Source organism: Lentzea sp. NPDC003310, assembly GCF_040610935.1.
GTDB lineage: Bacteria > Actinomycetota > Actinomycetes > Mycobacteriales > Pseudonocardiaceae > Lentzea.
This window is the reverse complement of sequence record NZ_JBEXNC010000013.1, coordinates 224,354-279,595: the sequence shown is the minus strand read 5'-3', so window position 1 is coordinate 279,595 and position 55,242 is coordinate 224,354. Positions and strand designations below refer to the sequence as shown.

General features: G+C 70.7%; 56 protein-coding genes, 1 pseudogene and 1 riboswitch (2 of these 58 only partly in view). Of the genes and pseudogenes, 34 read left to right on the top strand and 23 right to left on the bottom strand.

Going from position 1 to position 55,242, the window contains the following annotated elements; all coding sequences use genetic code 11:
• Together ABZX02_RS27615 and ABZX02_RS27610 are read left to right on the top strand one after the other, a co-directional pair.
• Positions 1–482, top strand: partial view of a D-cysteine desulfhydrase family protein gene (locus ABZX02_RS27615; protein ID WP_355302130.1) — the 3' end only. The gene continues 499 nt to the left of window position 1, outside the view; 482 of the gene's 981 nt are visible here — the last part of the coding sequence; its start codon lies beyond the left edge, outside the window; it ends in the stop codon at positions 480–482.
• Between the two features lie 13 nt (positions 483–495).
• Positions 496–1,125 (top strand): GTP pyrophosphokinase family protein, encoded by a 630-nt coding sequence (locus ABZX02_RS27610; protein ID WP_355302128.1) that lies wholly within the window; start codon positions 496–498, stop codon positions 1,123–1,125.
• 19 nt (positions 1,126–1,144) lie between these two features.
• Here ABZX02_RS27610 and ABZX02_RS27605 read toward each other — a convergent pair whose 3' ends face one another.
• A complete protein-coding gene (locus ABZX02_RS27605; RefSeq protein ID WP_355302126.1) occupies positions 1,145–1,966 on the bottom strand; it encodes a MerR family transcriptional regulator in 822 nt (273 codons plus the stop codon).
• A gap of 101 nt (positions 1,967–2,067) precedes the next feature.
• Between ABZX02_RS27605 and ABZX02_RS27600 the strand changes: the two genes are divergently transcribed.
• The 3 genes from ABZX02_RS27600 to ABZX02_RS27590 all read left to right on the top strand — a co-directional run bounded on the left by ABZX02_RS27600 (position 2,068) and on the right by ABZX02_RS27590 (position 3,999).
• Complete coding sequence (locus ABZX02_RS27600; protein ID WP_355302125.1) at positions 2,068–2,991, top strand: anti-sigma factor RsbA family regulatory protein; 924 nt, start codon at positions 2,068–2,070, stop codon at positions 2,989–2,991.
• A gap of 216 nt (positions 2,992–3,207) precedes the next feature.
• Entirely contained in the window at positions 3,208–3,561 is a 354-nt protein-coding gene (locus ABZX02_RS27595; RefSeq protein ID WP_355302123.1) for a DUF742 domain-containing protein, read from the top strand.
• A gap of 114 nt (positions 3,562–3,675) precedes the next feature.
• On the top strand, positions 3,676–3,999 hold the full coding sequence (locus ABZX02_RS27590; RefSeq protein WP_355302158.1) for a lipopolysaccharide assembly protein LapA domain-containing protein: 324 nt from the start codon (positions 3,676–3,678) through the stop codon (positions 3,997–3,999).
• Here the strand turns inward: ABZX02_RS27590 and ABZX02_RS27585 are convergent.
• Positions 3,953–6,571, bottom strand: coding sequence for a LuxR C-terminal-related transcriptional regulator (locus ABZX02_RS27585; RefSeq protein WP_355302121.1), 2,619 nt, complete (start codon positions 6,569–6,571; stop codon positions 3,953–3,955). The genes ABZX02_RS27590 and ABZX02_RS27585 overlap by 47 nt on opposite strands.
• A gap of 269 nt (positions 6,572–6,840) precedes the next feature.
• Here ABZX02_RS27585 and ABZX02_RS27580 point away from each other — a divergent pair, with 269 nt between their 5' ends.
• Both ABZX02_RS27580 and ABZX02_RS27575 read left to right on the top strand, forming a co-directional pair.
• Positions 6,841–9,396 carry an AAA family ATPase gene (locus ABZX02_RS27580; protein WP_355302119.1) on the top strand — a complete coding sequence of 852 codons (2,556 nt, stop codon included), beginning with the start codon at positions 6,841–6,843 and terminating at the stop codon, positions 9,394–9,396.
• Positions 9,397–9,546: 150 nt separating this feature from the next.
• Positions 9,547–10,062 carry a calcium sensor EFh gene (locus ABZX02_RS27575; protein WP_355302117.1) on the top strand — a complete coding sequence of 172 codons (516 nt, stop codon included), beginning with the start codon at positions 9,547–9,549 and terminating at the stop codon, positions 10,060–10,062.
• On the opposite strand, the gene folE is transcribed toward ABZX02_RS27575, so the two are convergent.
• Positions 10,050–10,598 carry a GTP cyclohydrolase I FolE gene (folE, locus tag ABZX02_RS27570; RefSeq protein ID WP_355302115.1) on the bottom strand — a complete coding sequence of 183 codons (549 nt, stop codon included), beginning with the start codon at positions 10,596–10,598 and terminating at the stop codon, positions 10,050–10,052. The genes ABZX02_RS27575 and folE overlap by 13 nt on opposite strands.
• Positions 10,599–10,652: 54 nt before the next feature.
• On the opposite strand from folE, the gene ABZX02_RS27565 reads away from it, so the two are divergent.
• The gene (locus ABZX02_RS27565; RefSeq protein ID WP_355302113.1) at positions 10,653–11,324 is read left to right on the top strand and encodes a helix-turn-helix domain-containing protein; all 672 of its coding nucleotides are present in this window, start codon (positions 10,653–10,655) and stop codon (positions 11,322–11,324) included.
• Here ABZX02_RS27565 and cobN read toward each other — a convergent pair.
• Entirely contained in the window at positions 11,285–14,851 is a 3,567-nt protein-coding gene (gene cobN, locus ABZX02_RS27560) for a cobaltochelatase subunit CobN (protein WP_355302111.1), read from the bottom strand. The two genes, ABZX02_RS27565 and cobN, sit on opposite strands and share 40 nt — an antisense overlap.
• A gap of 35 nt (positions 14,852–14,886) precedes the next feature.
• Positions 14,887–15,018, bottom strand: a riboswitch (cobalamin riboswitch).
• A gap of 8 nt (positions 15,019–15,026) precedes the next feature.
• Between cobN and ABZX02_RS27555 the strand changes: the two genes are divergently transcribed.
• From ABZX02_RS27555 to ABZX02_RS27545, 3 genes are read left to right on the top strand one after another with little or no spacing between them, the layout of a single operon-like run.
• Entirely contained in the window at positions 15,027–16,022 is a 996-nt protein-coding gene (locus tag ABZX02_RS27555; protein WP_355302109.1) for a hypothetical protein, read from the top strand.
• On the top strand, positions 16,019–16,639 hold the full coding sequence (locus ABZX02_RS27550; protein WP_355302107.1) for a precorrin-8X methylmutase: 621 nt from the start codon (positions 16,019–16,021) through the stop codon (positions 16,637–16,639). Before ABZX02_RS27555 ends, ABZX02_RS27550 begins: the two co-directional genes overlap by 4 nt.
• Positions 16,639–18,105, top strand: a complete 1,467-nt coding sequence (locus tag ABZX02_RS27545; RefSeq protein ID WP_355302106.1) for a precorrin-2 C(20)-methyltransferase — start codon at positions 16,639–16,641, stop codon at positions 18,103–18,105. Before ABZX02_RS27550 ends, ABZX02_RS27545 begins: the two co-directional genes overlap by 1 nt.
• Here ABZX02_RS27545 and ABZX02_RS27540 read toward each other — a convergent pair.
• From ABZX02_RS27540 to ABZX02_RS27520, 5 genes are all read right to left on the bottom strand, one after another.
• Positions 18,077–18,778, bottom strand: a complete 702-nt coding sequence (locus ABZX02_RS27540) for a cobalt-precorrin-6A reductase (RefSeq protein WP_355302105.1) — start codon at positions 18,776–18,778, stop codon at positions 18,077–18,079. The two genes, ABZX02_RS27545 and ABZX02_RS27540, sit on opposite strands and share 29 nt — an antisense overlap.
• Positions 18,775–19,515: a precorrin-4 C(11)-methyltransferase gene (gene cobM, locus ABZX02_RS27535; protein WP_355302104.1), complete on the bottom strand. Its 741-nt coding sequence runs from the start codon at positions 19,513–19,515 to the stop codon at positions 18,775–18,777. The genes ABZX02_RS27540 and cobM overlap by 4 nt, the downstream gene beginning before the upstream one ends.
• Positions 19,512–20,657 carry a precorrin-6y C5,15-methyltransferase (decarboxylating) subunit CbiE gene (cbiE, locus tag ABZX02_RS27530; RefSeq protein ID WP_355302102.1) on the bottom strand — a complete coding sequence of 382 codons (1,146 nt, stop codon included), beginning with the start codon at positions 20,655–20,657 and terminating at the stop codon, positions 19,512–19,514. The genes cobM and cbiE overlap by 4 nt, the downstream gene beginning before the upstream one ends.
• Positions 20,638–21,018, bottom strand: coding sequence for a TIGR03618 family F420-dependent PPOX class oxidoreductase (locus tag ABZX02_RS27525; protein WP_355302100.1), 381 nt, complete (start codon positions 21,016–21,018; stop codon positions 20,638–20,640). The genes cbiE and ABZX02_RS27525 overlap by 20 nt, the downstream gene beginning before the upstream one ends.
• A 74-nt stretch (positions 21,019–21,092) precedes the next feature.
• Entirely contained in the window at positions 21,093–23,576 is a 2,484-nt protein-coding gene (locus tag ABZX02_RS27520) for a chitobiase/beta-hexosaminidase C-terminal domain-containing protein (RefSeq protein WP_355302099.1), read from the bottom strand.
• 193 nt (positions 23,577–23,769) lie between these two features.
• Between ABZX02_RS27520 and ABZX02_RS27515 the strand changes: the two genes are divergently transcribed.
• Both ABZX02_RS27515 and ABZX02_RS27510 read left to right on the top strand, forming a co-directional pair.
• Positions 23,770–24,585 (top strand): helix-turn-helix transcriptional regulator, encoded by an 816-nt coding sequence (locus ABZX02_RS27515; protein ID WP_355302097.1) that lies wholly within the window; start codon positions 23,770–23,772, stop codon positions 24,583–24,585.
• Positions 24,582–24,740: a DUF397 domain-containing protein gene (locus ABZX02_RS27510; protein ID WP_355302095.1), complete on the top strand. Its 159-nt coding sequence runs from the start codon at positions 24,582–24,584 to the stop codon at positions 24,738–24,740. The genes ABZX02_RS27515 and ABZX02_RS27510 overlap by 4 nt, the downstream gene beginning before the upstream one ends.
• Here the strand turns inward: ABZX02_RS27510 and ABZX02_RS27505 are convergent.
• The 4 genes from ABZX02_RS27505 to ABZX02_RS27490 are packed head-to-tail and all read right to left on the bottom strand — an operon-like array spanning position 24,718 to position 28,854.
• Positions 24,718–26,382, bottom strand: coding sequence for an aminotransferase class V-fold PLP-dependent enzyme (locus ABZX02_RS27505; protein ID WP_355302093.1), 1,665 nt, complete (start codon positions 26,380–26,382; stop codon positions 24,718–24,720). The two genes, ABZX02_RS27510 and ABZX02_RS27505, sit on opposite strands and share 23 nt — an antisense overlap.
• 1 nt (position 26,383) lies before the next feature.
• The gene (locus tag ABZX02_RS27500; protein ID WP_355302091.1) at positions 26,384–27,148 is read right to left on the bottom strand and encodes an amino acid ABC transporter ATP-binding protein; all 765 of its coding nucleotides are present in this window, start codon (positions 27,146–27,148) and stop codon (positions 26,384–26,386) included.
• Complete coding sequence (locus ABZX02_RS27495) at positions 27,129–27,941, bottom strand: amino acid ABC transporter permease (protein ID WP_355302089.1); 813 nt, start codon at positions 27,939–27,941, stop codon at positions 27,129–27,131. The genes ABZX02_RS27500 and ABZX02_RS27495 overlap by 20 nt, the downstream gene beginning before the upstream one ends.
• A gap of 7 nt (positions 27,942–27,948) precedes the next feature.
• A complete protein-coding gene (locus tag ABZX02_RS27490; protein WP_355302087.1) occupies positions 27,949–28,854 on the bottom strand; it encodes an ABC transporter substrate-binding protein in 906 nt (301 codons plus the stop codon).
• A gap of 677 nt (positions 28,855–29,531) precedes the next feature.
• On the opposite strand from ABZX02_RS27490, the gene trxA reads away from it, so the two are divergent.
• The 7 genes from trxA to ABZX02_RS27455 all read left to right on the top strand — a co-directional run bounded on the left by trxA (position 29,532) and on the right by ABZX02_RS27455 (position 33,408).
• The gene (trxA, locus tag ABZX02_RS27485; RefSeq protein ID WP_355302085.1) at positions 29,532–29,912 is read left to right on the top strand and encodes a thioredoxin; all 381 of its coding nucleotides are present in this window, start codon (positions 29,532–29,534) and stop codon (positions 29,910–29,912) included.
• A gap of 177 nt (positions 29,913–30,089) precedes the next feature.
• The gene (locus ABZX02_RS27480) at positions 30,090–30,479 is read left to right on the top strand and encodes a phage holin family protein (protein WP_355302083.1); all 390 of its coding nucleotides are present in this window, start codon (positions 30,090–30,092) and stop codon (positions 30,477–30,479) included.
• On the top strand, positions 30,476–30,829 hold the full coding sequence (locus tag ABZX02_RS27475; RefSeq protein ID WP_355302081.1) for a DUF3618 domain-containing protein: 354 nt from the start codon (positions 30,476–30,478) through the stop codon (positions 30,827–30,829). Before ABZX02_RS27480 ends, ABZX02_RS27475 begins: the two co-directional genes overlap by 4 nt.
• Entirely contained in the window at positions 30,826–31,095 is a 270-nt protein-coding gene (locus ABZX02_RS27470; RefSeq protein WP_355302079.1) for a DUF4235 domain-containing protein, read from the top strand. Before ABZX02_RS27475 ends, ABZX02_RS27470 begins: the two co-directional genes overlap by 4 nt.
• A 93-nt stretch (positions 31,096–31,188) precedes the next feature.
• Positions 31,189–31,707 (top strand): VOC family protein, encoded by a 519-nt coding sequence (locus ABZX02_RS27465; RefSeq protein WP_285640799.1) that lies wholly within the window; start codon positions 31,189–31,191, stop codon positions 31,705–31,707.
• Between the two features lie 13 nt (positions 31,708–31,720).
• Positions 31,721–32,809 (top strand): S-(hydroxymethyl)mycothiol dehydrogenase, encoded by a 1,089-nt coding sequence (locus ABZX02_RS27460; protein ID WP_355302077.1) that lies wholly within the window; start codon positions 31,721–31,723, stop codon positions 32,807–32,809.
• Positions 32,809–33,408 carry an MBL fold metallo-hydrolase gene (locus tag ABZX02_RS27455; protein ID WP_355302075.1) on the top strand — a complete coding sequence of 200 codons (600 nt, stop codon included), beginning with the start codon at positions 32,809–32,811 and terminating at the stop codon, positions 33,406–33,408. The genes ABZX02_RS27460 and ABZX02_RS27455 overlap by 1 nt, the downstream gene beginning before the upstream one ends.
• Before the next feature lie 9 nt (positions 33,409–33,417).
• Here the strand turns inward: ABZX02_RS27455 and ABZX02_RS27450 are convergent, their stop codons facing one another.
• A complete protein-coding gene (locus ABZX02_RS27450) occupies positions 33,418–33,804 on the bottom strand; it encodes a hypothetical protein (RefSeq protein WP_355302073.1) in 387 nt (128 codons plus the stop codon).
• Between the two features lie 2 nt (positions 33,805–33,806).
• A complete protein-coding gene (locus tag ABZX02_RS27445) occupies positions 33,807–34,565 on the bottom strand; it encodes an enoyl-CoA hydratase-related protein (RefSeq protein ID WP_355302071.1) in 759 nt (252 codons plus the stop codon).
• 56 nt (positions 34,566–34,621) lie between these two features.
• On the opposite strand from ABZX02_RS27445, the gene ABZX02_RS27440 reads away from it, so the two are divergent.
• Entirely contained in the window at positions 34,622–35,590 is a 969-nt protein-coding gene (locus ABZX02_RS27440; protein ID WP_355302070.1) for a DUF2332 family protein, read from the top strand.
• A gap of 11 nt (positions 35,591–35,601) precedes the next feature.
• A complete protein-coding gene (locus tag ABZX02_RS27435) occupies positions 35,602–36,513 on the top strand; it encodes a hypothetical protein (protein WP_355302068.1) in 912 nt (303 codons plus the stop codon).
• Between the two features lie 15 nt (positions 36,514–36,528).
• Here the strand turns inward: ABZX02_RS27435 and ABZX02_RS27430 are convergent.
• Positions 36,529–36,615: pseudogene (locus ABZX02_RS27430) on the bottom strand (oxidoreductase); the annotation flags it as partial.
• A gap of 382 nt (positions 36,616–36,997) precedes the next feature.
• Between ABZX02_RS27430 and ABZX02_RS27425 the strand changes: the two are divergent.
• The gene (locus ABZX02_RS27425) at positions 36,998–38,125 is read left to right on the top strand and encodes a hypothetical protein (RefSeq protein ID WP_355302066.1); all 1,128 of its coding nucleotides are present in this window, start codon (positions 36,998–37,000) and stop codon (positions 38,123–38,125) included.
• Positions 38,126–38,197: 72 nt separating this feature from the next.
• Here the strand turns inward: ABZX02_RS27425 and ABZX02_RS27420 are convergent, their stop codons facing one another.
• Positions 38,198–39,016, bottom strand: a complete 819-nt coding sequence (locus tag ABZX02_RS27420) for an alpha/beta fold hydrolase (RefSeq protein ID WP_355302064.1) — start codon at positions 39,014–39,016, stop codon at positions 38,198–38,200.
• A gap of 221 nt (positions 39,017–39,237) precedes the next feature.
• Between ABZX02_RS27420 and ABZX02_RS27415 the strand changes: the two genes are divergently transcribed.
• Together ABZX02_RS27415 and ABZX02_RS27410 are read left to right on the top strand one after the other, a co-directional pair.
• On the top strand, positions 39,238–40,800 hold the full coding sequence (locus ABZX02_RS27415; protein ID WP_355302062.1) for a wax ester/triacylglycerol synthase family O-acyltransferase: 1,563 nt from the start codon (positions 39,238–39,240) through the stop codon (positions 40,798–40,800).
• A gap of 47 nt (positions 40,801–40,847) precedes the next feature.
• On the top strand, positions 40,848–41,354 hold the full coding sequence (locus ABZX02_RS27410) for a hypothetical protein (RefSeq protein ID WP_355302060.1): 507 nt from the start codon (positions 40,848–40,850) through the stop codon (positions 41,352–41,354).
• On the opposite strand, the gene ABZX02_RS27405 is transcribed toward ABZX02_RS27410, so the two are convergent.
• From ABZX02_RS27405 to ABZX02_RS27395, 3 genes are read right to left on the bottom strand one after another with little or no spacing between them, the layout of a single operon-like run.
• Positions 41,264–42,178, bottom strand: coding sequence for an alpha/beta fold hydrolase (locus ABZX02_RS27405; RefSeq protein ID WP_355302058.1), 915 nt, complete (start codon positions 42,176–42,178; stop codon positions 41,264–41,266). The genes ABZX02_RS27410 and ABZX02_RS27405 overlap by 91 nt on opposite strands.
• A gap of 43 nt (positions 42,179–42,221) precedes the next feature.
• A complete protein-coding gene (locus tag ABZX02_RS27400; RefSeq protein ID WP_355302056.1) occupies positions 42,222–43,064 on the bottom strand; it encodes a hypothetical protein in 843 nt (280 codons plus the stop codon).
• Positions 43,061–43,633 carry an RNA polymerase sigma factor gene (locus tag ABZX02_RS27395; RefSeq protein ID WP_355302054.1) on the bottom strand — a complete coding sequence of 191 codons (573 nt, stop codon included), beginning with the start codon at positions 43,631–43,633 and terminating at the stop codon, positions 43,061–43,063. Before ABZX02_RS27395 ends, ABZX02_RS27400 begins: the two co-directional genes overlap by 4 nt.
• Before the next feature lie 70 nt (positions 43,634–43,703).
• Here ABZX02_RS27395 and ABZX02_RS27390 point away from each other — a divergent pair, with 70 nt between their 5' ends.
• Positions 43,704–44,612, top strand: coding sequence for a phosphotransferase (locus ABZX02_RS27390; protein ID WP_355302052.1), 909 nt, complete (start codon positions 43,704–43,706; stop codon positions 44,610–44,612).
• Here ABZX02_RS27390 and ABZX02_RS27385 read toward each other — a convergent pair.
• Positions 44,609–45,022 (bottom strand): hypothetical protein, encoded by a 414-nt coding sequence (locus ABZX02_RS27385; protein WP_355302050.1) that lies wholly within the window; start codon positions 45,020–45,022, stop codon positions 44,609–44,611. The genes ABZX02_RS27390 and ABZX02_RS27385 overlap by 4 nt on opposite strands.
• A gap of 89 nt (positions 45,023–45,111) precedes the next feature.
• On the opposite strand from ABZX02_RS27385, the gene ABZX02_RS27380 reads away from it, so the two are divergent.
• The 7 genes from ABZX02_RS27380 to ABZX02_RS27350 are packed head-to-tail and all read left to right on the top strand — an operon-like array spanning position 45,112 to position 51,161.
• Positions 45,112–45,201 (top strand): putative leader peptide, encoded by a 90-nt coding sequence (locus tag ABZX02_RS27380; protein WP_322789012.1) that lies wholly within the window; start codon positions 45,112–45,114, stop codon positions 45,199–45,201.
• Between the two features lie 40 nt (positions 45,202–45,241).
• Positions 45,242–46,357, top strand: coding sequence for an ROK family transcriptional regulator (locus ABZX02_RS27375; RefSeq protein WP_355302048.1), 1,116 nt, complete (start codon positions 45,242–45,244; stop codon positions 46,355–46,357).
• 44 nt (positions 46,358–46,401) lie between these two features.
• Positions 46,402–47,358, top strand: coding sequence for a TauD/TfdA family dioxygenase (locus tag ABZX02_RS27370; protein WP_355302046.1), 957 nt, complete (start codon positions 46,402–46,404; stop codon positions 47,356–47,358).
• The gene (locus ABZX02_RS27365) at positions 47,358–48,380 is read left to right on the top strand and encodes an ABC transporter substrate-binding protein (RefSeq protein ID WP_355302044.1); all 1,023 of its coding nucleotides are present in this window, start codon (positions 47,358–47,360) and stop codon (positions 48,378–48,380) included. Before ABZX02_RS27370 ends, ABZX02_RS27365 begins: the two co-directional genes overlap by 1 nt.
• Positions 48,377–49,210: an ABC transporter permease gene (locus ABZX02_RS27360; protein ID WP_355302042.1), complete on the top strand. Its 834-nt coding sequence runs from the start codon at positions 48,377–48,379 to the stop codon at positions 49,208–49,210. The genes ABZX02_RS27365 and ABZX02_RS27360 overlap by 4 nt, the downstream gene beginning before the upstream one ends.
• A complete protein-coding gene (locus ABZX02_RS27355) occupies positions 49,186–49,848 on the top strand; it encodes an ABC transporter ATP-binding protein (protein ID WP_355302040.1) in 663 nt (220 codons plus the stop codon). The genes ABZX02_RS27360 and ABZX02_RS27355 overlap by 25 nt, the downstream gene beginning before the upstream one ends.
• The gene (locus tag ABZX02_RS27350) at positions 49,845–51,161 is read left to right on the top strand and encodes an LLM class flavin-dependent oxidoreductase (RefSeq protein WP_355302038.1); all 1,317 of its coding nucleotides are present in this window, start codon (positions 49,845–49,847) and stop codon (positions 51,159–51,161) included. The genes ABZX02_RS27355 and ABZX02_RS27350 overlap by 4 nt, the downstream gene beginning before the upstream one ends.
• Here ABZX02_RS27350 and ABZX02_RS27345 read toward each other — a convergent pair.
• Both ABZX02_RS27345 and ABZX02_RS27340 read right to left on the bottom strand, forming a co-directional pair.
• Entirely contained in the window at positions 51,150–52,010 is an 861-nt protein-coding gene (locus ABZX02_RS27345) for a patatin-like phospholipase family protein (protein ID WP_355302036.1), read from the bottom strand. The two genes, ABZX02_RS27350 and ABZX02_RS27345, sit on opposite strands and share 12 nt — an antisense overlap.
• A 45-nt stretch (positions 52,011–52,055) precedes the next feature.
• Positions 52,056–53,153, bottom strand: a complete 1,098-nt coding sequence (locus ABZX02_RS27340; protein WP_355302034.1) for a nucleotide pyrophosphatase/phosphodiesterase family protein — start codon at positions 53,151–53,153, stop codon at positions 52,056–52,058.
• 49 nt (positions 53,154–53,202) lie between these two features.
• Here ABZX02_RS27340 and ABZX02_RS27335 point away from each other — a divergent pair, with 49 nt between their 5' ends.
• Positions 53,203–55,242, top strand: the 5' portion of a protein-coding gene (locus tag ABZX02_RS27335) for a Tex family protein (RefSeq protein ID WP_355302033.1). Its footprint extends 285 nt past the window's final position; 2,040 of the gene's 2,325 nt are visible here — the first part of the coding sequence; it begins with the start codon at positions 53,203–53,205; its stop codon lies beyond the right edge, outside the window.

Below are 55,242 nucleotides of genomic sequence, written 5' to 3'. Positions count from 1 at the left end.
AGCTCGTCGGCCAACTGGGCGACCGCGGCATCGACGACGCCACGATCGTCGTGCCGGACGGCAGCGGCGCCACGGCGGCGGGCATCGCGCTCGGCACGGAACTGCTGGGCTGGCCCGGCACCGTGCACGCGGTGAGCGTCTCGCACACGGCCGCGGACGCCGAGCGGGAACTCCACGCGCTCGCCACCGACGCCGCCACCCTTCTCGGTGAACCTGCCCCGAAGCTCGGCCACGTCGCCGTCACCGACGACACGATCGGCGAGGGCTACGGCGTCCCGACGCCGGAGATGTGGGACGTGCTGGAGCTCTTCGCCCGCACCGAGGGCGTGCTGCTCGACCCGGTCTACACCGGCAAGGCCGCCGTGAAGTTCCGCGAGATCGCGCCGCACGGCGACGTTCCCGTCGTGTTCCTCCACACAGGTGGTCTTCCCGGCTTCTACGGCTACGCGCCCGAGGCGGTGGCGCGGTTCACCCGGTCGTGATCAGTACTCTGGTGTGGTGACCGACCTGGCCGACGACCTGAGCCTGCTGCGCGACCTCGAACGGCGTCTGCTGGTCTACAAGTTCGCGATCGAGGAGCTCATGACGAAGCTCCGCATCCTCAGCGAGGAGTTCGACTCGGTCCACCAGCACGACCCCATCGAGCACATCACCAACCGGGTGAAGAAGCCCGAGGGCATCCTGGAGAAGCTGCGGCGCAAGGGTTTTCCGCTCGACCTCGACTCGATCGGCGACTGGCTCGACGACATCGCGGGCGTGCGCGTGGTGTGCCCGTTCGTCTCGGACGTCTACCGCGTCAAGGCGATGCTCGCGCGCCAGCACGACGTGGAGATCCTGCACACCAAGGACTACATCGCCCGGCCGAAGCCGAACGGGTACCGCAGCCTGCACCTGATCGTGCGCATCCCGGTGTTCCTGTCGGACCGCGTCGAGCACGTGAAGGTCGAGGTGCAGCTGCGGACCATCGCGATGGACTTCTGGGCGACGCTGGAGCACAAGCTCTTCTACAAGTACGACGACAGCCCGCCCGCGGACTTCGTGGGCGAGCTGATGTCGACGGCGATGATCGCGGCGCAGCTGGACGAACGCATGGAGTCGTTGCACCGCCGCATCCACCCGGACTGACGCCGCGATCCGCGCCCCGCTAGGCCTTGGTGATCTCCAGCTGCAGCTCGGTCACCCAGTCGGCCGGGTCGCCCTCGCCGTAGTTCAGGTACACCTCGCGGGCGAACCCGTTCTGCCGGTACCCGTGCGCCTCGATCCACGCCGCCACGGCCTGGTACGACGCGTCGACGTCGTCCATCGTGCCGCGGTGCACGATCGTCGCCGCCTGGCTCAGCGCCGGCAGGTCCACGACCTCGAAGTCGTGGGCGGGCGACGGGTCGACCGACACGGTCACCCCGGCCCGCACCACCACCTCGTCGCCGGCGGCCTGCTCGTAGGTGGCGATGCCGTAGCCGGACGGCGTGACGCCCGCGCGCCCGAGCCGTTCGAAGAGCTGCGGGTACAGCGGCTGGATGACCGGGCCGATGTCCTCGGGGCCGTAGGACGCGGCGGTCGCGGTCAGGCGGGCGACCCGGACGGCGGGAACGGGCTTCACGACGATCTCGTCGGTGGGCATGGCGCCCTCTCTCTCGATGGCGCGGAGACGTGCCTCGACCCGGCGCAGACGCGACTCGTCCGCGAGGATCTGCTGCCGCAACTCGGCTCGCCGCAACGAAAGCATGCCGTGCAACTGCTCCGCGGAAAGCTTTTCGTCGAGCACGACCCGCACCTGGTCGAGCGTCAGACCGAGGTCCTTCAGCGCGACGAGGCGGTTGAGGCGTTGCAGCTGGGCGGCGGTGTAGAAGCGGTAGCCGCTGGAGGGGTCGACGTGTGCCGGCGGGAGCAACCCGACCGCGTCGTAATGGCGCAGCATCCGCACCGACACGCGCCCCAGATGGGCGAAGTCTCCGATGGTGAACATGACCGTTCCTGTGTAGGGGCTGACACGGTGTCAGGGTCAAGAAATGATGGTTTGAGCAACGGACCGGGTGGGGATCCTGGGACGTTGACGAGAGGTGGCACATGACGTTCGCACATCCGGCGCTGTTCTACTCCGACGAGGACTCCTACATCGACGGGACCGTCCCGTTCGTGGTGGAGGGACTCGCGAGCGGCGAACCCGTCGCCGTGGCGGTGCCGAGCAGGAACCTCCAGCTGCTCCGGGAGGCCCTCAGCGGGTTCTCCCACCTCGTGACCTTCGTCGACATGGAGGAGACCGGCCGCAACCCCGGCCGGATCATCCCGGATCTCCGCGCGTTCGCCGACCGGCACCGCGGGGCCGTCCGCATCATCAGCGAGCCGGTGTGGGACATGCGCACCGAAGTCGAGTACCCGGCGTGCGCGCTGCACGAGGCACTGGTCAACTACGCGTTCAGCGGACGCGACCTGAGCATCCTCTGCCCCTACGACACCACCGCCCTCAGCCACGACGTCCTGGCCGACGCCGAGAAGACCCACCCGGTCGTGATCGACGCCGGCGGCCACCGCCCGAGCGACCACTTCCACCCCGCACGGGTGGTCGTCGCCGCGCACTCCCTGCCGCTCACGATCCCGTCCGACGCGGCGAGCACATGCGTCGGAGCAGGGGCGATGGCGGCGGTGCGGGCGTTCGCGCGCGAGCAGGCCACGAAGCTCGGCCTGGCCCGCGACCGCGTGGACGACTTCGCGCTCGCGGTCACCGAGCTCGCGACCAACAGCGTGCGGCACGGCGGGGGCGAGAGCACGGTCCGCGTCTGGGCGGAAAACAAAAGTATTGTTTGCCAAGTCAACGACAACGGCCACATCACCGATGTTCTGGCCGGACGCACCCCTGTTCACGCAAACGAACCAGGCGGTCGCGGTCTGTTGCTTGTCAACCGTTTGGCGGACCTCGTGCGCACCCAAACGACGTCGTCCGGCACTGCAATCCAGGTCAGATTCGATCTGACCGACAAAAAGGCAACGTGATCCACATACATTTGGGCGACTTCGTTATAGCTTGAGCACGTGCACGACGAGGAAGCGACGGAAATCGGTTACACGGGGGCCCGATTCGGGTCTCCGGCGACCCGTAGACGGCTGCGCGCCGACGGAAGTGAAGCTTTCACCGGCGCGGAGACGCAACAACTGCCCCGTCAGGAACCGTTGCGCCAACGCCCACCGGAACCGCCCCCGGAGTGGCCTGTGCAAGAAGACGAACCGACCGGCACTCCCGCTCGGGACAGCTCGCTCATCCGTCCGTACGCCCGCACCGGCGGACGCACGACGGCCCGCCACGACCTGCGGCTGGAGACGCTGCTCTCCACCGACGAGGACCGCCTCTACCGCGCGACCAACGACCAGGCCGCGATGATGCGGCTGTGCCTGCAGCCGCGCTCGGTCGCGGAGATCTCGGCGCTCATGAAGATCCCGCTCGGCGTCACGCGGGTGCTGCTGAGCGACCTGATCACGCTGAACCTGGTCGCCGTGCACGAGCCGGGCGACAAGCCGAACATGGCCCTGCTGGAGCGCGTGCTGTCGGGGCTGCGCAGGTTGTAACCCGTTCGCCAGCGCGCGGGACCGCTCGGGCTCGCCGATAATCTGAGCGTGGCGAACCCGAGCGACGAGTCCCTGAAGACGCCGGTCACGGAACCGGTTCCGGCGTCCCCGCCCATGACTACCCCGGCGGCCGCACCGAAGAAGATGCGGCCCACCCGCATCTCCGGCACCTGGATCGCGGTGCTGGTGGCGATCGTCGTGCTGATCTTCCTGCTGATCTTCATCCTGCAGAACGGCGACAACACCACGATCCACTTCCTGTGGGGCGAGTTCAGCCTTCCCCTGGGCGTGGCGCTGCTGTTCGGCGCGATCGGCGGCGCGTTGCTGGTCGCGGTCGTGGGTGCGGCCCGGATCCTGCAGCTGCGGCGTCAGGCCAAGCGGGCCGCGACCCCTATTGGTCGTCCCTCGACCTCATCACCAGCTCGACGCGAGAGCTGATCCCGAGCTTGCGGAAGATCTTGCGCAGGTGGAAGTTCACCGTGTGCGGTGACATGAAGAGCTGCGTGGAGATCTGCCGGTTGGTCTGACCCTTGGCGACCAGGTTGGCGATCGCCAGCTCGGTGTCGTCGAGGCTCGACCAGCCGGACTCGGGGCGGGCCGGGGTCGCGCGGCGGCGCCGGCCGAGCTTGCGCAACCGGCCCAGCACCCGCGCGCCGTCGCGGGAGGCGCCGATCTCCCGGTACAGGCCGAGCGCGTTCTCCAGCGCCTTCACCGACTCCGCGCGGTCGGCCGAGTCCGCGAGCAGCACGCCGAGGTCCTCGGCCGCGTTCGCCCGCGCCCACAGGTCGCGGTGGTCCCGCACGGCCTGCTCCAGCGCCGCCGCGTCGCCGTCGAGCAGGCCGCGGGTGTGCACGGCGGCCGCGGCGACCGCCGGGAACCCGTCGCGCGCCAGCAGTTCCGCGCGGTCCACGACGGCCTGGGCGAGCTCCCGGTCCCCCGCCTCCAGCGCGCGCCGCACGAACCACCCGGCGGCACGGGGTTCCTCCGCGAAGAGCCCTGAGCCGACCAGGTCCGGGTGCTCGGCGCGCAGCAGCGCCACCGCCTTGTCCAGCCCGGCGTCGACGTGGGTGACGAGCACCTCGGTCCACTGGTAGTAGGCCCGCGAGAAGATGATCTCGTCGGCGGGCACCCGGTCGCGGAAGCGCTCGACGTGCTCGAGCGCGGCCGGCAGGTCGCCGGTGTGCAGCGCGACCATCGCGAGCACGGCCAGCGCCGGCGCGACCACGGTCTCGTGCCCGGTCTCCTCGGCCACCGCGAGCGCCGCGCGGGCCTCCCCCGCGGCCTCCTCGATCCGCCCGGCCTGCAACAGGATCCGGGCCTGCACGACCGCGGTCATGACCTCCCTGGTGACCACGGCGGACGGTCCGCCCCGCACCCGCCGCACCACACCCGCGGCCTCGGTGAACTCCCGCAGCCCCGCGAGCAGCGTCGCGAACAGCAGCTGCGGGTACGCGCTGAGGTCGTGCGCGGTGGTCGAGCGGGCGGCCTCGCGGGCGAGGTCCAGCGCGGCCCTGGGACGACCGCTGTCGCGCGCGATCGCCGCCAGCACGGCCAGGGCCGTGGCCAACACGTCGTCCGGACCGCCCTGCCGAGACCGCACGACGGCCTCGGCCACCTCCTCCGCGCGGCGCCGGTCGTGGCCGAGCAACGCCATCAGGCGGGTGATCTCCACCCACGGCGCCAGTTCCGGGGCCAGGTCGGGTTCGGCGAGCAGGGCCTCGGAGATCGCGAGCGACTCGGCGTGCCGGGAGGCGAGCAACGTCGTCGTGGCCACGCAGTGCCGGAGCTTGGCGGCCGGCTCGGGGGCCACCTGGCGTGCCAACGCCTCCTGTGCCAACGTCTGCGCGGCGGAGAGCCGGCCCGCCGCGGTGAGCGCTCGCACCGCCATGACCGTGCGGTGGACCAGCGAAGCAGACGCTTGGTCGGTCAGCTCCAGGGCGCGCACGGCGAGCTCGGCAGCGGCCTCGGGAGCGTTCCACAGCACGGCTTTCGCCGCCGCGACGAGTCCGTCGATGGACCGGGCGTCGCCACGCTGGGCTCCGTGCAGCAGGTGCCTGGCCGCGCCGACCGCGGAGTCGCCGCGCCGGAGCAGCATCTCGCCGGCCTCGCGGTGCAACGCGCGCCGCACGGGCGGGGGCACGGAGTCGGCGACCAGGCGCCAGAGCAGGTCGTGGCGGAACGCGAGCCGGTCGTCGAGCGCCGTGACGACACCCGCGCCGATGACCTCGTCCAGTGCGGGCAACAGGATCGCGGTGCTCGACGCCAGCATCTCCGCGACGTCACCGGGTTCGAAGCGCGGGCCGAGCACGGACGCGACCTGCAGCAGGTGCCTCGCCTTGCCGCTCAACGCGCTCACGCGCTCGCGCAGCACCGCCTCGGTGTGCCGGGGCACCCGGTCCGCCCTGAGCGCGGCGTGCTCGGCGGTGAGCAGCACCTGGTCGTCCGCGTGCAGGGCGTCGAAGAGCGCGAGCAGCGCGCCCGGATTGCCCTGGGCGGTGGAGGCAAGCGCTTTCAGGTCCTGGTCGGGGACGGCGCCGGCGAGGTCGGTGACGAGGTCCGCGACCACGTCGTCGGCGAGCGGCCGCAGCTCGATCCTGGTGGCTCCGCGGGCCGCGGCGGTCGCGAACAGGCGGTCGGCGCCCTCGTCGCGGCGGCGGGCGAGCAGCCAGACGACCTTCTCGTGGGTGGCGGCGGGTAACAGCGCGCGGAGTGCGGCCAGGGTGCCGGGCTCGGCCAGGTGGAGGTCGTCGAGGACGACGAGCGTGGGACCGTCCGGGCGGCGTTCGGCGAGGCGGGCCAGCAGGAACGGCTGGTCGAGCTCGTCCTCGGCGGTGGCGACGTCGAAGCCGAGTCCGGCGGCGAGGGCCGCGGTCTCGGCGAGCAGCCGCGTCTTGCCGGTGCCGGCCGCACCGTCGACGAGCACGACCCCGGTGCCCGCGCCCAGCACGCCGTTCAGGAGCTCCCGTTCTCCCTCACGGCCGCGGAACACCCCGTCCCGATTCCCCGACACGCATTCTTCCTTTCGCTCCGCGGTGGCGGAGAACAAGCACTGCATTACCACAACGACCAGCACCACGACCAGACCCGAGAGGCCTGCTCTGGGCCACCCGGACGACGTGGAAGCGCTGCCGCTACTCATTCGAGTAGTAGCCCGCGGGATCATACGGGCCGTACTCCTGTTGAGACGCCCATAGCCCAGGAACCTTTACCTGGGCAAGTGGAGCGCTTTCTCCTAGCATCAATTCCGCTGAGCTTTCAGCGGCGGATTGTGGAGAGATCTTGGAAAACCGGCTGAAAGTGTGGTCCGCCGGAATCGGCGGTCAGGCGGCGCCGGGCACGACCACCGTCGTGGAAGGCGCGCCCGGCACGGGCAAGACCGCGGCCCTGGACGCCCTCGCCGCGCGCTGGGAGGCAGAGGGCGGGAAGGTGGTGCGGGCCAGGGGAAGCGCGCTGGAGAGCGACCTCCCCTTCGGCGTCGTGGCGCAGCTGTTCGACCTGGTCGACCCCGATCTCGTGCCCGCGGAGGCGGCGGGCGCCCTGCGGCTGACCGCCGCCACCGCCGACTTCCCCGTGCTGCACGGCGTCTACCGCCTGGTCGCGGCGCTGGCGTCCCGCGCGGACCTGCTGGTCGTCGTGGACGACGCGCACTGGGCCGACGCCGCGTCCCTGCGCTGGCTCGCCTACCTGGCGTTGCGGGTGCGGTCCCTGCCGGTCGCGCTCGTGCTCGCGGTGGGCGCGGGCGAGCGGTGCGACGACCCGTCGTTCGGCGAGATCACCGCCTCCTGCCGGCGGATCGTGCTCGACAACCTGACCGCCGCCGAGACGGCCCGGGTCGTGACCTCCGTGCTGGGCGAGGCCGCGCCGGAGTTCGCGGCGGCGTGCTTCGACGCGACCGGCGGCAACCCGCTGGCGGTGACGCGGCTGGTCGGGGCGCTGGCCGAGGACGAGGTCGAGCCGGTCGCCGAGTCCGCGTGGCGGGTGGCCCAGCGGGGCGCGGAGGTGTCCGGCGAGATCATGGCGGCCCGGCTGCGCCGCCGCCCGGCCGCTGTCGTGACCGCGGCGCACTGCCTCGCGGCGCTCGGCCCGTCGCCGCACCCGTCCGTCCTGGCCGAGCTCACGCGGCTGAGCCCGGCCGAACTGGCCGACGCCGTGCGGACGGTGGAGCTGCTCGGTGTCGCGGGTCCCGCGGTGCTCGACGACATGCCCGCGCCCGCCCGTGCGGCGCTGCACCTGCGCGCCGCCAGGGCGTTGCGGTCGCACGGCGCGTCGGACCGGGCGATCGCCGACCACCTGCTGGAGACCTCGCCGGGCCTCGAACCGTGGGCGGGCGAGGTGCTCGACCGGGCCGCGCAGGAGGCGGTGAACCACGGCGACACGGCCGGTGCCGCGCGGTTGCTGTGGCGGGCGCTGCGCGAACCGGTGGCGAACCCGTCACGGGCGTTGCGGCTGCTGGGCATCGCCGAGCTGGTCGGCAACCTGCCCGGCGCGACGGCCCGGCTGCGCGAGGCGTGGCAGTCCGATGTGGACGACGACGAGTCCGCGATCGCGCTGTCCTACGCCCTGCACGCCGAAGGGAGCCCCGGCGAAATTCCGGCGGTGCTGTCCGGTGGTTCCGCTGTGGCACAGGCGCATCTGGCGGTGCACGGCCTGGTGTGGCAGGAGGCCGTGCCGTCGTCGGTGTCGCTCGACACACCCGCCGGGGTGCTGCACCGCGTGATGGTCGGCGACATCGCGGCGGCGGAGGCGGTCCCGCTGGTGTCGGCTGACGGCGTGCTCGCGTCGCTGGCGTCCGCGATGACGCTGAACCTGGCCGACTCGCTCGACGAGGCGCTGGCCGTGCTGGACGAGGTCGACCGGGCGCAGGCACCGGCGTTGCGCGCGCTGACGAACGTGATGAGGGCGAACGTCCAGCGCCGCAAGGGAGATCTCGCCTCCGCGCGCGCCGACCTCGAGGTGGCCGCGGACCACCTGCGGCAGGACGGGCGCTGGCACGCGGTCTCGACGTGGCACGCCGCGCTGCTCGCCGACATCCTGCTGGAGGAGGGCCGCCTCGACGAGGCCGCGGCGGTGATCGCGAAGGCCTCGACCGACGAGGCTCGCCGCACGTGGTCGTTCGGCGGCGTGCTGACCGTGCGCGGCCGCGTGCTGACCGCGCGGGGTGACGACCACGAGGCCTTGGAGGCGTTCCTGGCCGCGGGCCGCCACTGCGCCGCCTGGCCGTACCGCAACCCGGCGGCGCTGTCGTGGCGTTCCGGCGCCGCGCTGGCGTGCGCGGCCATGGGTGACGGTGAACGCGCGCGGGACCTGGCCCAAGAGGAGGTGGCGCTCGCCCGCGTGTGGGGAGCGCCCAGGGCGTTGGGCATGGCGTTGCGCGCGGAGGGCAGGGTCACGGCGGGCGCGGCCGGGCGGACGTTGCTGGAAGAGGCGGTGCGGGTGCTGCGCGCCTCCCCCGGCCGTCTGGAACTCGCGCGCGCGTTGGTGGACCTCGGGGTCGTGGTGCGCCGTCAGGGTGACACGGCCTTCGCGCGGACGTGCCTGCGCGACGCCGTGGACTTGGCGCAGAAGTGCGGTTCGACGGCGATGGCCGCGCGGGCCTACTCCGAACTGGTGGCGACGAGCGCCGGGCCTCGGCGGATGCGGCAGACCGGGCCGACCGCGCTCAGCCCGGTGGAGCACCAGGTGGCGGAGCTCGCCGCACGCGGTCGTTCGGACGAGGAGATCGCGGCCACGCTGCTCATGCCCGCGGACGGCGTGGTGGGCGTGCTGTCGGGGATCTACCGCAAGCTGGGTGTGTCCGGGCGTTTGCAGCTGGCCGATGCTCTGTTCGTGGACTAGTTCAGCCGGGTGACATCGTTGCGGTCCCGCAGCACCGCAGAATGCCCGCCTGGCCGCGAATGAACTAGCAGCACTTCACCCCCATGGCGCTTGTTCGGACCCGTTCGGCCGATAGTTGCCCTGCGACTTCCGGCCCTATCGTCCTGCTCCATGGCGAGCGAATTTCAGCGCAGCAAGGTGGACCGGGTGTTCCGCGCGATGGACGCCGACGGCAACGGCTTCCTCGAGCGCGGGGACTTCGAGCTGCTCGCCCGGCGCTGGGCGGCGGTGCGCGGCGGCGACCACGCGCTGCTGTCCGCGGTGATGCTCGGCTGGTGGGACACGCTGAGCCACGCCGCGGGCGGGTCCGCGCGGGTGTCGCTGGACGACGTGCTGAGCGTCGTGGACGTGCTGCCGGACAACATCGAACCGGTGCTGGGCACCGCGGACGCGATGTTCGGCGCGGTGGACGCCGACGGCGACGACTTCGTCTCCGAGGACGAGTACCAGGTGATGATCGACGTGTGGGCCGGCGGCTCGACCGAGACCGTGTTCGCGAAGCTCGACCTCGACGGCGACGGACGGTTGTCGCGCAACGAGTTCACGACGCTGTGGGCGGAGTTCTGGGCCGGCGACGACCCGGAGGCACCCGGCTCCTACGTGTTCGGGCCCGTTCAGGCCGCGTGAACGAGGGTGAAGAACTCCTGACGTGACGCGGGGTTCTCGCGCAGCACGCCCTTCAGCGCCGACGTGACCGTGCTGGATCCTGTGACCCGCACGCCCCTCAGGGCCATGCACATGTGCTCGGCCTCGATGACGACGCCAACTCCCTTGGGGCGCAACCGCTCCTGCAGCCAGTCGGCGACCTGCTGGGTGAGCCGCTCCTGCACCTGCAGGTCGCGCGCGAACATCTCGACGACGCGCGCGAGCTTCGACAGGCCCAGGATCCGTTCCCCCGGCAGGTAACCGACGTGCGCGACGCCGTGGAACGGCAGCATGTGGTGCTCGCACAACGACTGCACGGGAATGCTGCGCGCCAGCACCAGTTCGTCGTAGCCCTCGTCGTTGGGGAACGTCGTCATGGAGAACTCGCGCGGCGTCAGCATCTCCGCGTAGGCCTCGGCGACGCGGCGCGGGGTGTCGGCCAGATGCACCGAGTACGGGTCCTTGCCCAGCGCCTTGAGCAGGTCCGTGACCGCCTGCTGCGCCGCCTCGACGTCCATGCCGCCACGGTAGATCCGCTGGCCGAATTTAGTCAACAAGAGTAGTTTTTAGAGATGGCCGATCCCGTCGCCGCCGTCGCGGCCCTGGACGAACCGAACCGCCGCCGCCTGTACGACCTCGTGGCGCGGCAGACCGCTCCCATCAGCAAGGACGAGGCCGCGCGGGCCGTCGCGCTGCCCCGCACGACGGCCGGGTTCCACCTCGACAAGCTGGTGGAGATGGGACTTCTCACAACGGTGCGCGAGCGCCGCACGGGTGGTCCGGGCGCGGGCCGACCGGCCAAGCTCTACCAGCGCTCGGCGGAGCAGATCGAGGTGTCGCTGCCGGACCGCCGGTACGAGGCCGCGAGCCACCTGCTCACCGACGCGTTGATGGAGGCGGAGAGCACCGGCGAGCCACCGCGCGAGATCCTCAACCGGCGTGCGTACGAGTGGGGTGCCGAACTGGCCGGCGCCGCGCCGTCGTCCGTGCTGGAAGCGTTGGCGGGCTTCGGGTTCGAGCCGCGCTTCCAGGACGGCTCGATCCTGCTGCGCAACTGCCCGTTCCACAGCCTGGCTCACCGGCACACGCAGCTGGTGTGCGGGATGAACCTGTGCCTGGTCAGCGGACTGCTCGACGGGATCGAGGCGCACGGGCACACCGCGCGCCTCGCCCCCTCACCGGATCACTGCTGCGTCCGGGTCGATCAGGCGCCGTCCTCCAGCTCGCCCTCGGTCTCCAGGTAGGCCGCCCGCAGCGCGTCCAAAGTGGACTCCTCCGGGTGCTCCCACATCTGGCGCTCGGCGGCCTCCAGCAGCCGTTCCGCGATGCCGTGCAACGCCCACGGGTTCGACGTCTGCAGGAACTTGCGGGTCTCCGGGTCGAGCACGTAGGTCTCGGTGAGCTTCTCGTACATCCAGTCCGCGACGACGCCGGTCGTGGCGTCGTAGCCGAACAGGTACTCGACCGTCGCCTGCAGCTCGAACGCGCCCTTGTAGCCGTGGTTGCGCATCGCCCCGACCCAGCGCGGGTTCACCACGCGGGCGCGGAAGATCCGCGAGGTCTCCTCGGTCAGCGTGCGGGTCCGGACCGCCTCCGGGCGCGTGCTGTCGCCGACGTACGCGGCGGGTGCCTTGCCCGTCAACGCCTTCACCATGGTGACCATGCCGCCGTGGTACTGGAAGTAGTCGTCCGAGTCGGCGATGTCGTGCTCGCGGGTGTCGATGTTCTTGGCAGCCACCGCGATCCGCCGGTACGCCGACTCCATGTCCTCGCGCGCCGCGACGCCGTCGACGCCACGCCCGTACGCGTACCCGCCCCACACCGCGTAGACCTCGGCGATGTCGGACGAGTCGCGCCAGTTGCGGCTGTCGATCAGCGGCAGCACGCCCGCTCCGTACGCGCCCGGCTTGGAGCCGAAGACGCGCAGCGTGGCGCGGCGCTGGTCGCCGTGCTCCTCCAGGTCGCGCAGCATGTGCGCGCGCACGAAGTTCTGCTCGGCGGGCTCGTCCAGGTGCGCGACCAGCTGCACGGCGTCGTCCAAAAGGGACACGACGTGCGGGAAGGCGTCGCGGAAGAACCCGGAGATCCGGACCGTGACGTCGATGCGCGGCCTGCCCAGTTCTTCCGGGGACACGACTTCGAGGCCCGTGACGCGGCGCGACTGGTCGTCCCACACCGGCCGGACACCGAGCAGCGCGAACACCTCGGCGATGTCGTCGCCGGCCGTGCGCATCGCGGACGTGCCCCAGACCGACAGGCCGACCGACGGCGGCCACTCGCCGTCGTTCTCGGAGCGGTAGCGCTCCAGCAGCGAGTCGGCCATCGCCTGACCGGTCTCCCACGCGAGCCGCGACGGGATGGCCTTCGGGTCGACCGAGTAGAAGTTGCGGCCGGTCGGCAGCACGTTCACCAGGCCGCGCAACGGGGAACCGGACGGGCCGGCCGGGATGTAGCCGCCGTCCAGCGCGTGCAGGACGTTCGTCATCTCGTCGGTGGTGCGCGCGAGCCTCGGCACGACCTCGACGGCCGCGAACTCCAGGATCTTCCGCACGTCCTCCGACTCGTGCAGACCCGCCGCGGCGGACCGGTCCCAGCCCGCGTCCTCCATCGCCTGGACGAGCGCGCGGGCCTCTTCCTCCACGGCGTCCACGTCTTCACGGCCCGTGGTCGTGAGCCCGAGCGCCTCGCGCAGACCGGGCAGCGCGGCGACCTGGCCGCCCCACATCTGCCGCGCCTGCAGCATGGCGAGCACGAGGTTGACGCGGACGGACCCGGTCGGCGCCTCGCCGAGGATGTGCAGGCCGTCGCGGATCTGGACGTCCTTGACCTCGCACAGCCAGCCGTCGACGTGCAGGATGAACTCGTCGAACTCCGCGTCGTGCGGCCGGTCCTCCATGCCGAGGTCGTGGTCGAGCTTCGCGGCCTTGATCAGCGTCCAGATCTGCGCGCGGATCGCCGGCACCTTGGCCGGGTCCATCGCGGAAATGTTCCCGTACTCGTCGAGCAGCTGCTCCAGGCGCGCGATGTCGCCGTAGCTGTCGGCGCGGGCCATCGGCGGCACGAGGTGGTCGACCAGCGTGGCGTGCGCGCGGCGCTTGGCCTGCGTGCCCTCGCCGGGGTCGTTGACGAGGAACGGGTAGATCAGCGGCAGGTCGCCGAGCGCCGCGTCCGTGCCGCAGGACGCCGACATGCCGACGGTCTTGCCGGGCAGCCACTCCAGGTTGCCGTGCTTGCCGACGTGCACGACGGCGTCGGCGCCGAAGTTCGACTCGATCCACCGGTACGCCGCGAGGTAGTGGTGCGACGGCGGCAGGTCCGGGTCGTGGTAGATCGCGATGGGGTTCTCGCCGAACCCGCGCGGCGGCTGGACGATCACCGCGACGTTGCCGGACCGCAGTGCGGCCAGCACGATCTCGCCGTCCTTCGACTTCGAGTGGTCGACGAACAACGAGCCGGGCGCCTCGCCCCAGTGCTCCTGCATCGACTCGCGGAAGTCGTCCGGCAGAGTCTCGTAGAACTCGCGGTAGTCGGCCGCGGCGATGCGGATCGGGTTGCTCTCGAACTGCTCCTGCGTGAGCCAGTCGGCGTCCTGGCCGCCGGCGGCGATCAGCGCGTGGATCAGCTTGTCGCCGTCGAGCTCGTCGACGCCGGGCAGCTCGTCGCCGATGTCGTACCCGTGCTCCCGCATGGCCTTGAGCAGCCGGACGGTCGACGCGGGCGTGTCGAGGCCGACCGCGTTGCCGATGCGCGAGTGCTTCGTCGGGTAGGCCGACAGCATCACGACGACCTTGCGGTCCTTGGTCGGGATGTGCCGCAACCGCCCGTGCCGCACCGCGATGCCCGCAACGCGCAGCGCCCGCTCGGGGTCGGCGACGTAGACGGTGAGCCCGTCCTCGTCGATCTCCTTGAAGGAGAACGGGACCGTGATGATCCGGCCGTCGAACTCGGGGATCGCGACCTGCGTCGCGGTGTCCAAAGGAGACAGACCGTCGTCGTTCTCATCCCACGTGTCGCGGCTCGACGTGAGGCACAACCCCTGCAGGATCGGTACGTCGAGCTCGGCGAGCGCCCCGACGTCCCACGCGTCGTCGTCGCCACCGGCGGACGCCTTGGCGGGGTTCGTCCCACCGGCCGCGAGCACCGTCACGACGAGCGCGTCGGCCTGGCGCAGCGTGTCGAGCAACTCGGGCTCGGCGGTGCGCAGCGAGGAGCAGAAGACCGGCAGTGCCTTGCCGCCCTTGGCCTCGATCGCGTCGCACAGGGCGTGGATGAACGCCGTGTTCCCGGCGACGTGGTGCGCGCGGTAGTAGAGCACCGCGACCGTGGGGCCCTCGGCGTCCGAGGCCTCGCGCTCCAGCACGCCCCACGTCGGCGTGGCCTGCGGTGCCGCGAAGCCGTGGCCGGTCAGCAGCACGGTGTCGGAGAGGAACTTGTGCAGCTCGGTGAGGTTCGCCGGCCCGCCGTGCGCGAGGTAGAGGTGCGCCTCCGCGCACACGCCGCCGGGCACCGTCGACAGCTCCATCAACGCCGCGTCCGGCTGCATCTCACCGCCGAGGACGACGACGGGGAGGCCGTGGGCGAGCAGCCAGTCGAGGCCCTCCTCCCACATCCGGCGGCCGCCGAGGATGCGCACGAGCACGAGGTCGACGCCCTCGACGAGCGCGGGCAGGTCCTCGACGGTGAGTCTCGCGGGGTTGCCGAGGCGGTACTCGGCACCGCTCGCACGCGCCGACAGCAGGTCGGTGTCGGAGGTCGACAGCAGCAGGATCACGCAGGGCTCCATCCCTCGTGGGGTCCTCGCCCCAGGTTGCGGGTCACGGCCGAAGCAGAGTTCCTGACTCCCAGCGGTGCTGGTCACAGTGGCGGGACCGCGCCGGATTCGCACCGGCTTCCTCCTGCGCTTCGTCGTTCGGGCTCACCCTAACCGGCGGGTTACAGTCCGACCTATGCGTAGTCACCCGGATGCCTGCCCCGGCGCCGTCGAGCTGCACCAGGCAGCCGACGGCGGGCTGGCGCGCATCCGGGTGCCCGGCGGCACTCTTTCCGCTGCTCAGTGGGACGTCGTGCGGGTCGCGGCCGCCGAGCTCGGAAACGGTTCAGTGGAACTGACTTCGCGGGCGAACCTCCAGATCAGGGGACTCGCGGACGGCGTGGAACTGGGCGCGCGGCTGGCCGCGGCGGGCCTGCTGCCGTCGGCCACGCACGAGCGGATGCGCAACATCATCGCGGCGCCGCTGGAGGACAACCAGGAGCTCGTCGACGAGATCGACGCGGCCCTGTGCGCGGACCCCCTGCTGGCCGCGCTGCCGGGCCGTTTCCTGCTCACGGTCGGGCACTCGGTGAGCGGCCTCGGCGGGGACTTCGGGCTGGTCAGCGACGCGGACGGCGGCTTCGTCCTGCTGCTCGCGGGCCGCGACACCGGCGTCCGCGTGACCGACCCGGTGGCCGCCGTCCTGTCCGCCGCCCGCCTCTTCCAGCGGCTGCGCGGCGCGGCCTGGCGCCTGTCCGAAGTGGACGACGGTGTGCGAAAGATCACCGCGCACTTCGGCGCCTCCGATGCCCCGCGCGTCACGCCCGCTGTGACCCCTGTCGCACCTTCACCGTTGACCCCGGGAGTTCCGCTCGGCCGCCTCGACGCCGCGCAGCTTCCCGGCGTCGCGCTCCGCCTCACGCCGTGGCGCAGCCTCGTGGTGCCCGCCGGTACCGACACGGCCGGCCTCATCACCGACCCGGCCTCGCCGTGGCACGGCGTGAGCGCCTGCACCGGACGCCCCGGCTGCGCGAAATCGCTGTCCGACGTACGAGCCGACGCACGGGCGTGGCTCGGCACCCCGCACACCCTCCCGGTGCACTGGTCGGGGTGTGCCCGCCGTTGCGGCCGCCCGGCAGGGGAAGTGATCGAGTTCGTCGCGACGGGCGACGGCTACGAGGAGATCCGTTGACGCAGTACATCAAGGACGGGGCTGAGATCTACCGCCAGTCCTTCGCCACCATCCGCGCGGAGTCGGACCTCACCGGGTTCCCCGACGACGTCGCGAAGGTCGTCGTCCGCATGATCCACGCGTGCGGCATGACCGACCTGCCGCAGGACGTCGCGTTCTCGGCGAACGTGGTCCGCGACGCCCGCGCGGCGTTGCGGGCCGGCGCGCCGATCCTGTGCGACGCCAACATGGTCGCGTCCGGCGTGACCCGCCGCCGCCTGCCCGCGGACAACGAGGTCCTCTGCTTCCTCCAGGACCCGCGCACGCCCGAGCTGGCGAAGACGATCGGCAACACGCGCAGCGCCGCCGCCCTGGAACTGCTCGCGGACCGGTTCGACGGTGCCGTGATCGCGATCGGCAACGCCCCCACCGCACTGTTCCACCTTCTTGACCTGATCGCCGCCGGTGCGCCGCGGCCCGCCGCGGTGCTGGGCATCCCGGTCGGGTTCATCGGGGCGGCGGAGTCCAAAGATGCTTTGGCCGCAACGGATCTGGAGCACCTGGTGGTGCGCGGCCGGCGCGGCGGCAGCGCCATGACGGCGGCGGCCATCAACGCGATCGCGAGCGAGGAAGAGTGATGACGGGCAAGCTCTACGGCGTCGGCGTGGGTCCCGGCGACCCCGAACTCGTGACGGTCAAGGCCGCACGGCTCATCCACGACGCCGACGTGGTCGCGTTCCACAGCGCCCGCCACGGCCGCAGCATCGCGAAGACCATCGCGGAGCCGTACTTCCGCACGCAGGACGACCCGAACCCGCAGATCGTCGAGCAGCTCGTCTACCCGGTCACCACCGAGGACACCGACGACTACCAGGGTGAGATCGACGCCTTCTACGAGGAGGCCGCCGCCAAGCTGGCCGCGCACCTCGACGCCGGCCGCGACGTCGTCGTGCTCGCGGCCGGGGACCCGTTCTTCTACGGCTCCTACATGCACATGCACAAGCGCCTCAAGGACCGCTACGAGTGGGAGGTCGTCCCCGGCGTCACGTCGGTGAGCGGCGCGTCGGCCGTTCTCGGCACTCCGCTCGTGGAACGCGACGAGGTCCTCACGATCCTGCCCGGCACGCTGCCTCCCGCGGAGCTCGCCGCCCGGATCGCCGACACCGACTGCGCCGCGATCCTCAAGCTGGGCCGCACGTTCGGCAACGTCCGCGAGGCGCTCGAGGCGTCCGGCCGGCTCGAGGGCGCCTGGTACGTCGAGCGCGCCACCGGCAAGCGCCAGAAGATGGCGCCGCTGGCCGACGTCGATCCCGAGTCGGTGCCGTACTTCTCGATCGCCGTGCTGCCGAGCCAGTCTCGGCCGCCGAAGCCCAAGGGTGAGGTCGTCGTCGTGGGCCTCGGTCCGGGCGACCGCGCCTGGCTCACCCCGGAAGCCCGTCAGGAGCTGGAGGCCGCCGACGAGCTGGTCGGCTACAGCACCTACCTGAACCGCGTCCCGCAGCGGCCCGGCCAGCAGCGGCACCTGTCGCACAACCAGGTGGAGTCGGAGCGCGCGGCGTTCGCGCTCGACCTCGCCCGCAAGGGTGCGCGGGTCGCGGTGGTCTCGTCCGGCGATCCCGGTGTCTTCGCGATGGCCACCGCCGTGCTGGAGGTCGCCGCCGAGACCGCCGACGTGCCGGTCCGCGTCATCCCCGGTGTGACGGCGGCGAACGCCGTGGCGGCCAAGGCCGGCGCGCCGCTGGGCCACGACTACGCGGTGATCTCCCTGAGCGACCGGCTCAAGCCGTGGGACGTCATCGCCGAACGCCTGGCCGCCACCGCGAAGGCGGACCTGGTGATCGCGATCTACAACCCGGCGTCGAAGGCGCGCACCCACCAGGTGGCGGACATGCGCGATCTGCTGCTCCAGCACCGCGATCCGCAGACCCCGGTCGTCGTCGGCCGCGACGTCGGCGGCCCGGAGGAGGAGATCCGGGTGCTGACGCTCGGCGCGCTCGACCCGGCCACGATCGACATGCGGTGCCTGCTGATCATCGGTTCGTCGCAGACGATCGTGACGCCGCAGGGCGTCGTGTTCACGCCCCGGCGGTACCCAACCACCTGACAGCGGCATCGACGTCGGCCACCACTTCCGCGGGCGGGAGCGGTGGCCGGCGCACGATCACCACAGGAATCCCGAGCTGACGCGCGGCCTCCAGCTTGGCCGACGTCATCGAACCACCGCTGTCCTTGGTGACGAGCACGTCGATCCGGTGCGACCGCATCAGCTCCAGCTCACCGTCCACAGTGAACGGTCCGCGCGACAGCAGCACCTCGATCCGCTGCGGCAGCGGGGGTTCCGGCGGTTCGACCATGCGGGCCAGGAACCACTGCGGGCACCCGGCGAACTCGGCCAGGTCCTGCCGCCCGGTGGTGAGGAAGACCCGCTCGCCGGGCAGGTTCGCCGCGGCCTCGGCGACGCTGTCCACCCAGTGCCAGCCCTCGACCGGCGTGAACCCCGGCCGCCGCAGGATCAGCAGCGGCACGCCGACCCGCGAACAGGCCTCGTACGCGTTCGCGGTGATCTGCCGCGCGAACGGGTGCGTCGCGTCCACCACGGCCCGGACATCGTTGTCGCGCAACCACTGCGCGAGCCCGTCGACACCGCCGAACCCGCCGATCCGCACCTCGCCGGCGGGAAGAGCGGGGTTGCTCACCCGGCCGGCGAGCGAGGAGACGGCAGGCACGCGGGACGCCAGCTCGCGCGCCTCCCCGGTCCCGCCGAGGATCAGGATCATCGAACGCGGGTCGCGGAGTACAGGTGGCTGTCGGGGAACTGGGTCGCGCCGAGCGTCCGTCCCACGATGATCACCGCGGTCCGCTTGATCCCGGCGGCGGCGACCTGCGCGGCGATGTCGTCGAGCGTCCCGCGCAGCACGACCTCGTCCTCGCGGGAGGCGTAGGCGACGACCGCGACCGGGCAGTCCAGCCCGTAGTTCGGCACGAGTTCGGCGACGACCTCGTTGATCCGCTGCACGGCCAGGTGCAGCACGAGGGTCGCGCGGCTGCGACCCAGCGTGTCCAGGTCCTCACCGTCCGGCATCGGCGTGGCGCGCTGCGAGGTGCGCGTGAGGATCACCGTCTGCCCCACGCCCGGCACCGTCAGCTCGCGCTGCAACGACGCCGCGGCGGCCGCGAACGCCGGCACGCCGGGCGTCACGTCGTAGGCGATCTCCAGCGCGTCCAACCGGCGCATCTGCTCGGCCATCGCGCTGAACACCGCCGGGTCCCCGGAGTGCAGCCGGGCCACGTCGAGGCCCTGCTCCGACGCCGCGACCAGCTCGGCCACGATCTCGTCCAGCGTCAGCTCGGCCGTGTCGACCTTGCGCGCGCCCTCGGGGCAGAAGTCCAGCAGCTCCACGGGCACCAGCGCGCCCGCGTACAGGCAGACGGGCGAGGACTCGATCAGCGCACGGCCCCGCACCGTGATCAGGTCGGCCGCTCCGGGGCCGGCCCCGATGAAGTGCACGGTCACTTCGTCACGCTCCAGGTCGTGACGGGCATGTGCGGCCGCCACCCGGTGAACTTGCCGACCGACGAACCGCGGTTCACCGCGATCCGCACCAGGTCGCCGCCGAGCTTCGCGTACCACTGCGCCACGACGGCCTCGGACTCGAGCGTCACGGCGTTGACGACGAGCCGGCCGCCCGCCGCCAGGGCGTCCCAGCAGGCCTGCAGCACGCCGGGCACCGTCACGCCGCCACCGATGAAGATCGCGTCGGGCTTCTCCAAACCCTCCAGCGCGTCCGGCGCGCGTCCGATGTGGACCACCACCCCAGGCACGCCCAGGGACGCTGCGTTACCGGAGATTCGCTCTGCGCGTTCGGCGGACTGCTCGATCGCGATCGCGCGGCACGTCGGGTGCGTGCGCGCCCATTCGATGGCGATGGAACCCGAACCCGCGCCGACGTCCCACAGCAGCTGCCCGGGCAGCGGCGCCAATCTCGACAGCGAAATAGCCCGCACCTCTCGCTTCGTCAGCTGGCCATCGGATTCGTACACGTCGTCGGGCAGTCCGGGGACCCTCGAGAGAGCGCTCCCGCGGTACTCGACCGCGATCACGCACAGCGGGTCCGAGTCCTGCCCGGACCAAGGGTAAACCCGCTCGGCGGGACCACCTAGCTGTTCGAGCACCGTGATCGGTCCGGCAAGTGCCGCAACGGTCTCCGGGTCCCCGCCGAGCACGAGCACGCGCTGTCCCGGGGTCAACACGGGGCGTAGCAGGTCGGTCGAGCGCGCCACCAGCGACACGACCTCGACCTCGTTCAACGCCCAGCCGAGCCGCGCGCACGCGAGGGACACAGAGGACGGATGCGGGATCACCGTCACCCGGTCGCCGAGCAGCCGCACCAGCGTCGTGCCGATGCCGTGGAACATGGGGTCACCGGACGCGAGGACGCACACGTCGCGGTACCTCTCGAACAACGCGGGCAGCGCGGGTACCAGCGGCGACGGCCACGCGACCCGTTCGAACTCCCCCGGCACCAGGTCGAGCTGGCGCTGCGAGCCCATCAGCACGCGCGAGGTGGAAACAGCCTGCTGGGCGGCAGGGGACAGCCCGTCCCAGCCGTCGGCGCCGATGCCGACGACCACGACGTCAGACGGTGCCGGTGACACGCTTCACCTGGATCTCGATCACGACCCGCTCGGGGTTGACCCGCGGCTTCTTGTACCGCAACGCGTACCGCCGCTCGGCCTCGCGCACGGATTCCACGTCGTCGCGCACGACGGCGGGACCCTCCAACGTGGACCACCGCCGACCGTCCACCTGGCACACCGCCGCGTACCCGGCCTCGCTGACGTGCTTGACCTTCCACGACGCGCCGGAGGTGATGACCCGGGCGATCCCCGCCTCGGCGTCGAGCGTGACGCCGACCGGCACCACGTGCGGAGTCCCGTCGAGGCGGACGGTGGAGAGGGTGCACAGGTGCCGTTCGGTCCAGAACTCGGCGAACGCGGCACCACGGTCGATCGACATGGCCCGATCATAGGTGGCGGCAGCGGTGCGGCCCGTCACCAGGAGGAGGTGACGGGCCGCACGTCAGAGCGGTCCTACGGGTAGCTGACGACGTTCACCGGGACCGTGCCCGGCGGTGTCACCCCGCCCACGCCGTTGATCACGTGGGAGATCGTGCCCTGGTAGTTCAGCGACACGGTCAGCAGGTTGTGCATCCTCACGCCGGACCGGTTGGGCACCTCGAACGCGTTCTCGGCGCGCACCGACGGGTTGACGTTGAAGAAGCAGTAGCTGCCCAGGCCCCACGCCTCGTGCGTCGTGACGCTGTCGGCGACCTTGTAGGCCGCGTAGCCCGTCACGCCGTTGGGTGCCATCCAGGACGCCTGGTTGGGCACGTCGTACGGCATCTCGTTCTGGAAGAAGATGGTCCGCCCGCCGTTGCCGTTCCAGATGACCTGGTACTTCTGGTAGTGCTCGACGAACAGGCCGGTGGCCAGCACGTTGGCCCCGTTCACGACCAGGCCGGTGTCACCGATGGCCTCGTCCCAGCCCCAGGTGCCGGCGTTGCCGTGGTCGGCGCGCCAGATCCAGGTGTGGTCGATGATCACGTCGTTGCTGTTGATCACGAGGCTGTTCGTCGCCTTGCCCGCGATCGCGCCGCCGACGCGGAAGAACACGTCCTGCAGCGTGGTCGGGTTGGACGCGTGCGAGGCCGACGAGCCGGCCGGGCCGACGGTCAGCAGCGAGTTCGACAGCGTGGTGCCCGCGTCGAACAGGACGCCCTTGATCCGCACGCCGTCGACGTCCGCGACCTGCATCGCGGTGACGCCGTTCTGCGGCACGATCGTCGCGTAGCCGATGCCCAGCACGACGGTGTTCGGCCGCGTGATGTTGATCGTCTGGTTGACGTTGTAGATGCCAGGCGTGAAGAACAGGTTGCAGCCGTTGCCGAGCGCCGCGTTGATCGTGGCCGCGGTGTCGCCGGCCTTGACGACGTAGAACTCGCTCATCGACAGCGACGTGCCGGGCGTGCCGCCGTTGACCCACGACGCGCCGGAGGCGTTGGTGCGCAACGAGGGCAGGAACACCCGGTACTTGCCGTTCTCGAAGTACAGGTACGGCACGTCGCGCGAGATCGGCGTCGTCGCGAGGTTCGTCGACGGCGGGTTCGGGAACGTGGTCGCGGGAGCACCCGGCGTTCCGGAGAACACCATGTTCCACACGCCACCGTTCCAGCTGCCGTAGTTGGAGTCGCGGGTGTACCACTGCTGCTGCGACACCGAGGCGGTCTGACCGGACACGCGGGTGTCCGCGGTGTAGCCGCCGGACGCGAACCCGTAGCTGGCCGGGTAGAGCGCCAGGTTGCCGCGGACGTCCATGCGGCGGAACGGCGCGGCCTGCGCGACGGCCCACCGGTTGGTGCCGTTGCTCGGGACCACGGCCATGTTCTCGGCGGAGCGCCAGAAGTTCTGCAGCGCCACACCCTTGTCGGACTCGTTGAACGCGTCGACGGTGATGTCACCGTTGATCACGACATCGCCAGGGTTGCGGCCCAGCCCCGAAACCGACGTGTAGTAGCCGACGTCGTCGTGGATACCGCTGTAGGTACCGGGCTTGAACAGGTGCGCGACCCGCCGCGGCGCCATCTGCGCGGTGATCGTGTCCTTCTGGTTGTTGAAGTCGATGTCGAGCTGCGTCTGGATGCTCGTCGCCGACATGCTCGGGTCGAAGATGCGCGTGTTCGGCCCGAAGTTCGGCACCTCGGACTGCAGACACCCTTGCTGCGTCCCGATCGCGTACGTCGCACTGGCCACGGCCGAGTTCGCGAGCCCGGACTTGATCCCGATCGCGTTGATGGTCCTGTTGCTGGGCACCGAGATCGGCCCGCTGTAGACCGGGCTGCTCGTGGTCGGCGTCGATCCGTCCACTGTGTACCGGATCGTCGCACCGCTCGTCGCCGTGGAGATCGTCACCGTCTGTGCGGACGCGTAAGCACCACCGGGCGGACTGAACGTCGGCGTCGCGACCGGCGTGCCGATCACGTAGCTCGCACTGCCGACCGCCGAGTTGGGCTGACCCGACTTGATGCCGATCGCGTTGATGGTCCTGTTGCCGGCCACCGAGATCGGCCCGCTGTAGACCGGCGAGCTGCTGGTCGGCGTCGACCCGTCCGTGGTGTAGCGGATCGTCGCACCGGACGTGCTCGTGGAGATCGTCACCGTCTGCGCGGTCGAGTACGTGCCGCCGGGCGGGCTGAACGTCGGCGTCGCCACCGGCTGCGCCGCACCCTGGTGGGTGTAGCTGAAGTGCGGCGTGTCGTACTGCGGACCGCTCTTCTCGTAGGTGAACCAGTAGTCGACGACCGTGCCGGCCGACAGCGACCCGACGGTCTTCTGCCAGGTACCGGCGTTGTTGGTCATGCGGAAGTTCTGCTGTGGCACACCCGGGATCAGGTAGTGCACGTCGACGTAGTTCGCAGGGGTCGTCGGCGTGAAGTTGATCCGGGCCTGAGTCGCGTCGATCGCGGTCACGTTCTGCGTGTAGTCGTCGGCCGCGTACGCGGCCTCGACCGTCGCCAATGACGACAGGGCAATCGCTGCGGCGGCTAGTCCCCGCCGCCATCTCGTCTTTGAGAGCGCTCTCACACCTGGAACGGTAAAGCCGAGATGACGGTTGGGGAAGATGAAAGTTTCACGAAAGCTTCGTGACTCGGGTTTGTTTTCACCCGAACGAGCACCTGCTTGTAGTGGCTGCAAGCCATAGCGTCGGCGTATGACTGCATCCACCGCCTACAGCAGGGACCTGGGCGACGAGCTCCGCCGGCTGCGCGAGACCTGCACCGGTTTGAGCGGGAACAAGTTGGCCGTGAAGCTGGGCTGGGACCCGAGCAAGATCTCCACGATCGAGCACGGCAAGGCGCGCGCGAGCGAGGTCGACCTCATCCAGTACTTGTCCATGTGCGGCAAGGACATCGACTACATCAACGACTTCAAGCGCCGCTACCAGTATGCCTTCGACGAGTACGTCGTGCAGCTGTCCGGCAACCTGCGGACGGTCGGCATGGCGGAGGCGACCGCCAGGGCCATCACCGGCTACGACACGATGATCGTGACAGGCCTGTTCCAGGTTCCGGAGTACGCCACGGCCGTCTACCAGGCGCACGGCTCCGTCTCACAGGAGCGGATTCCCGAACTCGTGCGGTGCCGGACCGACCGCCAGTCGATCCTGCGGCGACACGATCGGCCGGATTGCGTGTTCTTCCTCCATGAGCTAGCGCTGCAGCAGACGCTCGGCAGCCCCGAGATCATGCAAGCGCAGTACCGACGGCTGCACGCCAAAGCCCACCTCATCCGGCTCGTGCCGGCGGACGTCCCGGTGCTGTCGCCCGGCTTCATGATGTGGGAGTACGAGAAGGCGAACCCCGTCGCCTACAGCGAGTCCGAGTTCGCTCGCGTGTTCGTCCAAGACCTCGGCGCGATCGCCCAGGCCCGGCAGCACTTCAAACAGCTGGCGAAGGTCGCCCTCGATCACGAGCGAACCCGCCACCGGCTGGCCCAGTACCTCACCCAGCCCGTCGGAACGGGATGAGTCCCGCCCAGGAGTCGCGCCACGTCCCGGCACCCGTCCCACGCCCGTCGCGGCAACGCCCCCGCGTCCGGGACTCGAAGAACGCGGGCGGCGACGTGCTCGCGTTCTCCTCCCCCGCCTGGCGGGCGCTGCTCAGGTCCCTCGCTGCTCGTTGAGGTAGTTGTAGATCGTGTAGCGGGTGACCTCCAGGACGCCCGCCAGGTGGTCGACCGAGTCGCGGATCAGGAAGAACCCCGCCTCGTCCAGCACCCGCACCACCTGCGACTTGTGCACCTTCTTCATCAGCTCGACCGGCACGCCCACGTCCGCGATCGCCTTCTCGACCAGCGAGCGCTGCAGCGTGTCCACGTCCTGCGGGAACGACTCGACGGGACCGGACGCCTCGTGCGAGGCGAGCTTGTTGACGCACAGGCAGCCCACGGCCACCCCCGCGGCGTCACGCACGAAGGTGGTCGACGACCAGATCGCGCGGCCGTCGGGAGCGTAGGTCTCGTAGCCGGGCATGTCGGTCGTGGTGCCGCGGCGGACCAGCCCCAGCAGCAGGTCCGTCATCGGCCCGCCCACCTGGCGGCCGGTCAGCGAGCCCGCGATCGCGATGATCGAGTTGGGCAAGCGCGACAAGTCGTGCACGACCACCTCGGTGTCCGGCCCCAGCGCGGAGGCGAGGCTGTCGATGGTGGGCACCAGTGCCGAAAGGGCTGCCGGGATCGGGGAGGAAGCGGCGCCGGACAACGACTTCAGCGCGGCGCGCAGGCGTTCCAGCGTGCCTCGTGACGTGGTGGCGTGCGGGGAGAGGCGCACGTGCTCGGGACGAACGGTGGCGGTGATGCCGAAGGCGTTCAACGCCTCCCCCACCACGGAGGCGGCCTCGGGCATGGTGAACGCCAGGATGCCGGCGCGGCGTTCGCGTGCCGACACGATCTTGCCGCCCGCCGACAGCACGATCTCCTCGACCTCGGCGACGATCTCGCCCACGGCCGTGTCCAACGCCGTGACGCCGGCCAGTTCCACCAACTCCAGTGCCTCGGCGAAGGCGCCGGAGACGACCGGGGAGAGGTTCGTGATGTTCCAGGAGGCGGCGTCCGGGGCGGCGTCGTGCACCTCGTCGTCGAACAGGCCCGCGTCCACCGCGCCGGTCCAGCCGGACAGCACCGGCGAAAGCCGTTCCAGGGCGCGGTCCGAGAGCACGACGAACCCGGTGCTCCAGCCCGCCCGCAGCCACTTCTGGCCGCCGACCACGAGGACGTCGGCCAGCTCCCACGGTTCGTCGACGACACCGAAGCCCTGGATGCCGTCCACGACGAGCAGGCGGTCGCCCACCGCCTCGCGCAACGCCGCCAGGTCCGCGCGGTAGCCGGTGCGGAAGTCCACTGCGGACACCGAGAGCGCCGAGACCTCCGGTGTCAGGTGGGTGGCGACGGCCGCGGGGTGGACCGGGCCGTCGAGCACCACCGACGGCAGACCCGCCCGCACCCACGGGTAGGTGTTGGACGGGAACTCCGCCGCCGAGTACATGACCGTGCCGGACAGGCCGAAGGCCGCCTGGAACAGGCCGATCGACGTGTTCGGCACCAGCGCCACGTGGTCGGTGTCGGTGCGGCAGAGGCGCGCGACGGCGGCCTTCACCCGTTGTTCCTCGCGCATCAGCGTGTCCACTGTGGAGGGACCGGCGAGCGAGGCCTGTTCCAGCAGGCGCGTGGTGGCGGTGACCACCGGCAGCGAGGGCGGGCCGAACCGGGCGAAGTCGAGATACCCCTCCGGTTCGCGGAACTGGGCGAGGTACGAGGCGTCGATCAACTCAGAGCACCTTTGCGAGGAACTGTTGCGTGCGCGGCTGCTGCGGATTGTCCAGCACGTCGGCGGGTGTGCCGGACTCGACCACCGCGCCGTCGACGAGGAACACCACGCGGTCGGCGACCGAGCGGGCGAAGCCGATCTCGTGAGTGACCACGATCATCGTCATGCCGTCGCGGGCCAGCGAGGTCATCACGTCGAGCACCTCGCCGACCAGCTCCGGGTCCAACGCGGACGTGGGCTCGTCGAACAGCATCAGCTTGGGTTTCATCGCCAGGGCACGCGCGATCGCAACACGTTGCTGCTGACCACCGGACAGCTGCGCCGGGTACGCCGAGGCCTTCTCGGCCAGGCCGACCCGGTCGAGCAGGGCCAGCGCCTCCGCGCCCACCTCGGCCTTGCGCCGCCCGAGCACCTGCACGGGGCCTTCCATGATGTTCTCCAGCGCCGTGCGGTGCGGGAACAGGTTGAACCGCTGGAACACCATCCCGACGTCGCGGCGTTGCGCGGCCACGTCCTTCTCGCGCAGCTCGTACAGCTTGCCGCCCGACGCGCGGAACCCGACCGGCACGCCGTCGACCCAGATGCGGCCGGCGTCGATGGTCTCCAGGTGGTTCACGCAGCGCAGGAACGTCGACTTGCCCGCGCCCGACGGCCCGAGCAGGCACACGACCTCGCCGCGCTCGACCTCCAGGTCGATGCCCTTCAGCACCTCGGTGTGGCCGAACGACTTGCGGACACCGACCGCCTCAACGAGGGCCATAAGCACGCTCCAGGTAGTGCTGCCCGATCGACGCGAGGGACACCATCACGAGGTACCAGGCCGCGGCGGCGAACAGGGTTTCCATGATCTCCAGGTTCCGCGACGAGATGTTGTTCGCGGCGTGGATGAGCTCCAGGAAGGCGATCACCGACGCCATCGAGGTGCCCTTGATCATGTTGATGAAGTTGTTGCCCGTGGGCGGGATGATCACGCGCATCGCCTGCGGCAGCACGACCCTGCTCAGCGTCTTGAGCGGCGTCATGCCGATCGACTTCGCCGCCTCGGTCTGCCCCTCGTCGACGCTGCTCAGCCCGGCCCGCACGATCTCCGCCATGTACGCGCTCTCGTTGAGACCCAGGCCGAGCAGGGCCGCGACGAACGCCGTCATGACCACGTTGGTGGGCACGGAGAACAGCATCGGGATGCTGATGTTCTTGAAGATCAGCGCGAGGTTGAACCAGATCAGGATCTGCAGCAGCACCGGCAGCCCGCGGAAGAGCCAGATGTAGCCGACCGCGAACCACCGTGCGACCGGGTTGGCCGACAACCGCATCAGCGCGATGACGACCCCGAGCACGATCGCGCCACCCTGCGCCGCGACCGCGAGCACGATGGTGTTGAGCAGGCCTTCGAGCATCACGGGGTGCGTGAAGAACCCCGGCACGTCCTCCCACTGGATCTGGGCCTCGGACATCGCCCAGCCCAGCCCCGCGATGACCAGCACGATCACCGCGCCGCTGACCCACCGCCAGGGGTGGCGCAGCGGCACGACGACCAGTTCTTCCCTGACATCGTTCATACGCGTGTCACTTGCCATTGATGGCGGCCTTCGTGATCGCACCCTGCTTGATGTCCCAATTGGTGACGATCTTGTCGTAGGTGCCGTCGTCGATCAGGGACTGCAGCGCGCCCTTGATCGCCTCGGAGAGCTTGGCGTTCTTCTTGGCGACGCCGATGCCGTACGGGCCACCGTTGATCGGCGCGAGCGGCACGACCTCGAAGTACTCGCCGTCACCCGCGGTCTTCGCGACGTAGACGGCGGTCGGCAGGTCGTTGAGGATCGCGGCGACGCGGCCGGTGCGCAGCTGGTTCTGGTTGCCGGTGTCGCTGTCGGTCACGCTGAGCGTCACCTCCGGCTTGCCCGCCGCCTTGCACTTCTCGCTCTGCTCCTTGCCGAACTGCTCCTGCGAGCTGCCCAGGTTCACCGCGATGCCCTTGCCGCACAGGTCCTCCGGGGTCTTCACCCCCTGCGGGTTCCCCTTCTGCACCATGATCGTGATGCCGGACGTGAAGTAGTCGACGAAGTCGATCTTCTGCTGGCGCTCGGCGGTGTCGTTCATCGCGGCCATGGTCACGTCGACCCGGCCGGTCTCGAGGCTCGTGATCAGCGAGCTGAACGCCATGTCGCTGTGCTCGGCCTTGAGCCCGAGCTTGGCGGCGATCGCCTTGATCAGGTCGACCTCGGACCCCATCGGGGTCTTGCCGTCCTGGTCGTAGAAGTTGTTGGGCGGGTTCTGGATGTTCGACCCGACCTTCAACGTGCCGGTCGAGGCGATCTCGGCCGGCACCAGCGCGGCGAGCGCGTCGTCCTTCTTGACCGACGACAGGTCGGAGGACGGCGGAGTGGACGTCTGCGTGGAGGTGTCAGACGTGGACCCGCAGGCGGCGAGCCCCAGGACGAGCAGCGAGGTCACGAGCAGGCGCGGCTTCATGGCGGGGACCGTACAACGCCGAGTTGAAGACGTCCACAAAAAGTTGAAACCGACTTTTGCGACGTACGGGCAGTGAGCGATCTTGGGCCGGGAACTCGGGCATGGCCGATGAGCTGCGCAAACGAGCTTCTTTCGGGTCCATCTAGGGGTTGTTGAAGGGCTCCACAAAAAGTTGAAGCAGCTCGGGGCAGCGGCTGCTCACCGCGCGGCGGACGCCTCGTGCGGCCGCGCGCTCCCGCACCGAGGGCGATCGCTTGGCCGACCGCGCGGCGCCTGTCAGTACGGACGCGCCGGCTCCCGAACCGAGGGCGATCGCTTGCCCGGCCGCCCAGCTCCCGTCAGTGCAGCCGCGCAGGCTCCCGCACCGAGGACGATCGCTCGCCTGGCCGCCGGGCTCCCGTCAGCGCGGACGCGCCGGCTCCAGCACCGCCCGCCTCACACCGCCCGTTTCGCCACTGCGCTCCACCCCGTTTCGCCACTCCAACCCGCCCGGTCCGCCACCCCGTCCCCGCCCGGTTCGCCACCCAACCCGCCCGATCACCCCGTTTCCGCCCGGCCGGGCCTCCCCGTCCCCGTCCGCCGAGGCGTGACCGGACCCACCCCCGACCCCGCTCGGGGAATTCCACCGCCTCCCCCTCCGTTGGACCGATTGCCCCCAGCGAACGAGGAGGACCAACATGGCGACGGTCGAGCTGACCAAGGAGAACTTCGACGAGGTGGTCGGCAGCTCCGACGGCTCCGGCATCGTCCTGGTCGACTTCTGGGCCGAGTGGTGCGGTCCGTGCCGCGCGTTCGGGCCCACGTACGAGGCCGCGTCGGACAAGAACGAGGACATCGTGTTCGGCAAGGTCGACACCGAGGCGCAGCAGGAGCTCGCGGCCACGTTCGGCATCCGGTCGATCCCGACGCTGATGATCGTGCGCGACGGCGTGATGCTGTTCTCGCAGCCTGGCGCGCTGCCCGGGCCCGCTCTGGACGACCTGATCGACCAGGCGCGCAAGGTGGACATGGACGAGGTCCGCGCGAAGGTCGCGGAGGCGCAGGCCCAGCAGGGCTGAACCGCTCGCCAGGGTTGAACCGCTAGACAGGGCCGAACAGCTAGACAGGGCCGCACGGCACGACGAGGCCGCACGGCACGACGAGGCCGCACGGCACGACGAGGCCGCACGGCTCGGCGGGGCCGCACGGCTCGGCGGGGCTGATTGGCTCAACCCACCTGTGGGTAATCGACGTGCATGAACACCGACACGTCGACCGCACAGCTGGTGCACCAGCTGTCCGAGCAGGTGAGCAGGCTCGCGCGCGATGAGATCCGTCTCGCCGTCGCCGAGCTCAAGGACAAGGGCAAGCACGCCGGTGTCGGCGCCGGGATGTTCGGCGCGGCCGGCGTGTTCGCGTGGTGGGGCGGGCTGAGCGTCGTCGCGGGCCTGATCCTGCTGCTGGCACTCGTCGTACCGCCGTGGGCGGCCGCGTTGATCGTCGCGGCCGCCCTTCTGCTGTTCGCGGGCATCTTCGCGCTCGTAGGCAAGGGCCAGGTCAAGCAGGCGGTGCCGCCCGCGCCGCGGCAGGCGATGGACAACGTCCAGCAGGACATCGCGACGATCAAGGAGAGTGCGCACCGATGAGCGATCCCAAGGACCAGTTGCAGCGCGACGTCGAACGCACCCGGCGTGAGCTGGGTGAGACGGTGGAGGCGTTGGCGCACAAGGTGGACGTGCCCGGCCGCGTGAAGGAGCAGGCGCACGAGACGGCCGAGCGGGTGCGCAGCCAGGCGCAGGAGACCGCGGACCGGGTCAAGGTGCAGGCGCAGGAGACGCGGCTCAAGCTCACCGCGGCGACCAACGGTGCCGTGGACGCGCTGCCCGAGCCCGTGGCGCAGCAGGTCGAGAAGGCACGCCGCCACCCCGGGGCCATCGCGGCGGCGCTCATCGCGCTGATCGTCGCGATCTGGGCGATCTCGAGGAGGAACGCGTGAAGCTCCTCTACCGCCCCCTGGGCATGCTGGTCGGCGCGCTCGGCGGCTTCCTCGCGACCGCGATCTTCGGTCAGGTCTGGAAGCTCGTCGCGGGCGACAAGGAAGCGCCGAGCGCCACGATGCGCAACCGCGCCTGGAGCGAGGTCCTGCTGGCCGCCGCCTTGCAGGGCGCCATCTTCGGCCTGGTCAAGGCCGCGATCGACCGCGGCGGTGCCAAGGGTTTCCAGAAGCTCACCGGCGAGTGGCCCGGCGACGAGGAAGACTGACCGGACGCCGCCTCCGGATGCCCGGTCCGCGCGCGGACCGGGCATCGGCATGTGGGCCTGCGAATCTTTGAAGCCTCAACTACTCTGACGCTCATGCCACAGCCAGAGGGTGAAGAGCTCGCCGCCATCCGGGCCAAGCGCGACGAGCTGCGCGAGAGGTACGTGAAGCCGCTCGCCGAACGGGGCGGCTCGCCGACGCGGGGCGTGCACCACATCGCGTTGATCTGCAAGGACGTCGAGGAAACGATCAAGTTCTACCAGGAGTTCCTCGGCTTCCCGCTCGTGGAGCTCGTGGAGAACCGCGACTACAACGGCTCCAGCCACTTCTTCTTCGACCTCGGCGCCAAGAACCTGCTGGGGTTCTTCGACTTCCCGGGTCACGACCACCCGGCGTTCTCCGAGACGATCGGTGCCGTGCAGCACCTCGCGCTCTCGACGTCGCCCGAGCGGTTCGACGAGATCAAGTCCAAGCTGGACGAGGCCGGGATCGAGTACCTGGGGCCCGACCGCGGCGTCGAGGACAGCCTGTACATCCGCGACCCCAACGGTGTAGGGATTGAGTTCTACCGGGAAGTTCTCGGTGAGTTCGAAGGCACGACGCTGATCAACTGAGGACGGAGTCGCAGTGGCGCAAGAGGTCAAGGGCATCGTCGCCCGGGGCAAGGGACAACCCGTCGAGCTGACCTCGGTGCTGGTGCCCGATCCCGGCCCCGGCGAGGCAGTCGTGAAGATCCAGGCGTGCGGCGTCTGCCACACCGACCTGCACTACCGCGAGGGCGGTATCAACGACGAGTTCCCGTTCCTGCTCGGCCACGAGGCCGCGGGCGTCGTGGAATCGGTCGGCGACGGGGTCGCCGACCTCGCACCGGGTGACTTCGTCGTGCTGAACTGGCGCGCGGTCTGCGGTACCTGCCGCGCCTGCAAGCGCGGCAAGCCCTGGTACTGCTTCTCGACGTTCAACGCGTCGCAGCCGATGACGCTGACGGACGGCACGAAGCTCTCCCCCGCGCTGGGCATCGGCGCGTTCGCGGAGAAGACGCTCGTCCACTCCGGACAGTGCACGAAGGTCGACCCCGCCGCGCGCGCCGCGGCCGTCGGCCTGCTGGGCTGCGGTGTGATGGCGGGCGTCGGCGCCGCCGTGAACACCGGCAACGTCGGCCGCGGCGACTCGGTCGCCGTGATCGGCTGCGGCGGTGTCGGTGACGGCGCCATCGCGGGTGCCCGCATCGCCGGCGCCGCGAAGATCATCGCCGTGGACACCGACCCGCGGAAGCTGGAGTGGGCCAAGGGGTTCGGCGCCACGCACACGATCAACGCCCGCGAGGTCGACGACGTCGTGACGGCGATCCAGGACCTGACGGACTCGTTCGGCGCGGACGTCGTGATCGACGCGGTCGGCCGCCCGGAGACGTGGAAGCAGGCGTTCTACGCCCGCGACCTCGCCGGAACCGTTGTCCTGGTGGGTGTTCCGACGCCGGACATGCAGCTCGAGATGCCACTGATCGACTTCTTCAGCCGCGGCGGCGCGCTCAAGTCGTCCTGGTACGGCGACTGCCTGCCCTCGCGCGACTTCCCGATGCTCGTGGACCTGTACCAGCAGGGCCGCTTCGACCTGGACGCGTTCGTCACCGAGGAGATCCAGCTCGACGGCGTCGAGGCCGCGTTCGAGAAGATGCACCACGGCGACGTGCTGCGATCGGTCGTGGTGTTCTGATGGCGCTGCGCGTGGACCACACCGTCACGTCCGGCACGTTCTCGCTCGACGGCGAGACGTTCGACGTCGACAACAACGTCTGGGTCATCGGCGACGACACCGAGTGCGTCGTCATCGACGCGCCGCACGACGTGGACGCGATCCTCAAGACCGTGAACGGCCGCAAGGTCACCGCGATCCTGCTGACGCACGCGCACGACGACCACGTCCGCGTCGCACCGGACCTGGCGCACGCGACGGGCGCGCCCATGGCGTTGCACCAGGCCGACCACGTGGTGTGGAACCTGACGCACACCGGCGTCATCCCGCACCAGGCGCTGGAGGACGGCCAGGTGATCACCGTGGCCGGCGAGGAGATCCACGTGCTGCACACGCCGGGGCACTCCCCTGGCGCCGTGTGCTTCTACGTGCCGTCGCTGGGCGCGGTGTTCACGGGCGACACGCTGTTCCAGGGCGGGCCGGGCGCGACCGGGCGGTCGTTCTCGGACCGGCCGACGATCGAGGCGTCGATCCGGGCGAAGCTGCTGACGCTGCCCGGCGAGACCGTGGTGCACACGGGCCACGGCGACGACACGACGATCGCCGCCGAGGTGTTCTAGCCGGGTGTTCTAGCCGAAGACGATGTCGACGGACTCGGGGTGGTCGACCGAGTCCGTCAGCACGTGGAACGGGTTCGGCCCGGGCTCCAGTTCGAAGGTCAGCGACACGTCCTCGTTCGCGTCGAACAGCCTGGCACGGCCCCGTGCACACTGCAGCTCGCCGGAGAAGTACGGCACCGCGGTGGCACCCGGCTCCGGCTCGCCGCGCCACACCCGCACGGTGACCGGCCCGTCCACGGACGGCTGCACGCTGAAGACGACGGAGTCGTCCTCCAGGTCGTACCGCGCCTCGGCCGGATCCCACGAGTCGTGCCGCAGACCCGTCACCTGGTCGTCCTCCAGCACCAGGCAGCCGTGGTGCACCGCCGCGGTGAAGGCACCGATCAACTCGCCCACGCCTAGAACCTCGGCGGCCGCTTCTCCAGGAACGCCGTCACGCCCTCGGCGTAGTCGGCGCTGGAGGCGGCCTCCGCGTACAGCGCCCGCACGAAGTCGTCCTCGTGCCCGCCGTCCGTGATCGAGTTGATGATCTTCTTGGCGCCCCGCACGGACACCTGCGCGCGCCCCGCGATCTGCTCCGCGAGCTCCTTCACCCGCGCGTCGAGCGACTCCACCACCTCGTTCACCAGGCCGATCCGCAGCGCGACGGCGGCGTCGAGGAGGTCGGCGGAGAACAGGATCTGCTTCGCCCAGGCCGGGCCGACCGCGTCCACCAGCGCCTTCGTGGACGTGAAGTTGTAGACGATGCCCAGCTTCGCGGGCGTGATGCCGAACCGGGCGTCGGTGGACGCGATCCGGATGTCGCAGGCCAGCGCTATCTCGCAGCCGCCGCCCACGCAGTAGCCGGAGACGGCGGCGATGGTCGGCTTGTCGAACTGGGCGATGGCGCGTTCGCCCTGGTGGACGGCCTCGCCGTAGTGGGCGGCGCCCTCGGGACCGCGGCGCAGGGTCGAGAACTCCGCGATGTCGGCGCCGGCGGAGAAGTGCTCGCCGCCGCGGATCACGAGCACCCGCACGTCGTCGTCCGCCGAGACGCGCGCGAGCAGGGCGGGCAGGGCCGACCACATCTCGTACGACATCGCGTTGCGCTTGGCCGGGCGGTTGATCGTCACGGTCGCGACCGGGCCGGCCGTGGTCAGGTCCAGGTACTCGCTCACGCGCCGCACGATACCCATGACCTTGTAAAGTCCCTCTGCCTACGAGGGGAGACAGGGTGACGGCGGCTGCCATCGGTGCTTCCACGCTGCGCACGCTCGCGGTGCGGTTGCGGACCACGGCGCCGGTGTCCGCGCGCATCCTCTCCGAGCTGGCGAGCGAGCTCGACAAGGGCGGACCGGTGGCCGACCTGCTGTGTTCGCACAGCGCCGTGCACAGCCCGCTGTTCGGCATCCAGGCGCTCGCGGGGGTGCGGCTGCTGATGCTGTCGGGCAAGGCGCCGGAGCTCAGCCAGCGGTTCGCGAGCGCGCACGCCGCGGCGATGGCCGGGGAGTCGGACTCGACGGCGTTGCTGGCCTGGCTCGCGGCACGGCGGGCGATCGTCGAGAACGCCGGGGACATCCTCGCCGCCCTCGACCGGACGGTGCAGCAGCACCAGCCGAAGACCGCCGGGTTCCTGCTGCGGGGTCTCACGATGATCGGCGCGCCCAAGGTGCGGCTGCTCGAGCTCGGCGCGTGCGCGGGGCTCAACCTGATCCTCGACCACTACCGCTGGTTCGGCCTGGGCTGGGAGTGGGGCGAGAAGGACTCGCCGGTGCGCCTGGCCGCCACCGGGCCCCGGCCGCCGAACCTCGAGATCGTCGACCGGGCGGGCTGCGACCTGCAGCCGCGCGATCCCGCCGACCCCAAGCACGCGATGATCCTGCAGTCGTTCATCCCGCCGGAGCACGACGCGCAGCGGTGGGACCTCGACGACGCCATCGAGGTGGCCGCGAGGACCGGGGTGAAGGTCGCGCGCTCGCCCGCCGGGCGGTGGCTGCGGGAGAACCTCGTGCCGCCGGACGACCGGAACACCTACACGGTGGTCTGGCACAGCTCGTTCTGGACGTTCCTGACCGAGGACGAGCGCCACGAGATCGAGACGACCCTGACGGCGGCCGCGGGCTCGATGCCGCTCGCGCGCGTTTCCCACGAGTCGACTGATTTTCGCTCGAACCCCCGCCTGACGGTCACCTTGTACAGCTAACGTGCGGCGGCGTGAAAACGATCCGCGCTGGTCTGGTGGCGATCGCTCTCCTCGCCCTGACCCCTGCACCCGCCCACGCCGTGTCCGACCACGACCTCGCCCTGCACTGGGCGCCGGTCCACCACCAGGACACCGACGACTCGGACGCCGACGCCGACTACCTGTCCACTGTGGACTTCGACGGCGACTGGAACACGCTGAACAACTGGGAGAACCAGCCCCAGACGGCGAAGCTCACCGGCGCCGCCTACTACTCGGTCGTCGAGACCTCGACGCACTGGTTCCTCGTCTACGGCTTCTACCACCCGCGCGACTGGGACGACCAGCCCGACCCGTTCGGCCAGCGCACGCACGAGAACGACCTGGAGGGCGTCCTGCTCGCCGTCCGCCGCGACGCCGGGTTCGGCACGCTGGAAGCCGCGGTCACGGTGGCGCACAGCGACTTCTACTCCTACGTGCCCGCCGGGTCGCCCTACCAGAACGGCGCGGAGACCATCGACGGCACGCTGTTGCTGACCGACGGCCGCCCGACCACGTTCCAGGAGGCCAAGGGTCACGGCCTCTACCGGTGGAACGGCGCCGACTTCCCCGGCGGCGACGGCGTGGTCTACCGGCCCGCCGCCACCGGTGAGGTGCCGTCCGGCGGCAACGACCGCAGCGTCGGCTACCGCCTCGTGAACACGTTGGACACCAACGGGATGTGGGCGCGCCGGAACAACGCCGAGACGTTCGCGTCGTTCGGCACCTTCCGCGGGGACAACGGCAAGGACAACGCCGCGCACGCGCCGTGGGGCTGGGACGACCAGAACGACGGCCCGGTCTACCGCGGTTACCTGGCCTCCGACCCCGCCGCGGTGGTCGACCGGTACTTCTCCAACAAGGGTGCCTTCAGCCTGACCTACACCCGCAACGCTTTCCGCTGAGCAAAGGCCCTGAGCCTGGGCGGTCGGCCGCACGACGACCTCGTTCGCGTCGACGTCGGCCGGCTGCTCCAGCGCGAACGCGACGGCGCGGGCGATCGCGTCCGGCGTGCTCCGAGCACGAGCCCCGCGCCTCGTCCAGCGAGCAGCAACGCAGTCGCCTCACCGATCCCCGCCGCGACTGACGGTTCATCCGTCCGGTGGTAGTCGCAGGCATACCGGCGTCGCTCGTTCAGGTGGCGCGCGTCCCGCAGGTTTTTCGGACTCGAACGCGGCTACTCCAAACGGCGCAACAAGGTGTTCCGCTCAGGGGAGGTGTGAGTGCGCGGAACGCCGGCGCGACGGTGACGGCAAGTCCTCTTCCCCAGATCGACGTCAACCCCGCGGCTCGGATGCCGGCGTGACTCCGGGCCGCGGTGGACGCATGGGCTCCCGCCACCGAAATCACCTCGCATGAACGAGAAGTTGTCGTCTAGAGAGGAAGAACATGCGCAAGAACGTCGTAACCGGCCTTCTGGCCGCGATCACGGCCACAGGCCTCGTGCTGGCGGGCGGTCCTGCCGCCAGCGCTGACAGCAGCGCGTTCCACCCGTACGACTTCGGCGGCTCAGAACACCTGACCGCGGAATGGTACGAGCATCAGGCGTGGACGTGGGCTATGGGCGGGTACGGAGGGAACTCCGGTGAGGGCGGCGACGCCACCAGCACCAACACCGCCACCACCGGCGACTCGGGCGATTCCGACGACGCGGACGCGCCCACCGGCGACACCGGCGACGCGACCAACAACAGCAACACCCACGGCGGCAACACCGGCAACGGTGGCAACGGCGGCGACGCCGGTGCCGCGGCGGCGGACTCGGCCACGACCTGGGACGAGGACGCGGACGAGGAAGGCGACGAGGACGAGGGCAAGGAGCAGAACGACGCCCCCGCCCACGGTGACGGCGACGCCACCGCTGCCGCCGCCCAGGCGGGCAACGGCGGCAACTCCGGCGAGGGCGGTGACGCCGAGAGCACGAACGAGGCCACCACGGGCGACTCGGGCGACAGCGGCGACTCCGGCGACACCGGGCACAACTCCGCCATGGTGATGTGCGTGCACTCGATCTGCCTGACGGGCACGGACTCGGGCGAGTCCGGTTGGACGGGCACGGGCGACACCGGCGACGCGACCAACAACAGCAACACCCAGGGCGGCAACACGGGCAGTGGCGGCAACGGCGGCGACGCCGACGCGGCGGCGGAGACCTCCACCGCGTGGGATGACGACGACGAGAACGGTGACTCCGGCGCCACGACCGCCGCGGCGGCCGGCAACGGCGGGAACTCGGGTGAGGGCGGCGACGCCGAAAGCACCGACACCGCCACGACGGGCGACTCGGGCGACAGCGGCGACTCCGGCGACACCGGGCACAACTCCGCCATGGTGATGTGCGTGCACTCGACGTGCGTGACCGGCACGGACTCGGGCGACTCGGGCTGGACGGGCACGGGCGACACGGGCAACGCGACCAACAACAGCAACACCCACGGTGGCAACACCGGCCACGGTGGCCACAGCGGCGACGCGGTGGCGACGAGCTCGACCTCGAGCGAGGTGGTGGACGACTGACCGGCTGAGGCGATCGCACGGTGAGCGGGTGGGAACCGAAGTCCCACCCGCTTTCCGGGCGCCGCAACGGTTTCAGGCCGCGCGCGGGTACAGGCTCGCCATGCCGGGAGGCGCGGCGAAGGGTGCCCACGTACCCTCCGCCTGCGCCAGCCGGTCCGCGACGACCCACAGGACGCTCGAGTTGAAGCCGTACCCCAGGTGTGACGACGACACCTGGACGTTCTCCCTGCGCGGCCCCGGTTCCTCGACGCACGACTCCCACGAGACGATGCCGTCCGTCTTGGAGTAGATCGACGTCGCGGGCACCGGGATCGGCGGCCGGGTCGCCTCCGGCGGCGGGAACTCGTCCTTCGGGATGTGCAGCCGGGAGAACAGCGCGAACGCCGGCATCGCCCGTGACTGCACGGGATCGCTCATGTTGTACGGCGAGCCCAGGGTGATCACCTGACGCACGCGGTGCGGGTGGTCGCGCGCCATCTCGCGCGCGAAGATCCCGCCGAGCGACCAGCCGACGATCGACACGGGCGCGCCGTGCTCGTCGGAGACCTTCTTCACCAAGGCGTGCATGCCGTCCACGGCCTTGCGCGTCGGCCCGATGTTGCGGCCGAGGCCCCACGGGTTCACGCGGTAACCCAAGCCGGACAGGAAACGCCGCAGCATCACCGTGGAGGAGTCCGCGGCACCGAGGCCGGGGAAGACGAGGACCGGGTGGCCGTCACCGGAGGGGGCGCCGCGCAACATCGACCGGGTGGCGACGAACTCGCTGACGTCGAGCGCGCAGCGGGTGGGCTCGGTGAGGTACCAGAACAGTCCGGGCGCGGAGCCTCTGACGAGCTGGAGGGGCGAAGCAGCAGGAGCTTCGAAGACTTCGTCCGAAGGTACGGCAGACATGGAGCCTCCCCACACGTCGACAACCCCGAGCCGGCGCCCCGGGCCGCGTTGCCCGGTGAAGTCCATGATGTTTCGTGAACGATCTTTTTGCCAGCACTTTCGAGTCTCGATTCGCCACGCGCAGGTAACGCGTCGGCAACCTCACAGCTGTGCAGTGCCTCTCACCTGCATGGACGTCGATTGAGACGCAGAGCTGCTCTAGTCTTTTTCGAGTGGATCGGATGAGCAGTTTGGACGCGAGCTTCTACTTCATCGAGGACGAGAACGTGCCCATGCACGTCGGTTCCGTCCTGGTCTTCGACGGGCCGGTGCCCTCCTACGGTGACGTGATCCGCCTGTTCCTGGCGCGCATGGACCAGGTGCCGCGCTACCGCCAGAAGGTGAAGGCGCTGCCGTTCCACGTCGGTCGTCCGGTCTGGGTCGACGACGACCACTTCAACATCCTCTACCACGTGCGCCATACCGCCGTGCCGTCGCCGGGCGGCGAGGACCAGCTGCGCAACCTCGCGGGCCGGATCTTCGCGCAGAAGCTCGACGACAAGAAGCCGCTGTGGGAGGCGTGGCTCGTCGAGGGCCTCGAAGGCGGCCGCTGGGCGATCATCTCCAAGGTCCACCACTGCATGATCGACGGAGTGTCCGGTTCGGACATGCTCCAGCTCATCCTCGACTTCCGGCAGGACAACCCGTTGCCGGAGCCGAAGGAGTGGAAGCCGGAGCCGCAGCCGTCCACTCTCGACCTGGTGGTCGACGGCGTGCGCGACGCCATCGTGACGCCGGTGCAGCACCTGTCCGCCTTGCCCGCTGTTGCCCGGAACGTCCGTTCCCTCAGCGAGATCGTGGACTTCGGCAAGTCCGTTCTCGGTTCTCTTCCCGGTACCGCCAAGCGTCTGGTCACGCGCGCGGCGACCTCTTTGAACGGTCCTATCGGGCCGCACCGCCGCTGGGTGTGGGCGCGCGCGAACCTCGCGGAGATCAAGCAGATCCGCACGGCCGCCGGGGGCACCGTCAACGACGTCATCCTGACGGCGATCACGCGCGGTTTCCGGGACCTGCTGGAGAAGCGCGGCGAGCTGACCGAGGGCATGGTCGTGCGGACCATGGTGCCGGTGTCGATGCGCAAGGCCGACCAGCACAACGAGCTCAACAACCGCGTGAGTGCCGTGCTGGTGAACCTGCCCGTGGGCGAGGCGGACCCGGTGCGGCGGCTCGCGTCGATCCGCGCGCAGATGGACGACCTGAAGAGCTCGCGCCAGGCCGCGGGCGCCGACGTCATCACGAACCTGTCGAACTTCGCCGCGCCGACGCTGATGGCGCTGGGCTCGCGCACCGCGATGCGGTTCCCGCAGCAGATCCTGCAGACCGTCACGACCAACGTGCCGGGGCCGCGCATCCCGCTCTACATGCTCGGCCGGCCGCTGGTCGAGATGTTCCCGTACGTGCCGGTCGCCTCGACGATCCGGATCACCGTCGGCATCTTCTCGTACCTCGACCGGTTCACCTTCGGCATCAACGCCGACTTCGACGGCGTGCCGGACGTGCAGCTGCTCGCGGACGGCATCCGCGCGGGCTTCGACGAGATGGTGGCGCTGGCCGCCGAGGCCGCGGAGAAGACCGAGGCCGCCCAGAGGGTGGTGGAGGCCGCACCCGCACCCAAAGCCGCCTCCGAGCCCGCGCCCAAAGCCGCGCCCAAGCCCGCCGCGAAGAAGCCCGCTCCCAAGCCCCGGGCCGTGCGCGCGACCTCCAAGGCCGCGAACAACGGCGTGAAGCCGGAGACAACGGCCTGAGGCACGACCTGACCCTCCAGGCGGGCGCGCACGAGGCGCACCTGACCGTGGTGGGACTCGACGCGCGGCTGGGCGCCCTGGGACTGGCGCTCGGCCAGCTCGACGACGTCCGGATCGAGCTGGAGGACGTGCGGTGGTCGCGCTGGCGAGCCCGCCGCGCGACCGTCGTCTGCCGGGACGTGCACGTGAACCCGCCCGCCGTGCTGGTGGCGTCGCCGGTCGAGTTCCGCGTCGAAGTGGACTTCGCGGACATTCCGGAGTTACAACCGGTCAGTTGGTTCCCGTTGACCGTCCGGTTGGTCGGCTCCGAGCTGCACGTGCGGCTGCACCGGTGGCTGCCGGCGAAGGTGTTCGCCGTGCCCGAGCTGCCGCGCGGCATCGAGCTGACGGGCGTGGAGCAGCACGACGACCACTTCGTGCTGACCGGGGCCGCCCCCGTGCTGCGGGAGCGGCTCACGCTGGGTCAGCTCGCGGACGTGCTCAGGCGGTTGGCGTCCATCCAGTCGAGGACCCGCTCGGACACGACCTCGGGGATCTCCATCTGGGGCACGTGACCGACGCCCGCGAACTCGTCGTAGCGCCAGTGCGGGTACCGGCGTGCCACGGAGCGGGCGGCGGCGACGTTGACCAGCCGGTCGCGGTCGCCGCTCATCAGGAACACCGGCACGCGCACCCTGGCCATCGCCGCGTAGTAGGCGCCGCGCTTGGACGTCGTGGCCACGACGCTGCGCGCGGCCGCCAGGAACGCCTTGTCGAGGCCCTCGACCTTGGCGCGTTCGCCGATCAGGTGCACGCTTGCGTCCTTGAGCTCCTCCGGGATGCCGGACGGGTCGGCGCACACGAGCTCCAGCAGCCGGTCGACCTGGCGTCGCGCCGGGGCGGTCCGCGACCGCGCGAGGAACCTCTCCCCCAGGCCCGGCACCGAGTACATGAAGAACGTGGCCAGCATCGTCGGGTCGGGCCGCGTCCCGAGCACCATGGGCAGAGCCGGGTCGACCAGCACCAGGCCGCGGACCAGCTCGGGGTCGTAGGCGGTCTGGAAGAGCGAGATCAGCCCGCCCATCGAGTTGCCGACCAGGACCGACGGCTCGCCCACGACCTCGCGCAGGAACCGGCCCAGCAGCTTCGTGTTGGCCTGGACGGTCGTCTGCCGCCCCTCCGGGTTCGTCAGGCCGTGCCCGGCCAGGTCGACGGCCGTGACGCGGGCCTTCGCGGCGAGCAGCGGTGCCAGCAGCACCCAGTTGAGGTGCGAGCCGCCGAGCCCGTGCACGAGGACGACGCGGGGACCGTCCGCCGGTCCGCCGAAGTCGACCCAGTGCACGGGCCCGCCGAGGTCCGCGTGGTGGCTGGTGCCGCCGAAGTTCGCCACAGTCGTCATACCAACCAGTATGTCGGTTGGGGTGACCGTCCGGTAGTGAGCTCTACCTCGGCGTCCAGGCGACAGCCGGCTTGCACGTCAGCGGGTCGGCCCGCCGGTCGCCCTGGACGATCCTGCCGCCGGGGTCGACCCAGCAGCCCGGCTGGTAGCCGTTCAGGGTGACGAGCAGGACGCCCTGCGCGTCGTAGGCGTTCAGCACGCCGCGGACGTCGTCGTTCGGGATGGTCCAGCTCGACGGGTAGTGGATCCGCACGGCGAACGTGCCGTTGGCGACGCTGGCCTCGACGGTCTTGCCGTCGATCGTGTACGTCACCCGCGCCACCCTGGGATCGACCCGGCCGGCCACCGTGCGGGTGCCCGGCATGCCCGCGTAGGCGGGCTTCAGGTTCAGGTCGCCACCGGCGGTCGCACTGCTCTCGTCCACGGCGAGGAGTCCGGGCAGCCACCGCACGTCGGTGCCGGAGAAGCCGGAGTTGTACTCCATGCCGCCCTGCCCCAGGGTGCAGCCCAGCGCGGCGTTGTCGCTGTAGAGCAACGCCCACCGGGTCTCGCCGTCGAGCAGCTGGTAGAGCTTCGCGTCGCCGGTCCCGGCGATCCTCGAGCAGCCCTTCTCGATCGCCGCGACCGTGTCCGGCGGCACCCCGAAGTCCGGGCTCTTCGGCGTCTCGGGCGGCGAGCTGGTGATCTGGACGGCCGGGGAGGGCGGTCCCGGGGCCGGGGACAGCAGCGCGACGCTGGCGGCCACCGCCGCGATCGAGGCCACCCCGGCGAGGACCGGGAAGAGCAGGCGGCGCCGGCGGCCCGCGGCGGCCCGTTCGAGCTCGGCGCGGATCCGGGCGTGGCGGCCCGGCGGCAGGTCTCGGGTGGGCGGGAGCATGCTGGTCATCGGTCCTCCCTTGCGGACACGAGCACCTCGTGGTGCTGCTGGAGCTTCGACTTGGCCTTGCTGACCCGCGCCCGGACGCTGCCCTCGGTGATGCCGAGGACCGCCGCCGCGTCGGCGTAAGACACCTCGGACCACACGCACAGGGCGAGCGCCTCACGCTCGTTGCGCGGCAGCTTGCGCACGGCCTGGAGCAGGTCGCGCATGTGCCGCTGGTCGTCGAGCCGTTCGGCGACGAGGTCGGCGTGGTCGGGCACGGTCTGCTCGTCGTCGACGCGCTTGAGGTTCTTGAGGCGCCGGGCCAGCGAACGCTGCTCGTTGCGCACCACGTTGGTCGCCACGGTCAGCAGCCACGGCAGCGCGGACTCGCGTTCCAGCCGCACGTCGCCGCGTTTGCGCCAGGCCAGCAGGAACGTGGCCTGCAGCTGGTCCTCCGCTTCCGCCCACGAGGCGGTCAACCGGAAGCAGTGGTTGTAGACCGCCCTGGCGTGCCGGTCGAACAGCACCCCGAACGCCTGTGCGCTGCCCCCGGCGGCCTGCGACCACAGCGCGCGGTCGTCTTCCGTCGTCATACCTCTTCGTGTCCGCCCGCCCCGGAAGTGTTGGCACCGGTTTCACGTGCCGCTCGCTAGCCTGCGGAGCGTGGCACATCTGGGGGTGGCCGACCTCGCGGGCACCGCGCAGGCGGCGTACGGCCGGGACCTGCGCGACGTCGCCCGCCTGAGCGGCGGCAGCAAGAAGGGCGTCTACCGGCTGACGCTCGACGACGGCACGACGGGCGTCGCGTACGTGTGGCGGGCGTCCGAGGACTACTGGCCCGAGCACGAGCCGGACCCGTTGTTCGGCGGCGCCAGCGGACGCGACCTGTTCCTCACCGCGCACACCGCGCTGTCCGAGGCGGGCATGTGCGTGCCGCGGCTGGTGCTGGTCGACACCGACGTGGTCGTGGTCGAGGACCTCGGCGCCGAGTTCCTGGAGAAGCAGCTCGACGACTCCGAAACGCTCGAACGGCTGTGGGACGACCTGGAGGCAATGCACCGGCGCACGAGCCCCCGGTACGGCCGCCCCGGCACGTTGCAGCCGCTCGACGCGCCACCGGTGCCGGACGTGGTGCTGGAGCGAGCTCTTGGGCACCTGAAGGTGTGCTCCGAGCGCGTGCCGCGGATCACCGCCGAGCGTGACCGCCTGGAAACCCTTCTGCGCCAACGACACGCGGTGATCGAACCGCGCGAGGAGTACGGGCTGATCCACGGCGAACTCGGTCCCGACCACGTGCTGGTGGCGGACGGACGGCCCGTGCTGATCGACATCGAGGGCGTGATGTTCTTCGACGTCGAGTGGGAGCACGTGTTCCTGGAGATGCGGTTCGGGCCGCACTACCGGCCGGTGGCCGGGCTCGACCCGGCACGGACGGCGTTGTACCGGCTCGCGCAACACCTGTCCCTTGCGGAGGGTCCGCTGCGGTTGCTGGACGGGGACTTCCCGCACCGGGACGCGATGCGGGAGATCGCCGAGCACAACGTGGAACGGGTGCTGGCGGAGTCCGACTAGCGCAACCGCAGCCGGTTCTGCGGGTCCTCGGCGGTGACGGTCACCAGGAAGTAGTTGGCCTGCGCGCAGTTCGTGTTCTCGCCGCCGGTGAGCCGGACGTCGACCACGTCGTCCTCGACCACCGGCTTCGCGCCGTTCTCCACGCAGCCGGGTTCGACGAACGCGAAGGTCCTGGTGCCACCGGGTCGCGGGCGGGTCAACAGTTCCCGGGCCGGCTCGACGTCCTTGGCGAACGCCTGCCGCAGCGCCTGGTACGTCGCGTCACCGTTGTCGCCGGTCAACTCCGTGGTCGCGGGCGCCTTCCCGCGCAGGGTGCCCAGCTCCACGAAGCCCGTGACCGAGGGGTCGGCCGGCCCGGTGCACGCAGCCACGCCGGTCAGCAGGAGCAGGACGACCACCGCGGTGCGCATGGGGTTGGGACGACAGAGAAGACGCTTCGGTTCCGTCCCACCACGTGGGCGCGCTTGGCCGCGCGGCCGGTCGGTGTCAGAGTCGGGGCATGTCCCAGGCATCCGTGCTCAGCACGCGCCGCCACGTCGACCTCCGTCGGCAGGCGAGCGCGATCTGTGCCGTGCCCGCCTTCGCCTGACCGGAGATCAGACGAACCCCTGCGAGAAGGGGAGGGACGCGTGAGCCGCACCGCCGCCACCGTGCTCAGGTCCGTGCTGGACCACGGGCCCGTCGCGCGCAGCACGATCGCCCGGCTGACAGGGCTGAGCGCCGCAACCGTCACCAAGCAGTACGCCGAGCTGGCCGAACGCGGGCTGGTGCGCGAGGTCGACACCCGCGTGCCGCGCGTGACGCTCGGGCGGCCGCACGTGCCGGTGGACATCGACGTGGACCGGCACGTGGTCTGCGGCGTGCACATCGCTTACGGGCACACGACTCTGGCGCTCGTCGACCTGCGCGGGCGGGTGCTGGCGCAGGAGCGCGAGCCGCACGACCGGCCGTCGGCGGCCAGGGCGCTGCGGCGGATCGCCGACCGGGTGCCCGCGTTCCTGCGGCGGCACGACCGCGTGCCGATCGGGGTCGGCGTCGCCACCGGCGGGCGCGTGGACGACGGCACGATCGTCGAGCACAGCCAGCTCGGCTGGCAGGACGTGCGCGCCGAGGAGTTCCTGACCACCGCGCTCGGCACCGCTGTGCGGGTCGAGTCGCACTCGAGAGCACTCGCGCGGGCCGAGCAGCTCTTCGGGGCCGATCCCAGAGCCCGCACCAGCCTGGTGCACCTGTTCGTGGGCAACGTGGTCGACGCGGCCATCGTCACCGGCGGCGCGGTGCACAGCGGACCGGGTGGCGCGGCGGGCGGGATCGCGCACCTGCGGCTGCTCGGCGACGACACGCCGTGCCCGTGCGGACGGCGCGGGTGCCTGGAGGCGGCGACGTCGAACCGGACGCTCGCCGAACGGGCCGCGCGGGCCGGGATCGTCGCGGAACCGGTGCTGGACCTGCTGATCGAGGCCGGGCAACGCGGGGACCCGCGGGCGGTGGCGCTGTTCCGGCGGCGGTCGCGGCTCGTCGGGCAGGCCGCGCGGCTGCTGCTCGACGTGATCAACCCGGACGTGCTCGTGGTCGTCGAGGCCGGCGCTATCCTCATTCCCGGATGCTGGACGGAATTGACAGAGGAAATCGGCGAACGCACCGGCGACGTCATTCAGACGAGTTTCGGCAGCGAAGTGCTCGGCGTCGCGGCCGGAAGCGTCATTCTCAGCGAGATCTACGGTGGACCGACTTATTTTCCCTGAGCAGAAAATAGACACCCAGCACTCCTGAGCTGCAGTCTTGATCCATGACCTCAGTTCAGGAAAAGACCATCACGGTCAAGCCGATCGCCGGTCACATCGGCGCGGAAATCTCGGACATCGACATTTCCCGCCCACTCCGCGCGATCGAGCTCGAAATCATCCAGAAGGCACTCCACGCGCACAAGGTGGTTTTCTTCCGGAACCAGCAGCTGGACCACGCGGGCCAGATCGCGTTCGGCCGGCAGTTCGGCGAGCTCACCTACGCCCACCCGCACGACGACGCCCCGCCGACTGGTTTCCCGGAGATCTTCACGATCGACCCGCGCCGCTACGAGGAGCGCTACGGCAAGGAGTTCCAGCAGGTCCGCAAGCGCCAGTACAGCTACTTCTCCGGCTGGCACACCGACGTCACCGCCGCGGTGAACCCGCCGGCCGCGTCCATCCTGCGCGCCGAGGTGGTGCCCGAGATCGGCGGCGACACGACGTGGACCAACCTCGTCGCCGCGTACGACGGCCTCTCGGAGCCCGTGAAGTCCTTTGTGGACGGGCTGCGGGCGGAGCACCGCTACGGCGGGTCGGTGAAGGTCGGCGACGGCGCGTACGCCAAGCGCGTCAACGACAACCTGCTCGTCGCCGAACACCCCGTCGTCCGCGTGCACCCCGTCACCGGCGAGAAGGGGCTGTTCGTCAACCCCGGCTTCACGAGCCACATCACCGGCGTCTCCCCCGCCGAGAGCAAGGCGGTCCTCGACCTGCTCTACGCCGAGCTCACCCGCCCCGAGTACACCGTGCGGTTCCGCTGGGAGCCGGGCAGCGTCGCGTTCTGGGACAACCGCGCCACCGCCCACCTCGCGCCGCGCGACCTGGAGCACCTCGACGTCCGGCGCACGCTGCACCGCGTCACGCTCATCGGCGACACCCCCGTGGGTCCGGACGGCCGCGAGTCGACACTGCTCGCCGGTCGCCCCTTCACCGCCGACCACGCCGTGGTGGTGGACTGATGCTGACCAGGCGTTCCCTGCTGCTCGGCCTCGCGGCTCTCGGTGCCGCGGGGTGCTCCGCGGGCGGCACCACCACGCAGCAGGTCCTCGGCGACCTGCCCACGACCGCCCCGCCCCCGGACACCAAGCTCTCGATCTCCATCCGCACCACGCTCAAGCAGCTCGAAGCGAGCGGTGAACTGGGCAAGCTCCCGTTCCAGGTCACCGACTGGCCGAACATCCAGGCCGGTCCCGACGTCATCCAGGCGTTCCGCGCCCGCAGCGTCGACCTCGCCGCCAACGCCGGCATCCCGCCCATCCAGGCGCAGGCCACCCGGCTCGCCACCAGGATCGTGGCCGTCGGCGAACGCGACCAGCCGCTCTACACCTACGCCACCAAGCCCGGCTCGCCGATCAAGAGCCTGAACGACTTCAAGGGCAAGAAGATCGCGTTCAGCCAGGGCCAGGCGCAGGGAGTGGTCGTCCTGCGCACGCTCAAGGAACTCGGGCTCAAACCCACTGACGTCGAGCTGATCCCGTTGACCAGCAACCAGTTCCTCACCGCTGTGCAGGCCGGTCAGGTCGACGTCGCCGTGCTCGCCGAACCGCAGCTCACCAAGTACCTGGGCCAGTACCCGGACGCCACCGCGATCAAGATGAACTCCGTCGACCTCCTCACCGTCCTGTGGGCGCCGGTCGACGTGCTCAACGACCCGGCGAAACTCGCCGCCGTCAAGGCGTTCATCCCGTTCTGGGCGCGCGGCACGGTGTGGAGCTACGAGAACCCCGACCAGTGGGTCGACACCTACTACGTGAAGGACCAGAACGTCTCCAAGGCCGACGGCGACCGGATCGTGAAGTCCCAGCCGCCACTCACCTTCCCGACGAACTGGGACCGCGCGATCCGGTGGGAGCAGGAGACCGCGGACCTGTTGGCGGAGGGCGGTTTCGTCGAGAGGTTCGACGTCACCGAACTCTTCGACCGCCGGTTCGAGAAGATCGCCGCCGAGGCCGTCGACGCCAGGTACCGGAGCCGGACATGACCCACGTGCTCGACCGCCCCGCCGCCCTCACCACCCCCGCCACGCCGACCCGGCGCAGGCGACTCGGGCTCGGCAGGCCCATCCCGTACGGCCGGGTCCTCGGCCCGGCGCTGATCATCGCCGTCTGGAGCGTCGCCTCCGCCACCGGCGCGCTCGACCCGCGCATCCTCAGCGCGCCGTGGACGATCGTCCACACCGGAATCGAGCTGACCGCGAACGGCAAGCTCCCCGAGAGCATCCTCACCTCGCTGCAGCGGGCCGCGCTCGGCTTCTTCTTCGGTGCCACCGCGGGAACGCTGCTCGCGATCGCCTCCGGGCTCAGCCGCGTCGGCGAGGCGCTGATCGACGGCACCGTCCAGGTCAAGCGCGCCATCCCGTCGCTGGGCCTGATCCCGCTGCTGATCCTCTGGCTCGGCATCGGCGAGGAGTTCAAGGTCGTGGTGATCGCCGTGACCATCGCGACGATCATGTACCTGCAGACCCACGCGGCGCTCACCGGCATCGACAGCCGGTACGTCGAGCTCGCGGAAGCCGTGGGCCTCAGGCGCTCCCAGTACGTGCGCAAGGTCGTGTTCCCCGGCGCCCTGCCCGGTTTCTTCCTCGGGCTGCGGCTCGCCGTCACCGCGTCGTGGCTGTCGCTCGTGGTGCTGGAGCAGATCAACGCCACCAGTGGCATCGGCTACCTGATGTTCCAGGCGCAGAACTACGGCCAGACCGACGTGATCGTCGTCGGCCTCGTCGTCTACGGCCTGTTCGGGTTCGTCTCCGACGCACTGCTGCGCGTCATCGAACGGAGGGCGCTGGCATGGCGACGCACGCTGTCCGGGTGAGCGGCCTGACGAGGCAGTTCCAGCAGCGCAAGGTGCTCGACGACCTGGACCTCACCATCGCGCCCGGCGAGTTCGTGGCACTGCTGGGCCGCAGCGGTTCCGGGAAGTCCACGCTGCTCAAGGCGATCGCCGGACTCGACCACGACGTCACCGGTGAAGGCACCCTCGAAGTACCGCACGAGGTCGCCGTCGCGTTCCAGGACTCGCGGCTGCTGCCGTGGCTGCGCGTCCTCGACAACGTCGAACTGGGCGTGAAACCCGGCAAGGGCAAGGCAGCACTGGAAGAAGTCGGGCTCAAGGGCCGTGAACGCGCCTGGCCCGCCGAGCTGTCCGGCGGTGAGCAGCAACGGGTCGCGCTCGCCCGCTGCCTCGTCCGCGAACCCCGCCTCCTGCTCGCCGACGAACCGTTCGGCGCGCTGGACGCGTTGACCCGCATCAAGATGCACGCCCTGCTGCGCGAGCTCTGCGCCCAGCACCGGCCGGCCGTCCTGCTGGTCACGCACGACGTCGACGAGGCGATCGAGCTCGCCGACCGCGTGGTCGTCCTGCAGGAGGGTCGCATCGGCCTCGACCTCCCGGCGCACGACGCCGACCGCACGCACCTGTTGTCCGCACTCGGCATCGGAGTCGCCGCATGACGCTGCACCTCAACCTCTTCCTGCACGACACCGGCCACCACGAGGCGTCCTGGCGGCTGCCGGAGTCGGACCCGCTGGCGCACATCGACATCGCCTACCACCAGCGGATCGCGCGGATCGCCGAGGAGGCGAAGTTCGACTCGGTCTTCCTCGCCGACTCGCCCGTGCTGTGGGGAAACCCGAGCCGCCGGCCGTCCGGCAAGATCGAACCCACGATCCTGCTCACCGCGATCGCGGCGGTGACGACGAGGATCGGCCTGATCGCCACGGCGTCCACGACCTACAACGAGCCGTTCAACCTCGCCCGCCGGTTCGCGAGCCTCGACCACGTGAGCGGCGGTCGTGCCGGGTGGAACATCGTCACGACGGCGGGCGACGACGCGGCCCGCAACTTCGGCCTCGACGCCCAGCCGGCCCACCTCACCCGCTACGACCGGGCCGCGGAGTTCGTGGAGGTGTCGAAGAAGCTCTGGGACTCCTGGGACGACGACGCGATCGTCGCCGACAAGGAGAGCGGTGTGCACGCCAGGGACGACCGCGTGCACACGATCGACCACGTCGGCCCGCACTTCAAAGTCCGCGGCCCGCTCAACGTCCCGCGCTCACCCCAGGGCCACCCACTGCTCGTGCAGGCCGGCAGCTCAGAGGACGGCCGGGACTTCGCCGCGCGGCACGCCGAGGCCGTCTTCACCGCGCACCAGACCCTGGAGGACGCCGTCGCGTTCTACCGGGACGTGAAGCGCCGGGCGATCGAGTTCGGCCGCGACCCGGACGAGGTCAAGATCCTGCCCGGCCTGGTCCCGGTCATCGGCTCCACCGAGGAGGAGGCGCACGCGCTCGACGCCGAACTCGAACGGCTCATCGTGCCCGAGCACGCGGCGAGACAACTCGCGGGCCTGCTCAAGGTCGACCACCTGGAACTGGACGAGGAACTGCCCGCCGACCTCCCGGACGAGTCCGCGATCGAGGGCGCCAAGTCCCGGTACACGCTGATCGTGGAACTGGCCCGGCGCGAACGCCTGACCGTGCGCCAGCTGATCGGCAGGCTCGGCGGCGGGCGCGGCCACAACACCTTCACCGGCACGGCGGTCCAGGTCGCCGACACCATCGAGGAGTGGCACCGGGCAGGCGCCGCGGACGGGTTCAACATCATGCCCGCCGTGCTGCCGTCCGGGCTGGAGCGGTTCGCGGACGGCGTGCTGCCGATCCTGCGCGAACGCGGCCTGTTCCGCACCGAGTACACCGGCACGACGCTGCGCGAGCACTACGGCCTCAAGCGCCCCGCCGGCCAGTTCGGCGCGCTACCCGTGTGACGGGTGGCCGTAGAGCCCCGCGCCGGCGATCTCCAGCGTCGTGAGGAACGTGGTCGAGGCCAGGTAGGAGGCCTCGACCAGTTCCGCGGTGTGCGAGAAGTCCAGCGGCGTCACGGCTTGCACCGGCGGCCCCGGCAGGTACAGCACCGGCGCGCTCTGCGAGGCGAGCTCCACCTCCAGCACGGCCTGGTTGCGCATGCCCAGCGTCGCCCAGAACAGCAGCGTCTCGGCCAGCGTCTCCGGCACGGCCGGCAGGTGGCCGGGAAACGCGCAGTCCAGCACCACCAACGACTTCGCGCCCATCGCGAGCGCCTGCCGGATCGGCACGTTCGCGAGCACGCCACCGTCGTAGAGCACCTGCTCGCCGATGCGCACCGGCGGGTACACGCCCGGGATCGCCGCGCTGGCGAGGATCGCGGGGACCAGCTCGCCCTCGGTGATGTTCACGGCCTCGCCCGTCACGCCGTTCACCGACACCGCGCCGAACGGCAGCGTCAGGTCGGCGAAGTCGGCACACCCGTCGAGCCCCTCGGACAGCACGTGCGCCAGCCCGGTGTTCGGGAAGAGGTAGGTCTTGTTGGTGCGCAACGACCTCAGCTGCGCGATCGGGCCGCCGGGGAACACCCGCTGGCGCGTCATGCCCTCCCACAGCACGGCCAGCCGTTCCGCCGCCTTGTCCGGGTCCAGGGCGAGCAGCGAGCCGTTGACCGACCCGACCGAGGTGCCGACGACCAGGTCGGGCCGCACGCCGTGCTCCCGCAGCGCGCGCAGCATGCCGACCTGCGCGGCACCGAGGCTTCCCCCGCCTCCGAGCACGAAGGCGACTGGTCCAGGCAGTTCGATCGTCACGTCCGGTGATCCTAAGGCTGACCAGCGGTGAAGGCTGGATTCGGTCTACACTGAAGTCACTGAGTGGACGAGCAATGGGATCGCCAGCTCGGCCCTGGTCCGCGCGCCGTGCATCCCAGTCAGCCCGCTCAGCAACGGCTCGGCCTGGCTGCGCACCACCACGTGCTCGTCCCGCATCACCACGACGACGTCCCCGATCCGGTCGGCCGCGAGCGGGCTCACCGGCCCGAACCACCCGGCCTCCACGGCGGCCTCCCGCGTCAGCACGTCCGCGCGGTCGCCGAGGAACTCCCGCCACGTCGCGATCACCTCGTCGCTCTCGACGTGCAGGTACCGCACCCGCGGCTCGCCCGCGATCACCCGAACCCCCTGCCACAGCAACGGTTCCGTGTCGAAGTCGATCCGCTCGCCCACGGTGACCATGCCGTGGTCGGCCGTGACCACGAGCTGCGCGCCGGAAGGCAGCCGCGCGGCGATCCGCTCGGCCAGCGAGTCCACGAACTCCAGCTGCACCAGCCACTCCTCGGACCCCGGCCCGTAGAAGTGCCCGATCGTGTCGAGGTCCGCGTGGTAGGCGTAGCAGAACGACCGGTCCTGCCGGACGGCCGCGACGGCCCCGAGCGCCAGGTCGCCGAACCCCGCCGCGCCGCGGTACCACGACCCGCGCAGCACCGCCCTGGTCAGCCCGGACGAGCGGTGCGGCAACGGCGCGACCGTGCTCACCGCGACCCCGGCGGCCGCCGCGCGCTCGAACAGCGTCGGGTGCGGCTGCACCACCTCCGGCACGAGCGCCTTGCGCAGGTCGTGGCCGTGGTCGGCGGCCCGCGACCAGGTCAGCGAGTTCAGCACCTCGTCGCCGACGGCGAACGTGTAGCCGACGATGCCGTGCTCACCGGAGTGCAGGCCGGTGCCGATCGAGGCGATGCTCGTGGCCGTCGAGGACGGGAACCCGGCGTCGATCGACCGGTCCGGCAGTGACGACAGGAACGGGGCATGCGCGCCGTACGTGCGCAGCAGCTCGTGGCCGAGGCCGTCGACGAGCAGCAGGACGACACGCCGGGCCGGTGGCAGGCCGAGCGTGTTGTCGGCGCCCGGAACTTCCAGGCCCGACAGCAGTGATGGGACGACCGCGGCGATGGTCATGAGAGACACCGTGCCACGTCGAATCCGGCAGCGGGCAGAATGGCGCGCTGTGACAACGCTCATCCACCAGAAGATCGCTGACGAGCTCGGAGTGGCCGCCGGCCAGGTCGGCTCTGCTGTCGAACTGCTCGACGGTGGCGCGACCGTCCCGTTCGTCGCCCGCTACCGCAAGGAGGCGACCGGCGGTCTCGACGACGCCCAGCTGCGCACGCTCGAGGAACGCCTCGGCTACCTGCGCGAACTGGAGGAGCGCCGCACGGCCGTCCTCAACTCGATCCGCGAGCAGGGCAAGCTGAACGACGCCCTCGAAGCGCAGATCCTCGCCGCCGACTCGAAGGCGCGGCTCGAGGACCTCTACCTGCCGTACAAGCAGAAGCGCCGCACGAAGGCCCAGATCGCCAAGGAGGCCGGCCTGGAGCCGCTGGCCGACGCCCTCCTGGGTGATCCCGGCCTGAACCCGCAGGAGGAGGCCGCCAAGTTCGTCGACCCCGCCAAGGAGGTCGCGGACGCCGCGGCGGCCCTGCAGGGCGCGCGGGCCATCCTGGTCGAGCGGTTCGGCGAGGACGGCGACCTGATCGGCGAGCTGCGCGAGCAGATGTGGACGCGCGGCCGCGTCGTCTCCAAGGTCCGCGAGGGCAAGGAGACCGACGGCGCCAAGTTCTCCGACTACTTCGAGTTCGACGAGCCGTTCGCGAAGCTGCCGTCGCACCGCATCCTGGCGCTGTTCCGCGGCGAGAAGGAGGAGGTCCTCGACCTCGTCCTGGAGCCGGAGGAGCCGCGTGAGGAGGGTCCCTCGACGTTCGAGGTGCGCATCGCGTCCCGCTTCGGCATCGACGACCAGGGCCGTCCCGGCGACAAGTGGCTCACCGACACCGTCCGCTGGGCGTGGCGCACGCGCATCCTCGTGCACCTGGGCATCGACCTGCGCGGCCGTCTCCGGGCGTTCGCCGAGGACGAGGCCGTCAAGGTGTTCGCGTCGAACCTGCGCGACCTGCTGCTGGCCGCCCCGGCCGGCACGCGCGCGACGATGGGCCTCGACCCCGGTTACCGCACGGGCGTGAAGGTCGCGGTCGTCGACGCCACCGGCAAGGTCGTCGCGCACGGCGTCATCCAGCCGCACGTGCCCGCGAACCGCTGGGACGAGTCGATCGCGAAGCTCGCGGCGTGGGCGAAGCAGCACAACGTCGACCTGATCGCGATCGGCAACGGCACGGCCTCGCGCGAGACCGACAAGCTGGCCGCCGACCTGATCAAGCGCCACCCCGACCTGGGCCTGACGAAGATCGTCGTGTCCGAGGCGGGCGCGTCGGTGTACTCGGCGTCGGCCTACGCGTCGTCCGAACTGCCGGGCCTCGACGTGTCGATCCGCGGCGCCGTCTCGATCGCGCGCCGCCTGCAGGACCCGCTGGCCGAGCTCGTGAAGATCGACCCGAAGTCCATCGGCGTCGGCCAGTACCAGCACGACCTCGCGGAGTCGAAGCTGTCGCGTTCCCTGGACGCGGTGGTCGAGGACTGCGTGAACGCGGTCGGCGTGGATCTGAACACGGCGTCCGTGCCGCTGCTGACCCGCGTCTCCGGCATCACTGCCGGTCTGGCGGAGAACATCGTGCTGCACCGCGACTCCAACGGCCCGTTCAGGACCCGCAAGGCGTTGATGGACGTCGCACGGCTCGGCCCCAAGGCGTTCGAGCAGTGCGCGGGCTTCCTCAAGATCCGCGGGGGCGACGAGCCGCTCGACGCGTCCTCGGTGCACCCCGAGGCGTACCCGGTCGTGCGCCGCATCCAGGAGGCCGCCGGAGCCGAGCTGATCGGCAACACCGCCGTGCTGACGAAGGTGCGGCCCGAGCAGTTCGTGGACGAGCAGTTCGGTCTGCCGACCGTCACGGACATCCTCCGCGAGCTGGAGAAGCCGGGCCGCGACCCGCGCCCGGCGTTCAAGACGGCGACCTTCGCGGACGGCGTCGAGAAGATCGCCGACCTCAAGCCCGGCATGGTGCTGGAGGGCGTCGTGACGAACGTGGCCGCGTTCGGCGCGTTCGTCGACATCGGCGTGCACCAGGACGGTCTCGTGCACATCTCGGCGCTCTCG

What these genes read in the sequence shown, in the direction of transcription:
- ABZX02_RS27465 (WP_285640799.1), top strand. Translation starts at nt 31,189, where the DNA reads ATGCCACAGCCAGAGGGTGAAGAGCTCGCCGCCATCCGGGCCAAGCGC.
- ABZX02_RS27340 (WP_355302034.1), bottom strand. Translation starts at nt 53,153, where the DNA reads ATGACCATCGCCGCGGTCGTCCCATCACTGCTGTCGGGCCTGGAAGTT.
- folE (WP_355302115.1), bottom strand. Translation starts at nt 10,598, where the DNA reads ATGGACGTCGAGGCGGCGCAGCAGGCGGTCACGGACCTGCTCAAGGCG.
- ABZX02_RS27555 (WP_355302109.1), top strand. Translation starts at nt 15,027, where the DNA reads ATGCGTAGTCACCCGGATGCCTGCCCCGGCGCCGTCGAGCTGCACCAG.
- ABZX02_RS27380 (WP_322789012.1), top strand. Translation starts at nt 45,112, where the DNA reads ATGTCCCAGGCATCCGTGCTCAGCACGCGCCGCCACGTCGACCTCCGT.
- ABZX02_RS27405 (WP_355302058.1), bottom strand. Translation starts at nt 42,178, where the DNA reads ATGACGACTGTGGCGAACTTCGGCGGCACCAGCCACCACGCGGACCTC.
- ABZX02_RS27600 (WP_355302125.1), top strand. Translation starts at nt 2,068, where the DNA reads ATGACGTTCGCACATCCGGCGCTGTTCTACTCCGACGAGGACTCCTAC.
- ABZX02_RS27565 (WP_355302113.1), top strand. Translation starts at nt 10,653, where the DNA reads ATGGCCGATCCCGTCGCCGCCGTCGCGGCCCTGGACGAACCGAACCGC.
- ABZX02_RS27365 (WP_355302044.1), top strand. Translation starts at nt 47,358, where the DNA reads ATGCTGACCAGGCGTTCCCTGCTGCTCGGCCTCGCGGCTCTCGGTGCC.
- ABZX02_RS27350 (WP_355302038.1), top strand. Translation starts at nt 49,845, where the DNA reads ATGACGCTGCACCTCAACCTCTTCCTGCACGACACCGGCCACCACGAG.
- ABZX02_RS27605 (WP_355302126.1), bottom strand. Translation starts at nt 1,966, where the DNA reads ATGTTCACCATCGGAGACTTCGCCCATCTGGGGCGCGTGTCGGTGCGG.
- ABZX02_RS27545 (WP_355302106.1), top strand. Translation starts at nt 16,639, where the DNA reads ATGACGGGCAAGCTCTACGGCGTCGGCGTGGGTCCCGGCGACCCCGAA.
- ABZX02_RS27400 (WP_355302056.1), bottom strand. Translation starts at nt 43,064, where the DNA reads ATGACCAGCATGCTCCCGCCCACCCGAGACCTGCCGCCGGGCCGCCAC.
- ABZX02_RS27575 (WP_355302117.1), top strand. Translation starts at nt 9,547, where the DNA reads ATGGCGAGCGAATTTCAGCGCAGCAAGGTGGACCGGGTGTTCCGCGCG.
- ABZX02_RS27360 (WP_355302042.1), top strand. Translation starts at nt 48,377, where the DNA reads ATGACCCACGTGCTCGACCGCCCCGCCGCCCTCACCACCCCCGCCACG.
- ABZX02_RS27420 (WP_355302064.1), bottom strand. Translation starts at nt 39,016, where the DNA reads ATGTCTGCCGTACCTTCGGACGAAGTCTTCGAAGCTCCTGCTGCTTCG.
- ABZX02_RS27395 (WP_355302054.1), bottom strand. Translation starts at nt 43,633, where the DNA reads ATGACGACGGAAGACGACCGCGCGCTGTGGTCGCAGGCCGCCGGGGGC.
- ABZX02_RS27370 (WP_355302046.1), top strand. Translation starts at nt 46,402, where the DNA reads ATGACCTCAGTTCAGGAAAAGACCATCACGGTCAAGCCGATCGCCGGT.
- ABZX02_RS27385 (WP_355302050.1), bottom strand. Translation starts at nt 45,022, where the DNA reads ATGCGCACCGCGGTGGTCGTCCTGCTCCTGCTGACCGGCGTGGCTGCG.
- ABZX02_RS27540 (WP_355302105.1), bottom strand. Translation starts at nt 18,778, where the DNA reads ATGATCCTGATCCTCGGCGGGACCGGGGAGGCGCGCGAGCTGGCGTCC.
- ABZX02_RS27515 (WP_355302097.1), top strand. Translation starts at nt 23,770, where the DNA reads ATGACTGCATCCACCGCCTACAGCAGGGACCTGGGCGACGAGCTCCGC.
- ABZX02_RS27510 (WP_355302095.1), top strand. Translation starts at nt 24,582, where the DNA reads ATGAGTCCCGCCCAGGAGTCGCGCCACGTCCCGGCACCCGTCCCACGC.
- ABZX02_RS27455 (WP_355302075.1), top strand. Translation starts at nt 32,809, where the DNA reads ATGGCGCTGCGCGTGGACCACACCGTCACGTCCGGCACGTTCTCGCTC.
- ABZX02_RS27495 (WP_355302089.1), bottom strand. Translation starts at nt 27,941, where the DNA reads ATGAACGATGTCAGGGAAGAACTGGTCGTCGTGCCGCTGCGCCACCCC.
- ABZX02_RS27425 (WP_355302066.1), top strand. Translation starts at nt 36,998, where the DNA reads ATGCGCAAGAACGTCGTAACCGGCCTTCTGGCCGCGATCACGGCCACA.
- ABZX02_RS27355 (WP_355302040.1), top strand. Translation starts at nt 49,186, where the DNA reads ATGGCGACGCACGCTGTCCGGGTGAGCGGCCTGACGAGGCAGTTCCAG.
- ABZX02_RS27415 (WP_355302062.1), top strand. Translation starts at nt 39,238, where the DNA reads ATGAGCAGTTTGGACGCGAGCTTCTACTTCATCGAGGACGAGAACGTG.
- ABZX02_RS27490 (WP_355302087.1), bottom strand. Translation starts at nt 28,854, where the DNA reads ATGAAGCCGCGCCTGCTCGTGACCTCGCTGCTCGTCCTGGGGCTCGCC.
- ABZX02_RS27590 (WP_355302158.1), top strand. Translation starts at nt 3,676, where the DNA reads ATGACTACCCCGGCGGCCGCACCGAAGAAGATGCGGCCCACCCGCATC.
- ABZX02_RS27480 (WP_355302083.1), top strand. Translation starts at nt 30,090, where the DNA reads ATGAACACCGACACGTCGACCGCACAGCTGGTGCACCAGCTGTCCGAG.
- ABZX02_RS27525 (WP_355302100.1), bottom strand. Translation starts at nt 21,018, where the DNA reads ATGTCGATCGACCGTGGTGCCGCGTTCGCCGAGTTCTGGACCGAACGG.
- ABZX02_RS27475 (WP_355302081.1), top strand. Translation starts at nt 30,476, where the DNA reads ATGAGCGATCCCAAGGACCAGTTGCAGCGCGACGTCGAACGCACCCGG.
- trxA (WP_355302085.1), top strand. Translation starts at nt 29,532, where the DNA reads ATGGCGACGGTCGAGCTGACCAAGGAGAACTTCGACGAGGTGGTCGGC.